Genomic DNA, 54232 nt, shown 5'->3' with positions numbered 1-54232 from the left:
GAAGGCGCCGGCGAGTCGCCGCCGCCCCCGCCGCAGGCCGTCAAGGTGAGCACGGCTGCGCCCGCGAGGAACTCGCGTCGCTTGGGGGCGCTCATGGCTCAGCCTTCGATGGCGACGACCAGGACGGACTTGGCAGGCAGCTTCAGCGTGAGCTTGCCGCCGACGGCCTGCGCCTCATAGGCCTGCGGCGTGACCAGCGGCGCCTTGCCCAGTTCGTTTTGCGCATCCATCGCGGCGGCGGTCAGCAGCTTGCCGCGCGCGGCCTTGGCTGCACCGGCGCCGACCTGCACGCTCAGCTCGGCGGGCTGGTTGGGGTTGGCGTTGACCAGGCCGACGTAGAGCTTGCCGTCCTTGGCCCGCGCGGCCGTCACGCTCAGGCCCGGCATCTCGGCCGCGCCGACCTTGTAGACCGGGTTGTTCTCGATCTTGGCGGGCAGCGAGGTCGCGTCCTGGAAGGGCGTGTACAGCGCGAAGGCGTGGTAGGTCGGCGTCAGGACCAGCTTGTCCTTGGTCGTCTGGATCATGGCCTGCAGCACGTTGACCATCTGCGCGATATTGGTCATCTGCACGCGGTCGGCATGGGCGTGGAAGACGTTGAAGTGCAGGGCCGCGAGCAGCGCGTCGCGCAGCGTGTTGCGCTGGACCAGGAAGCCGGGGTTGGTGCCGGGGTCCGCGTCATACCAGCTGCCCCACTCGTCGAAGTAGAAGCCGATCTTCTTGCTGGGGTCGTTCTTGTCGAGGACGGCCGAGTTCTTGGCGATCATCTGCTCGATCTGCTGGACGTTGCCCAGCGTCGAGATCCATTCGCTCTCGGGGAAGCCGATGGCCGCGCCCTTCTTTTCCCAGTTGCCGGTGGGCAGGGTGTAGGCGTGGTGGGAGATCGCGTTGACGCCCGGCACGCCCTTGCTGAGCACGTCGGTCCACTCGGTCTGCATGCCGTTGCCGCCGCTGGCGATGATGATGGGCCGGTTGTGGCCGGGCGCCCTCAGGAAGGAGGCGACCTGGCGGAACTGGTCGGCGTAGTACTCGGGGCGCATGTTGCCGCCGCAGCCCCAGGTCTCGTTGCCGACGGCGAAGTAATGCACGCGGAAGGGCTTGTCGCGGCCGTTCTTGCGGCGCAGCTCGGCCAGTGAGGACTTGCCCTCGGCCGTCATGTACTCCAGCCATTCGGACATTTCCTGCGCGCTGCCGGTGCCCAGGTTGCCGTTGACGTAGGCCTCGGCGCCGATCTGCTCGACCAGGTCGAAGAACTCGTGCGTGCCAACCGCGTTGTCCTCGGGCACACCGCCCCAGTTGCTGTTGACCTTGACCGGGCGTTGCTTGCGCGGGCCGATGCCTTCGCGCCAGTGGTATTCGTCGGCGAAGCAGCCGCCGGGCCAGCGCACCAGCGGCACCTTGAGCTCCTTGAGCGCCGCGACGACGTCCTTGCGCCAGCCGCGCACATTGGGGATCTTGGAGTCGGGACCGACCCACATGCCCTCGTAAATGCCGGTGCCCAGGTGCTCGGCGAACTGACCGTAGATGTTGCGGTGGATGACGGGGCCGGGCTGGTCGGGGCTGACCACCAGCTTGATGTCGGCGGCCAGGGCGCTGGCGCCCAGGGCCAGGGTCGCCCCCAGCGCGACCACCTTGGCGAGCAGTTGCTTCTTCATCGTCTTGTCTCCTGTCGTTTGTCTTGTGTTGATCTTCAGTTGCGCGTCAGCGCGCCGTCGCGGCGGCGCCAGAGGCCACGCTCGTTCGGTTCGCGCAGCACCGGCGGCAGCAGCGCGCGCGGCATGTTCTGGTAGCAGACCGGGCGCAGGAAGCGCTGGATGGCGGCCGTGCCGACCGAGCTGCTGCGGCCGTCGCTGGTCGCCGGGAAGGGGCCGCCATGGACCATGGCCGTCGACACCTCGACGCCCGTCGGGTAGCCATTGGCCAGGATGCGGCCGACCTTGCGCTCCAGCGCCGGCAGCAGGCGGCGGGCGGCGGCGAGGTCGGCCTCGTCGTCGTCCTGCAGCTGCAGCGTCGCGGTCAGCTGGCCTTCCAGGCTCTCGATGACGGCGAGCAGTTCGTCCAGGTCCGAGCAGGCCACCAGCAGCGAGGCGGGGCCGAAGATCTCGGACTGCATCGCGTGGTTGGCCAGGAAGGCCGCGCCGGTCGTCTTGAACAGGCTGGGCGCACCCTTGCAGGCACTCGATTCACCGCGCAGCAACGTGTCCACGGCAGGCTGGCCGGCAAGCTGGTCCTCGCCGCGCTGGTAGGCGCCGGCGATGCCGGGAGTCAGCATGGTGGCGGCCGGCATGGGCTTGAGGGCCTCGGCAGCGGCGCTGGCGAAGCGGTCGAAGTCCGCGCTGGCCAGGCCCAGCACCAGGCCAGGGTTGGTGCAGAACTGGCCGACGCCCATCGTCAGCGAACCCGCAAAGCCGGTCGCGATCTCGGCGCCGCGCGCGGCTAGCGCGCCAGGCAGCAGGACGACGGGGTTGATGCTGCTCATCTCGGCGTAGACCGGGATGGGCTGGGGCCGCGAAGCCGCCGCGGCCATCAGCGCGATGCCACCGCTGCGCGAGCCGGTGAAGCCGACAGCCTGGATAGCCGGGTGGCGCACCAGCGTGTCGCCGATGCCGTGGCCGCTGCCGGTCAGCAGCGCGAAGACGCCGGCGGGCAGGTTGGACAGCTTGACCGCCTCGACGACCGCGCGGCCGACCAGCTCGGACGTGCCCGGGTGGGCCGAGTGCGCCTTGACGACGACCGGGCAGCCGGCGGCCAGGGCCGCGGCGGTGTCGCCACCGGCGACCGAGAAGGCCAGCGGGAAGTTGCTGGCGCCGAATACGGCCACCGGGCCGACGCCGACGAAGCGCAGGCGCAGGTCCGGCCGCGGCGGTGTGCGGGTGGGCAGCGCCGTGTCGATGCGGGCGTCCTGCCAGCTGCCTTCGCGCAGCAGCTCGGCGAACAGCTTGAGCTGGTTCATCGTGCGGCCACGCTCGCCTTCCAGGCGGGCACGCGGCAGGCCGGTCTCGGCCATGGCGCGCACGATCAGGTCGTCGCCCAGCGCCAGGATCTGCGCGGCGATCTGCTCCAGGAAATCGGCACGCTCCTGATCCGTCGTCGCGCGGTAGGCGTCGAAGGCGGCGCCGGCGAGCGCGCAGGCTTCGGACACCTGCGCGGCATCGACGGCGTTGAAGTCAGGGCCGATGGCTTCGTTCTTGCTGGGGTCGAAAGCCTGGAAGGGCTTGCCCGCGCCGCGCACCGGCTGGCCGCCGATCAGCGCCAGGCCTTGGAGGGTGTTGCTCATGAGGAGTCCTTAATGGGAATGGCGCGGCACGGCCGAGCCGCGCTTGCCGAGCAGGAAGTCGAAGTCGCAGCCTTCGTCGGCCTGCAGCACGTGCTGCACATAGAGGCTGCGGTAGCCACTGGCGTCCTGGGGGTCGACGGTTTGTGCCGCGGCCCAAGCAGCCAGGCGCTCGGCCAGTTCGGCCTCGGGCACGTCCAGGTGCAGGCGGCCGCCAGCGCAGTCCAGCTCGATGAAATCGCCTTCCTTGACGACGGCCAGCGGCCCACCGGCGCGCGCTTCGGGCGCGACGTGCAGCACGACGGTGCCGTAGGCGGTGCCGCTCATGCGCGCGTCGGAGATGCGCACCATGTCCTTCACGCCGGCGGCCAGCAGCTTGGGCGGCAGACCCATGTTGCCAACCTCGGCCATGCCGGGGTAGCCCTTGGGGCCGCAGTTCTTCATGACGAGGATGGAACTGGCGTCGACGTCCAAGTCGGGATCGACGATGCGCGCCTTGTAGTCCTCGAAGTTCTCGAACACGACGGCACGGCCGCGGTGCTTCATCAGCTCGGGCGTGGCGGCCGAGGGCTTGAGCACGGCACCGCGCGGCGCCAGGTTGCCGCGCAGGATGCAGATGCCACCATCGGCGATCAGCGGGTTGTCGAGCTGGCGGATGACTTCGTCGTCGTAGATGGGCGCGTCGACGCAGTTGGTCCACAGGCTCTTGCCGTTGACGGTCAACGCGTCCTTGTTCGGCAGCAGGCCGCCCTCGCCCAGGCGGCGGATGACGGCGGGCAGGCCGCCAGCGTAATAGAACTCTTCCATCAGGAAGCGGCCCGAAGGCAGCAGGTCCACGACAGTGGGCGTGCCGCGGCCGACGCGGGTCCAGTCTTCCAGCTCCAGGTCCACGCCGATGCGCCCGGCGATGGCTTTCAGGTGGATGACGGCGTTGGTCGAGCCGCCGATGGCGGCGTTGACGCGGATGGCGTTCTCGAACGCCTCTTTCGTCAGCACCTTGGACAGCGTCAGCTGCTCCCACACCATCTCGACGATGCGCATGCCCGACAGATGGGCCAGTACATAGCGGCGGGCATCGACGGCGGGAATCGCGGCGTTGTGCGGCAGGGACGTGCCCAGCGCCTCGGCCATGCAGGCCATCGTCGAGGCCGTGCCCATGGTGTTGCAGGTGCCGGCCGAACGCGAGTGACCGGCCTCGGCAGCCATGAAGTCGTGCATGCTGAGTTCACCGGCCTTGACCTGCTCGTGCAACTGCCACACGGCCGTGCCCGAGCCGATGTTCTTGCCCTTGAGCTTGCCGTTGAGCATGGGGCCGCCGGTGACGACGATGGCCGGCACGTCGACGCTGGCCGCGCCCATCAGCAGGGCGGGCGTGGTCTTGTCGCAGCCCACCAGCAGCACGACGGCGTCCATCGGGTTGCCGCGGATGCTTTCTTCGACGTCCATGCTGGCGAGGTTGCGCGTCAGCATGGCGGTCGGGCGCAGATTGCTCTCGCCGTTGGAGAACACCGGGAACTCGACCGGGAAGCCGCCCGCCTCCAGGATGCCGCGCTTGACGTGCTCGGCCAGCTTGCGGAAGTGGGCGTTGCAGGGGGTCAGCTCGCTCCAGGTGTTGCAGATGCCGATGATGGGCTTGCCCTGGAATTCATGGTCGGGGATGCCCTGGTTCTTCATCCAGGAGCGGTACATGAAACCGTTCTTGTCCTGGGTGCCGAACCACTCGGCGGAGCGTAGCTTGACCTTGCTCTTCTTGTCGTCAGTCGTCATGTGTTGTCTCGATGTCATTCCCGGCACGCAGGTTTGCCGCTTCACTGGGCTGGCTGCGCCATTCAGACGCAGGCAGCCCGTCAAACGATGCTAGGGGCCGAGGGATACGCGATCCAATCAAATTCCTCGACGTATCGATATCGAAACCGGCATCAATCAAGCCGGGAAGGCTTGCCAAACAGCGGCATGCCGTCGGCCGACCACCGCAACGGCTTCACGAAGCTGTGGCGGTCGGGGTTCCACAACGGGTCGCCGACGATCTCGGTGTAGGTGCGGGCGTGATAGACCAGCAGCACCTCGTCGCGGTCGTCGCCAGCCGTGAAGCTGTTGTGACCGGGGCCGAAGACGCTGTCCTCGGCGCAACTGCGCATGACCGGCTGGACGGACTTGCGCCAGCTTGCCGGGTCCAGCAGGTTGGCGTTTTCATCCGCCCAAAGCAGGCCCATGGCGTAGTTCTCGTCGGTGGCGCTGGCTGAGTAGCTGATGAAGACGCGGCCGTTTCTCCGCAGCACCGAGGGCCCTTCGTTGACGAGGAAGCCGCGGCACTCCCAGGCGTACTCGGGCCGGCTCAGCAGCACCGGCGCGCCACCCAGTTGCCAGGGCGTTTTCATCGGTGCGAGGTAGAGGTTGGAGTTGCCGGGGATGGCCGGGTCCTTCTGCGCCCACAGGTAATAGAGCTGGCCGCGGTGCGTGAAGGTGGTCGCGTCCAGGCAGAAGCTGTCCATGCCGGAGTCGACCTGGCCGAGGAACTCCCAGGGGCCGCCCAGTGGGTCCTGGGCGATGTTCCTGATCGCATACATGCGGTGCTGAAACATGCCCAGGCCATCCAGCGCGCGGGTTGGCGCGGCCGCGAAGTAGACATACCAGGCGCCGTCGTTGAAATGCAGTTCGGGCGCCCAGACCAGCTCGGAATACGGCCCCGTGTCGGGCTTGTGCCAGACGTCGAAAACCGGCGCATCCACCAGGCCCTCGATGGTGAGGGCGCGGCGGATCTCGATGCGGTCGTACTGCGGCACCGAGGCGGTGAAGTAGTAGAAGCCGTCAGCGTGGCGGCTGATGTGGGGATCGGCGCGCTGGCGGATCAGCGGTTCAAGCAGGTCAGACATGGGTACGGCGGCATAAAAAGGGGCGTTACCGGCGAGGCGCCTGCAACGCCCTGGACGAGCCGAGGGTCGTCGGGGTCAAAGCTTCCAGCGCACCGACACCCCCACCGTGCGGTCGTAGTAGCGCACGTCGCGCACCAGCGACGGGGTCTGGTCGAAGTAGTCGTGATAGGACTGGTTGAGCAGGTTGGTCACGTCCACCGACATCGTCAGCTGCTTGTTGAAGCTGTAGCCGAACGAGGCGTCCAGCGTGCGCAGCGGCGCCACCCACAACTCACGGCCCGTCGTGCGGTAAGGCTTCTCGGCCAGGAACTTGCTGCGCCAGTTGTAGGCCAGGCGGGCGTAAATGTCACCGTACTCGTACAAGCCGACCAGGTTGTAGGCCGACTTGGACTGGCCGAGGAAGGGGCCGGTCACGCCGTTCGGGTCGGTCTGCTTGCCGGTCATGAAGGTGTAGTTGGCCTCCAGGCCGAAGCCGCCAAGCCAGCCGGGCAGGAAGTCGTAGAACTGGCGGTAGCTCAGCTCGTAGCCGTGCAGATTGGCCTTGTTGATGTTGATCGGCTGCGTGATGCGGTAAGGCACGCCACCGATCGTCGTCTCGACCGTCTGCGAGTACACGCGGTTCTTGAACTTGTGCTCGAAAGCCGTGGCCGTCACCGAGCCGGTGCGGGCGAAGTAGTACTCCAGCGCCGCGTCCACATTGGTGGACTCGGTCGGTTTGAGCTGCGGGTTGCCGCCGTTGGCCGTGCCGTAGGTGACGCCGCCGCCCGGGGGCGTGAAAGTGATGCCGGGGTTGTAGTCGACGAAGTTCGGGCGCTCGATGGCCTTGCCGGTCACCAGGCGGGCGATCAGCTTGGACGTCAGCTCGGCCTTCAGCGACAGCGTCGGCAGCGCGTCGGTGCGCGAGGTGTCGATGTTGACCGGCGTGATGACGCCGGTGCTGGCATTGCGGGAGTTGCCCATCAGCTTCTGCTCGGTGCGCACGACACGCAGGCCGAACACGCCGGTCACCGGCACACCGCCGGCGTTGAAGCCGAACTTGGTGCGGCCGTAGATCGCCTGGGTCGTCTCGCTGTCGTCGAACAGCGTCATCGGGTCATAGGCCGTCAGCGCGCCGTTGCCGTTGGTCAGCAGCTTGCGGAAGGCTTCGCCGTTGTTCAGCAGCCAGTCGCGGTCGGCATAGACGTATTGCTTGACGCCGTAGTCGCCCCAGGTGGGCGGCGACACCGAGAACATGTCCGCCAGCGCGGCATCGGCCGTCGACTTGCCCACGGCCGAGAAGCTGGTCGTCCAGGGCATGGTGGTGCCGATGGACATGGCCGTGCGCTTGGCCAGGCGCGCGCCGCCGCTGACCTCGCGGAAGAAGCCGTCGCCGATGTCATAGGTCGCGTCGCCGCGCCAGTCGGTGTTGTGGCCGTCGCGCTCGCCGCGCACATCCACGCCGCCGTTGATGCGGAAGTTGGCCTTGCTGGTCAAGTCCAGGTTGGGGTAGTTGATGTAGCCGCCGCCGTCCTGCACCTTGGCCACCGTGCTGGTGGGCGAGTAGCCGGTGTCCAGGATGCGGTTGACCCAGTCGATCTGGCTGTTGGTGCGGGCCAGCTCGGTGGACAGGCGCAGGCGGTCGGTCACGTCCCAGTGGCCGCCCAGGGCCACCTGGGCATTGCTGACCGTGTCGTGCTTGGCCTGCGTGGAAGTGAAGCCCCAACCGTTGTAGTTGGTGTTGGTGACCGTGTCCATGAAGTTGGTGCCGGGCTTGACGGTCACCACCGAGGTCGGCTCGAAGACCGGCGCGCCGGCCACCAGGAAGGACTGCTGGAAGCGGTGGTTGATGCTGGTGCCGAAGCCTTCCAGATAGACCTCCTTGTCGGCGCTCGGCTTCCACTGCAGTGCGAAGTTGCCGGCCAGGCGCTTGCGGTCGCCGAGGTCCAGCACACGGCCGACGGCGTCGGAGCCGACGATGCTGCGGCCGGCGTTCGTGAAGGTCAGCGGGTCGCCGACCCATGCGCGCTCATCGTGGTACTTGCCGCGCTGGTAGGACAGGCCGAACAGGGCGCCAACCTCGCCGAGGTCCGTCTTCCAGCGGTTGGAGGCCATGCCGCTCAGGTCGGGATTGTTGACGTCGGCCTTGTCGCGGTGCTCCATGCGGCCGTTGACGACGAACTGGGCGCCCTTGAAGTCGAAGGGGCGGTTGGTGCGCACGTCGATGACGCCGGCCGTGCCGCCTTCGGGCAGGCTGGCTTCCTGGGTCTTGTAGACGTCGATGCGCTTGAGCATCGTCGCCGGCACGTCGGCCAGATAGAGGCTGCGGCCCGAGTCCGAGAAGAACTCGCGGCCGTTCAGCAGCGTGACGATGCCGCCCAGGCCGCGCACGATGACCGTGCCGGCCTCGCCGTTGCCGCGCTGGATCTGCACGCCGGTGACGCGGCCGACCAGCTCGGCCACGTTCTTGTCGGGGAACTTGCCGATGTCCTCGGCGACGATGGAGTCGACGACCTGGTCGGAATTCTTCTTGATGGCCTGGGCCGTCTCGGCCGAGGCACGGGCGCCGGTGACGACGACGGTCTCCAGCTGCTGGTCGGCAGCGGCCGCAGCGGCCTGCTGCGCCAGCGCGCTGCCGGACAGGGCGGCCAGCGCGGCGGCGGCCGTCAGGCTCAGGGCAAAGCTCGGGAAATTCTGGAAATGGGCACGCGCATGCCGCGGCGCCAGGCCTTGTTGCTTCATCTTGTCTCCGGAAATCGTTATGGGTGCAGATCCAACCCTGGCAGCGTCGGCCTCTCGGGGGCCGGTGGCTCGGGTCTGAAATCATGCTAGGGGCCCGACCGATTCGCGACTAATCACATTTTTGGATTTATCGATGTCGGTTTTCGCATCGTTACCGCGGGTATTTACCAGCAAGGTTGCAATGGCCCTGACGGCCAGGTGAAGGCGCGCCCCTATTATCTAAAACCGCCGCTCCAAAGCCTTGATCCATGTCCGCCGCGGGTATTTCGCCAACCACTGCAAACCTCCGCCAACCGTTCGGCCTGTTTGTGCTCGCCGGTGCAGAAATGTGGGAGCGATTCAGTTTCTACGGCGTTCGCTCGCTGCTGGTGCTGTATCTGGTGGAGGCTTTGCAATATTCGCGGGCCGACGCGGTTTCGGTCGTCGGCATGTATACCGGCTCGGCGTTCTTCTGCGCCATCTTCGGCGGCTGGCTGGCGGACCGCCTCCTGGGCCAGCGTCCCGCGGTGCTGCTGGGCATGCTGCTGATGATGGCCGGCCATGTCGCACTCGGCGCGGGCCAGCCCGTCACCCTGGGCCTGGGTTTGCTGGCGGTGGGCACCGGCCTTTTCAAACCCACCACGACGGCCATGGTCGGTGCGCTATATCTGCCAGACGACGCGCGGCGCCAGGGTGGGTATACGGTGTTCTATATGGGCATCAATATCGGCGCGGCCCTGTCTGCGCTGATCGGTGGGTATCTGGCGCAGCGCCACGGCTGGGGTTATGGATTCATGTCTGCCGCGGCGGGCATGGCCGTCGGCGTCGTGGTTTTCATGGCCGGTTGGCGCTGGTTGCCGCCTGTGGCTGCGCCAGCGCCCGAGCCGGCACGCGCGGCCTGGACTGATGCGCAGGCGCGGCGCCGCATCCAGGTCATCTTGCTGATGTCGCTGGTGGCCATCTGCTTTTACATCGGCTACGAACAGGCGGCTGGCGCGATGACGCTGTTCGTGCGCGACCACGTCTCGCCGCAATTCCTCGGCATCGAGCTGACCGCCGCGCAGTTCCTGGCCGTGAACCCCCTGCTCGTCATCCTGCTGGCGCCGCTGTCAGCGCGCCTGCTTTCGCGGCTGGGCTGGCCGGAATTTCGCGTGCAGGGCCTGGGCATGATGGTGCTGGGCCTGAGCTTCGTGCTGCTGCAGGCGTTGCAGGGCCGCGCCGCGCAGGGCGAGGTCATTCCGGCCTGGATGATGGTCGGCGTCATCGGCGTGCAGACGCTGGCCGAGCTGCTGGTCGTGCCCATCGGGCTGGCCGTGGTGTCGCGGTATGCGCCAGCCGGCTGGGCGGCCACGTTGATGGGCGCCTGGATGCTGGCCAAGGCCACGGCCGGCCTGCTGGCCGGCCAGCTCTATGGCTGGCTGCTGCCGACGGGGCTGTCGCTCTACGGGGTGGTGACCGCCATCGGCATCGCCGGGGGCCTGCTGCTGATCTCGGCGTCCGGCGCACTGCGGCGATACGCCGGCATGGGCGACCTGCGCCCGGGCTGAGCGTCAGCTGGCGACCTTGAGCGCCGCCTGGTGCAGGCGCACCATGTGATAGGGATCGGGCTGCGCATCACGGCAGCCGCCGCTCTTGCAGGGCAGGGCATCGGCCGCGCGCCAGCCGCCATGCTCGGCGTCGATGAGCTGGGTCTTGATCAGCCCCTGCGTCTGCTCGTAGCGCCGCCACAGGTCGTTGCGGCCCGTGGCTTGGCCCGCGACGAGCAGGGCATGCAGGCATTCGGCCTGCTGCCACCAGCCCTTGTGCGCGTCGGCCTTGCCCCCGTCCGGGAAGGCTTTCAGGCCGCAGCCGCCGTCGATGTCGTCATAGCCGGTGGCCAGCGCATAGGCGAGCACCCGCTCGGCCACCTGGGCATAGATGGGCGACACCAGCGCGCCCTTCATCAGCAGATGGCTCCATTCGAACTGGTGGCCGATGTCGATATAGCCGCCGGCTTCCCGCGTCGGCAAGGGCTTCCAGCCCTCGTCGTACCACTCGGGGATGTGAGCGCTGCCCTCGGCCTGTCCTTGCAGCAGCTTGTAGGCGACGAAGTCGCCCAGGCGCCGGGCGCCGGCCTCGACGGTCTTGTCGCCGGTGGCATCGCGCAGAGCCAGCAGCGCCTCGAACATGTGCATGATCGGGTTCTGCGTGCGCGCGCCCGGAATGGGCTTGAAGTCACGCTCGCATTCGTTGTAGAGGCCACCGGCCGGCTCGAAGAAGTTGAGTTCGATCTCGCGCCAGGCCTGCAGGGCCGCATCGCGATAGCGCACATCGCCTCCAATGCGGTAGATCTCGGCCAGCGCCAGCAACGCAAAGGCATGGCCGTAGGCGCGCTTGATCGAGGCGCGCGGGATGCCGTCCGCTCCCACGGTGTGGAAGAAGCCGCCATGCACCGGGTCGCGGAAGCGCTGCAACAGATAGTCGGCGCCCCGCCGGGCCACCTTGAGATAACCCGCATCTGGGATGAACTCATGGCCAGCGGCGAAGGCGTAGACGAGGCGGGCCTGGCCGATCAGCTCGAGTTCCGGCTGGGGCTGGGGCTGCCAGGCGCGGTTGAAGGCCAGCTGGAAGCTGCCGTCGGGCCGCAGCGCATGACCATGCCAGTGCAGCAGCAGGGCCTCAAGATCGTCCCGGTGCCAGCCGGTATCGATGCGGTTGCGGATGCGCGCATCCGGGTCGCTGCAGGCGGCCAGGGCGGCGAGCAGCGCGAGGACAGACCGGCGGTCGAGCTTCACGTCAACGACCATGGGGCCAGGTGGCCCGCTTGGTCGGTCCCTTGCTCGACCTGCCGCGCGCGGTCCAGAGCTTGTAGGCCGCCGGCGTCAGCTCGCGCTTGAGCAGGGCCACCAGCTCGCCATGCCCGATGCCATGCATCAGCAACACCTTGGTGTAGGGCGGTGTGTCCTCGAACGCGGTGGCGATGACACGCTTGACTTCTTCTGGATTGAGCTTGGGTGCGGGCTTGGCCATGCCCGCATTCTGTCAGCCGAAGCACCGGGCTCACCCCGCCAATGCGGGGGTGGGGCCCTTCGCCCAAGCGGCCAGTGCCGTCCTACAGCGCCTGTGCCGTCGCGCTGGCACCACGCCTCGGTGCGGCACGCCAGCATCGGGGCCATTGACTGACCCATCGGCTCACGCCGCTACAGCCATGACCTCTTCCACTCCCGTCGTGACCCTGACACCCAAGCCCGTCGCCGCACCCAACCGGCGGCCCGCCCTGTCACTGCTGGCCTCCGAGCCGGCGCGCGCCACGCTGGAAGCCTGGGCCGCGTTGATGCAGTGGGGCAAGACGCCCAGCCAGGTCGGCGCCGGCCATACCGTGGTGCTGTTCCCGGGCCTGGGAACGGACGGCCTGACGCTGTGGCCGCTGCGCCGGCATCTGGAGCGCGCCGGCTTTCGGGCGCTGGACTGGGGGCAGGGCATGAACACCGGGCCCAAGGGCGACGTCGATGCCTGGCTGGAGACGTTGGCCGACAAGCTGCACGAGCGCGTGGCGCCGGCACGCGAGGTCAGCTTCGTGGGCTGGAGCCTGGGCGGCTTCTATGCGCGCGAGCTGGCCAAGCGCTGGCACGACCGCGTGCACCACGTCGTCACCATCGGCACGCCCTTCAATGGCAGCGTCGACGACACCAACGTGGGCTGGCTGTTCCGCCTGCTGAACGGGCGCGAGGCCCCCGCCGAGGCGGCGCTGCGCGAGCGCCTGGCGGAGCCGCCGCCGGTGCCGACGATCTCGCTGTACAGCCGCCGCGACGGTGTCGTCTCGTGGGAAGCCTGCACGCACGCGCGCCGCTGGCCGCTGGCGCGAGACATCGAGGTGCAGGCCAGCCATATGGGCATGGGCTGGGCGCCCGAGGTGCTGAACCACGTGACGGGCGTGCTGGGCTGCCGCCGCCAGACCACCTGAGTTTGCGGGCCGAGCGCCGGGCCTGCCATGGGCCAGAGGCCCATGGCCTTCCGTAGGCACAAGCAGTCCGCAGGGACTGCTTGTGTCCGACTCCAGTTCACCTAGCCGGCCCGCGCTGGCGATGTGCTCGCGGCTCGATGCCGCGAGCATCGCCGTGCCCTCGGGGCTGAGGCCGGACACATCGCGCCCAGTGGGCGGGATGTGCCTGCCGAAGAGCTGCGGCACCTGCCGCGGCGCGGTCTGCAAGACCGACCAGGGCGCCCGCGTTCAGCGAGGCGGACTTGGACGAGGGGCTAACGGTCAGCCGCCGCGCGTCACCGGCATCGAGACCCTGTCGGCCGGCAGCTTCATGTGGCTGGCCAGCTCCAGCTTGGCGAGCGAATTGCGGTGCACCTCGTCCGGGCCATCGGCCAGGCGCAGCGTGCGCTGGTGCGCCCACATCATGGCCAGCGGCGTGTCGTCGCTGACGCCCATGCCGCCGAACACCTGGATGGCCCAGTCGATGACCTGCAAGGCCATGTTGGGCGCGACGATCTTGATCATCGCGATCTCGGCCTTGGCGACCTTGTTGCCCACCGTGTCCATCATGTAGGCGGCTTTCAGCGTCAACAGGCGCGCCTGTTCGATCATGCAGCGCGACTCGGCGATGCGCTCCTGCGTGACGGTCTGCTGGGCAATCGTCTTGCCGAAGGCGGTGCGGGCGATGGCGCGTTCGCACAGCAACTGCAGGGCGCGCTCGGCGGCGCCGATGCTGCGCATGCAGTGGTGGATGCGGCCCGGGCCCAGGCGCCCCTGCGCGATCTCGAAGCCACGGCCCTCGCCGAGCAGGATGTTGCTGGCGGGCACGCGCACATTCTTCAGCTCGACTTCCATGTGGCCGTGGGGCGCGTCGTCATAGCCGAACACGGACAGTGGACGGACCACCGTGATGCCCGGCGCGTTCGCCGGCACGACGATCATGGACTGCTGCTCGTGGCGGCCGGCCTCGGCGTTGGTCTTGCCCATGACGATGTAGACGGCGCAGCGCGGGTCGCCAGCACCGGAGCTCCACCACTTGCGGCCGTTGATGACGTAGTCGTCACCATCGCGCTCGATGCGGCATTCGATGTTGGTGGCATCGCTCGAAGCCACGGCCGGCTCGGTCATCAGGAAGGCCGAGCGGATCTCGCCGCGCAGCAGCGGCTCCAGCCATTTGTCCTTCAGCCCCTCGGACGCATAGCGCTCCAGCGTCTCCATGTTGCCGGTGTCGGGTGCCGAGCAGTTGAAGACCTCGGGCGCCCAGAACACGCGACCCATGATCTCGCACATCGGTGCATATTCGAGGTTGGACAGGCCCTCGGGCGCGCGAGCGGACTTGGGCAGGAAGAGGTTCCACAAACCGGCCGCGCGGGCCTTGGGCTTGAGCTCCTCGATGACCTTCGTGGGCACCCAGGGATTGCCGGCGCGACGGTTGGCAGCCACCTCGTCGAGATAGCGCTTCTCGTTCGGATAGATGTGCTCGTCGAAGAAGGCAAGCAGGCGCTCACGCATCTGCGCGACCTTGGGGCTGTAGTCGAAGTTCATGGCGCGGCTTCTTTCGAGTGCGGGGTGCGCCAGTGTGGCCCAGCGACCCGCGGGCGCTTGTCACTCAGGTGGCAGAGCCTGGCAATGGCGCGGCAATGGGTCGCGTTGCCAGGCCCTAGCCCAGCAGCTTCTCTTCGGCCAGCGCCAAGGCCTCCGGCTTGCCGCTGATGACCAGGGTGTCACCACTGGCCAGCGTCGCGCCGTCAGCAAGCAGGCCTTTGCCGTTGGCGCGTCGAAGTGACACCACGGCGACACCCAGGGCGTGCAGGGCCAGGTCGTCCAGCAACTTGCCGGCATGCAGGCTGGCGGTGGGCAGCGTCACCGACGCCAGGCGGGCCTGGTCGAGCTCGTCGGCGGTGTCGTCGTCGGCGCCGTGGAAATAGCCGCGCAACAGGCCATAGCGCTTGTCGCGCGCATCGCGCGTGATGCGGATGACGCGGCGCATCGGCACCCCCACCAATGCCAGCGCATGCGAGGCCAGCATCAGCGAGCCCTCGATGGCCTCGGGCACGACCTCGGTGGCGCCGGCGGTCTTGAGCCGCTCGAGGTCGGTGTCATCGATGGTGCGCACGACGACCGGCACCCTGGGCGCATGGGCTCGCACGAGGTCGAGGATCTTCAGTGCCGACGGCGTGTCGTGGTAGCTGACGACGACGGCGCTGGCCCGCGCCAGGCCCGCGGCCATCAGGCTCTGCACCTTGGCCGCGTCACCGAAGACAACGCTCTGGCCCGCCGCTGCGGCCTGGCGCACGCGGTCCGGGTCGAGGTCCAGGGCCATATAGGGAATGTGTTCTCCCTCCAGCAGCCGCGCCAGGTTCTGGCCCGAGCGGCCGTAGCCGCAAATGATGACGTGCGCCTCGGACTGGATGGACTTCTTGGCGATCATCGTCAGCTGCACCGACTGCATCAGCCAGTCGCTGCTGGACAGCTTCATGACGATGCGGTTGCTGTACATGACGAGGATGGGCGTACCCAGCATGGACAGCACCATGCTGGCCAGCACCGGGCTGACCCATTGCTGCGCCACCAGGCCGTGCTGCGTTCCAAGCGTCAGCAGCACGAAGCCGAATTCGCCGGCCTGGGCGAGGTACAGGCCCGTGCGCAGCGCAACGCCCGGCGGTGACTTGAACAGGCGGGCCAGGCCGGCGATCAGCGCGAACTTGGCCGCCACCGGCGCCAGGGTGAGCAGGATGACCAGCCACCAGGTGTCCACCAGCGGCCGCCAGTCCAGCTTCATGCCGATGGTGATGAAGAACAGGCCCAGCAGCACGTCGTGGAAGGGCCGGATGTCGGTCTCCACCTGGTGGCGGTACTCGGTCTCCGAGATCAGCATGCCGGCCACAAATGCGCCCAGGGCCAGGCTGAGTCCGAAATGCTCGGTCAGCCAGGCCAGGCCGAGCGTGACCAGCAGCAGGTTGAGCATGAAGAGCTCGTCGCTCTTGCGCCGCGCCACCAGCGTCAGCCACCAGCGCATCACCTTCTGGCCGCCGTAGAGCAGCAGGGTCAGCAGGGCCGCGGCCTTCAGCCCGGCCCAGGCCAGCGCGCTCATCATCTCGCTGCCGGTGCTGTTCAGCGCCGGGATCAGCACCAGCAGCGGCACGACGGCCAGATCCTGGAACAGCAGTACGCCCATGACGAGCTTGCCGTGCGGACTCTCCAGCTCCAGCCGCTCGGCCATCAGCTTGACGATGATGGCCGTCGAGCTCATGGCCATCGCCGAGCCGAGCACCAGGGCCCCCTGCCAACCCATCTGCCAGGCGCTGCCCAGCATCGCGAAGCCGGCGATCAGCAGCGCATTGCCGAGCATGGCGCCGGCAATGGTCAGCGCCACCTGCGCCATGCCGATGCCGAAGACGGCCGTCCTCAGCGCGCGCAGCTTGGGCAGGTTGAATTCCAGCCCGATGGCGAACATCAGGAAGACGACGCCGAACTCGGCCAGGTACTGGATGCTGGCGGAATCGTGGGCAAAAGCCAGGGCGTTCGGCCCGATCAATACGCCGACGGCCAGATAGCCCAGCATGGGCGGCAGTTTCAGCAGGCGGCAGACGACCACCCCCAGCACGGCGGCCACGAGATAGAGCAGGGCGAGGTCGAGGGAGGTCACCCGCGGATGGTATTCGTCACCTTCGCTCGCTGACTGGGGATAGTTCGGACCGGCAACGGCGCGGTACGTCCCTATAGTTCGCGCCGCCCAGGTCGCCGCGGGCTCACACCCCGGCAAAGACGACCCGGCGACACCGGTTCGCGCCGTCGAAGAGCGGCGCGTGTGATGCAACAGGGAGATCTCATGTTTACGTTGAAGGAATGGGCGCGGCGAGCTGCGCTCGGCACGCTGCTGGCCGCCACGGCCTTGTTGGGAGGCTGCGCCAGCGCCTATCTGGACGGCAGCACCAAGGAAATTGCAGCGGCGCAGTTCAAGAAGCCGCCGGCTCCAGCGCCGGTGCAGGTGCTGTTCGACTTCCAAACCAAGGGGGTGGCCAACGCGCAGGCCACGGCCATGCTGCGTGATCGCGTCTCTGCTCAGGTGAAGGCCAGCGGCATGTTCAGTGAAGTGGGCAGTGCCGCCGTGCCCAATGGAGCCGTCCTCAGCATCACGCTGAACAACGTGCCGCTGACCGACAACGCCTTCTCCAAGGGATTCGTGACCGGACTGACCTTCGGCCTCGCCGGCTCGCAAGTGTCGGACGGCTACATCTGCACGGCCACCTACCGGGCGTCGGGCGACGCCGCACCCGTCGTCAAGCAGGCACGTCACGCCATCCACACGACCATGGGCGCAGCTGCGACACCGGGCAATGCCACCAAGATGCCCAACCTTCAGGAAGCAGCGTTCCAGATGACCAACCAGGTTGTCAGCAACGTGCTGAACGACATTTCCCAAGACCCCAGCTTCAAGTGAAGGACGACCGAACCATGATCCATGCCTTGCTCTCCTCCCGGGCCACCGCGCAGCGCCTGGCCCTGGTCGTCTTGCTGGCCGCGCTGACGGGCTGCGCGTCCGTGAAAATGCCCGCCCCGGCGCCCAGCGCCGCTAACGCCGAAAAGCTGCGCGCCACCAAGCTCGTGCCCGCCCAGGTCGGCAGCTTCAAGCTCGCCGCCGGCAAACCGGCCGAGATGGACACCACACTGGGCGGCCTGCGTGGCTCGTCGCTCAGCCCGGCAGGCGGCAGCTTCGCGGGCCAGTTGCGCGATGAGATCGCCGCTGAGCTGACGGCCGCAGGCCTGCTGGACTCGAAGTCCAAGATCGTCATCGAAGGCCAGTTGACCGACAGCATGGTCGATGCCGGCATGAGCACCGGCAAGGGACGGCTGGCCGCCAAGATCCAGATCAAGCGCGAAGGCAAGACGGTGTTCGACAAGGAAGTGATTGCCGAGTCCACCTGGGAATCGTCCTTCGTTGGCGCGATCGCCCTGCCGGCAGCCATCAACCAATACGGCGCGCTCTACAAGACCCTGGTCGGCAAACTGTTCGACGACGCCGACTTCAAGCGCGCACTGGCCTCGCAGTAGGCGCCTGAGATTGCTGCCCCCAAACCGGCTGCGGCCGGTTTTCCTCTTCCTGAAGCGGGCCGAGAGTGGCAGTGGACAGCATCGCGTCGACGAGACATGCTGCAGCGCTCTGGCTCAGGAGATGCCGATGATTCACATGACCCGATCCGCGGCGGTCAGCCGCCTTGTCGCCGTGGCTGTCGCAGGCGTGACGGCGGCCGCCCCGGCCATGGCCCTTGTCGGCGGCATCGCGACGACCGAGTTCGGCCAGGTGGCCAGCGGCGTGCAGGTGCTGCCCAACTGGGTCATCACGGCCCGGCATCTGGGCTATGAGGTCGGCGACACCTTCAGCAACGGCTTCGGCAGCGCCACCGTCGCGGCGCGCTATGACGCGGCGTCAGGCGGCTTTCCGATGGACGATATCGCATTGCTGCGGCTGGAGACACCGATCGCGGCACCGTCGCTGAGCCTGGTTACCGACACCCTGTCCGCCAACGCCAGCTACGCCATCGACGCGACGCTGACGACCGGGCACAACCAGCTGCCACGCGGCTATGGCTTCAGCCAGGTTCGAGAGTATTGGCCGACGGTAGACCCGGACGGCGCCGGGCCGCTCGCAGCGGTGCCGGTCCATTGGCTGATCGCCTACACCGACGGCTACACCCAGCCCTATGTGCAAGGCGGAGACAGTGGCGGCGGGCTTTTCCTGGGCCAGGTCAGCAGCCTGGCGAGCGGTGCCTCGCTGTGGGGTATTGCTTCGGGCTATGTCGCCGACCAGGACGCCAATGGCCACGACATCCACCCTCGTTCGGCCTATGTCCAGCTGTCCAGCTACCGCTCCTGGCTGGATGCGACGCTGGCCGGCGACCCGGCCGACATGCAGATGCTGGGCTGGATGACCACCGCCGTGCCCGAGCCTCCGACCGCCCTGCTTCTGATCTTGGGATTATGTGGAATGCCACGTCGCCGACGCTAGGTTCGGCCCGGTATGCATTGCGTGCATGGGCGCATACGGACTTGGCTAGACAAGCGCTGCCGAGGGAGCGGACCTTCGCGCTACCGTTCGCCCCACTCAAAGTTACGGAGCGTTTCATGCCCAATTTGTCCTTTGTTTCGCCGACGCGAAACAGCCCGTGGGGAACCTATCTGTCGCAGATTGATGCGGTCGAGCCCTATCTCGGCGGCCTGGCCCGCTGGGTCGAGACGCTGCGCCGCCCCAAGCGCGCGCTGATCGTCGACATCCCCATCGAGATGGACAACGGCAGCATCGCCCACTTCGAGGGCTACCGTGTGCAGCACAGCCTCACGCGCGGCCCGGGCAAGGGCGGCGTGCGCTACCACCCCGACGTGACGCTTGAAGAAGTGATGGCCCTGTCGGCGTGGATGACGATCAAGAACGCCGCGGTGAACCTGCCCTATGGCGGCGCCAAGGGCGGCATCCGCGTCGACCCCAAGCTGCTGAGCCTCAAGGAGCTGGAGAAGATGACGCGCCGCTACACCAGCGAGATCGGCATCATCATCGGCCCGCAGCAGGACATCCCGGCGCCAGACGTCAACACCAACGGCCAGATCATGGCCTGGATGATGGACACCTACTCGATGAACACCGGCGCCACGGCGACCGGCGTCGTCACCGGCAAGCCCATCGAGCTGGGCGGCTCTCTGGGCCGCGTGGCCGCCACCGGCCGCGGTGTGTTCGTCGTTGGCCGCGAAGCGATGCGTCGCCTGGGCCAGCCGCTGGAAGGCGCCCGCATCGCCGTGCAGGGCTTCGGCAACGTCGGTTCCATTGCCGCCAAGCTGTTTGCCTCCAACGGCGCCAAGGTCGTCTGCGTGCAGGACCACACCGGCACCATCCTGAACGAGAACGGCTTCGACATGCAAAGCCTGCTCGATCACGTGGCCGCCTACAAGGGTGTGGCGGGCTTTGCCGGTGCCGACAAGATCGCCGACGAGAACTTCTGGGACGTGCAGAGCGACGTGCTGATCCCGGCCGCGCTGGAAGGCCAGATCACCGCAGAGCGCGCCCAGCGCATCCGCACCCGCCTGGTGCTGGAAGGCGCCAACGGCCCGACCACGCCGGACGGCGAGGCCGTGTTGGCCGACCGTGGCATCGTCGTCGTGCCCGACGTGATCGCCAACGCCGGTGGCGTGACGGTGTCCTACTTCGAATGGGTGCAGGACTTCTCGTCCTTCTTCTGGACCGAGGACGAGATCAATGTCCGCCTGGACAAGATCATGATCGGCGCGTTCAAGCACATCTGGGAAACCAGTGAGCTGCACAAGGTCACGCTGCGCACGGCCGCCTTCACGGTGGCCTGCACGCGGGTGCTGCAGGCGCGCGAGGAGCGCGGCCTGTACCCGTAATCCGCGCTGGGCCCCGCCCATGCACCGCCGTCAGCCGCCGCAAAGCCTGGCGGCGGCTCAGTTTCAAGGTAGGTAAGTAGGCACAATTCGGTCAACCCGCATGGACAGCCTGTCAGGAGTTGGCACAGTCATGCGCCCTGGTCATGACTCACGAACTGCCTGAATCCCCACCCGCCGGCCTTGATCGCCGGCAATTGCTGCGCGGCGCGCTGGCGTCGGCGCTGCCGGTCCTGAGCCTGCCCGCGGCGGCCGCTTCCGGCCCGCTGATCGTCGGCGGCCTGCCGGTCACCTGCAACTTGACGCTGCCGGTGGCCTGCTCGGCACGCCTGGCGTCCAACAAGGCCTCCGGCAGCTCGGCCTTCCAGTTCGAGTACAGCAAGTACAACGGCTGGCCCGAGATCAAGGAGTCGCTGATGACCGGCGGCATCCAGGCCGCCTACATGCTTGCGCCGCTGGTCATGGACCTGGCGGACAAGAAGATCCCGGTCAAGATCGTCTCGCTGGGCCATCGCTCGGGCGCCGTCATCATGGTGCGCACCGACTCGCCCTACAAGAAGTTCAAGGACCTGACGGGCAAGCGCATCGCCATCCCCAGCCGCTTCGCGGTGGACTTTCTGTTCCTGCGCAAGATGCTGGCCCAGGAGGGCATGACGCCCAAGGACATCCAGATCGTCGAGATGCCGCCGCCCGACATGCCGGCCGCCCTCTTTGCCAAGGCCGTGGACGCCTATTGCACCGGCGAGCCCTTCGGCGCCTCGGCCCAGCGCGCCGGCTATGCGCGACCGTTGCGCATGACGCGCGACGAGTGGCGCAACTACATCTGCTGCGTGCTGACGGTGCGCGAGGAACTCATCAAGGAGAACCGGCCGCTGGTGCAGGACCTGGTGAACCACGTGCAGGGTGCCGGCAACTGGCTGGACCTGCAGGCCGCCAACCGCGAGAAGGCCATCCAGATCGCCGCCGGCCGCAAGTTCTTCAACCAGGACCCCAACATCCTGCGCTTCGTGATGGAGAACCCGACGGACCGCGTCACCTATGGCGACCTGCGCATGATCCGCGCCGAGTTCGACGACCTGATGCAGCTGTCCATCGAGGCCGGCACGCTCAAGGCCCCGGTGGCCTACGAGAAATACGTGGACGACAGTTTCGTCAAGGCGGCCAAGGCCGCGCCCATCCCGATATGAAACGCCGCGCCCTGTTGTGGGCCGCGCTGCCTTTGACGGCGCAGGCTGCGCCGACGCTGAAGGCCGGCGTCTTCGAGCCCGCCCAGGCAGCGCCCGAATTCGCTCTCCAGGGCAGCGACGGTGCCGCCCTCAATCTCGCCCGCTTCAAGGGCAGGCTGGTGCTGTTGGTGTTCGGCTTCACCCACTGCCCCGAGGTCTGCCCGACGACGCTGGCCACGCTCGCCCAGGCGCGCAAGCAGCTGGGCACCGACGCGGCGGACGTGCAGGTCGTCTACGTAACGGTGGACCCCGAGCGCGATGACATCCCGCGCATCCGCCAATACCTGACCGCGTTTGACCCGACCTTCATCGGCGGCACCGAGGCACCGGACAAGCTGGCCGCGATGCGCAAGCGCTATGGCGTCGTCGCCGAGAAGATCGCGCCCAAGCAAGGCAACGCCTACGGCATGAACCACTCCACGTCGGTCTGGCTGATCGACCGCGCCGGCACGCTGCGGGCCATGATGCCCTACGGCCACGAGGCCAAGGACTTCGTGCACGACCTCAAGCTGCTCTTGGCTTCGAAGTGAGAAAGCGTTGGGTCTGGCTCCTGCCGGTCACGTTGCCGCTGGCCCTGGTGGCCTGGGCGGCGCTGGCGCCCATCGAACTGCCCACGCGCGACGAGCTGTTCGAGATCCCGCAAGGCACCTATGCCCGCCGCATGGCCGGTGACAAGGTCGAGATCCTCCCGGACCGCATCGATCTGACGCTGGGCCTGAACGACGTGCTGCTGCTGCGCAACCGCGACGAGGTGCCGCAGCAGTTCGGCCCCGTGCTCATCATGCCGGGGCAGAGTTTTCGCCTGCCCTTCGAGGTCGCATCGACCTATAGCTTCGCGTGCAGCGCACATGCCAGCGGCCAGATGGCCGTCGTCGTCGCGCCAACGCCAGCGCGCGGCTGGCCAGCATTGCAATGGCGCTGGCAACGCCTCATGAAGAACCACTGGAAGGAGGGGCGGTGAACCTGCGCCTGAATCGAATCCTGCCGCCGCTGGCGGTCATTGCCCTGGTCATCGCGGCCTGGTGGGGCATCGTCGTCTACACCGAGAGCCCCATCTTCCCGACACCCTGGGCCGTCGTCACCGGCACGCTGGAGCTGGCCCAGGACGGCACGCTGTGGGAGCACATCACCGCGTCGCTGATGCGCGTGGGCATCGGCTTCGGCCTGGCCATGCTGATCGGCATCCCGCTGGGCCTGTGGATGGGCTGGGTGGCCGGCGCCTACCGCACCTTCAACCCGATCTTCCAGATGCTGCGGCCGATCTCGCCGATCGCCTGGATCCCGCTGGCCATCCTGTGGTTCGGCGTCGGCGACACCTCGCCCATCTTCCTGATCTTCATCTCCTCCGTGTTCCCGCTGATCGTTCAGACGACCTCGGGCGTGCACACCATCGACCGGCGCTACCTGCGCGCGGCCACCAACTTCGGCGTGTCGCGCGCGGTGATGTTCCGCCGCGTCGTCATCCCGGCCGTGCTGCCGGAAATCATCATCGGCATGCGCATCGGCATCGGCGTGGCGTGGCTGGTCGTCGTGGCGGCCGAGATGATCGCGCTGCGCTCGGGCCTGGGCTATCTCATCATGGATTCGCGCAATGCCGGCAACCGCTATGACCTCGTCATCGCCAGCATGATCCTCATCGGCGTCATCGGCCTGCTGCTGGACGGCGTGACCCGCCTGCTCGAAAAACTCAAGACCGTGCGGTGGCGCTATGTCAGATAACAAGATGCCCAAGATCGCCGTCAGCGGCTTGACCAAGAGCTTCAAGTCCGCCAAGGGCGGCCAGCTGCCCGTCATCCAGGGCGTGGACTTCGACGTCGCCGAAGGCGAGTTCGTCGCCATCGTCGGCCCCTCCGGCTGCGGCAAGTCGACGTTGATGAACATCCTCGCGGGCTTCGAAAAGACCGACGGCGGCTCGCTGCTGATCGACGGCCAGCCCCATCCCGGCCCCAGCCCCCAGGGCATCGTCATCTCGCAATATGGCTCGGTCTTCCCCTGGCTGACCGTGCAGCAGAACCTGATGTTCGGCCTGACCGGCCAGGAGCATGGCGTCGATGCCGAGCGCGTCAAGCTGGCCGACCACTACGCCGCCATGGTCGGGCTCAAGGGCTTCGAAGGCGCCTACCCGCACGAGCTGTCGGGCGGCATGCTCAAGCGCGTCGAGCTGGCGCGGGCCTTCATCGTCAAGCCCGAGATCCTGTATCTGGACGAGCCCTTCTCGGCGCTGGACGCGCTGATGAACCTGCGCATGCGCAACGAGCTGCTGCGCATCCTGGCCGAAGAAAAGCACACGGTGCTGCTCATCACCCACGACGTCGACGAGGCCCTCTACATGGCCGACCGCATCCTCGTGCTGTCGCCCCGGCCCACGCGCATCCAGGCCCGCTTCGAGCTGGACATGCCGCACCCGCGGCGATTGATCAGCCCGGAGATGGATGCGCTGCGCGAGGCGATCCTGAAGGAACTCGGCCTGGAAATGCCCGCTTAGAAAAATGAAGCCCCTCGGCCAAGGAGTACCTTGGCCGGTCCCCCGAGGGGACGGCGATGCTCGCGGTATCGAACCGCAAGCACATCGCCAGCGCGGACCGGCTAGGGAGCGGCCCGGCGCTCGACCCGCAAAGAATTCACACGGCCGCGGCGGGCTTCAGAACCGCACCAGTGCTGTCCAGCACGCGCAGCGTCACGGGAATGGCCGGCGCCACGCTCTGCGTGACGGTGCAGAAGTCCTCGAAGGTGTCCAGCACACGCTGAATGTGGCCGAGCTGGTCGGCTGGCTTGCCCAGGTGCAGGTCCACCGCCAGGCCCTGCACGCGGTTGCGTCCGCGCTCGTTCCTGCCGACGGTCGCCTTGACCTCGGTGCGCAGCGGCGAGGGGTCGTCCTTGTACTTCTGGCAGGCAAACCACAGCGACGCGGAGAGGCAATTGCCGATGGCCGAGGCCAGCAGTTCGACCGGATCGGGCCCCAGCCCGGTGCCGAAGGGCACGGGCTCGTCCGATAGCAGCACCGGCAGCTCCGGCACGTAATGGTGTTCGAACTGGTAGCCCTGACGCTGGATCAGGGTGACGCTGGGGTTGTCCATAAAGCCTCCTGGGTTGGAAGCGATTCTCAACGCAGGTCGTCGGTCTCGAAGTAGATCTCGGTCAGCCCCTTGGCCTTGAAGGCACGTTGGACAGTGGCGCCAGGCCTGGCGACGCCCTGCAGCGGCACATCGACCTCGCCGCGGACCTGGGGTGCCTTCAGGCGCACGATGTGGTCGAAGTCCGGGCGGCGGTCGATGGTCTTGACCGCGAACCACTCGCTGCCCTTGCCGATCAGCCGATAGCGCCCGGTCGATGCCTCGCGTTGAACGGGGCTCAGCCGCCGAAACAGCATCACCTCATCGACGACGACGCGCTGCTCGGCCGACTGTGGCTTGCCGCCACGCTCGAAGTGGCCCGCGAAGAAGCGCGCCTTGAATTCGCGCAGCGGCTTGGCGTGGCCTGGTGTGAAGCGCAGCAGGTCAAAGGCCTCGGGGTCGAAGGTCCACAAGCTGGGCTGGCGGGCCAAGGTCTCGCGCAGTGCCTTGTCGGCCGCCGCATCGGCGAGGTGAAAGCGCAGCAGCACCTGGCTGTCATGCGGCGTGTGGAACATCGGCAAGTGCGAGGCATACAGGCCCTCACGGCCGCCGAACACGGCCATGCCATGGCCGCCGAACGCGGACTCAGCAGTCTCTTCGGCCCAGGCCAGAGCCGGCAGCAGTGCGGCGAATGCGAAGGTACGGCGCTTCATGCGGCGCATCTTCGCCCTCAATGGCCGCATGTGAAGCAAAACCCGATCAACGGTCGATGCCGGTCCGGATGGGCATCGCAGAGCTCAGCGTTGTGAGCCCGCGCTTACATTGCCGCCTGCCTGCGCCGACCGTGGCAGCCTTGCCGCTTCGCGTTCCGTCTGCCCGGCTGATGGGCACGCTGAATGCCGCACCTTCCCCTGAATGTCCCTGTCATCGGATCCAGGCCCGGCGGCGTTGCGCGCGGGGCCCAGGCACCCGCCCGGAAACAAAGCGCCCTTTCGCGGACGGAATAATCGCCCCATGCATCGCCTCTGCTCCCTGACCCTGTCCGCCTTCCTGCTCCTCACGCTGCTGGCGGGCTGCGGCGGCCTGCCCTCGAGGTCGGACAAGTCCCAGAAGTCGGTCTACCAGGGTGAGAGCTTTGCTGCCGAGGAGACTTTCTCGCGGCTGTTCGACGCCAATGTCGACGACACCTGCGAGGCCGCCCGGCGCGCCCTGCTCAGCCAGGGCTATGTGATCAGCAAGGCGGAAAGCGGCGTCGTGCGCGGTGCCAAGCACTTCCAGCCCGCGGGCGAGGTGCATGTGGAGATCGCATTCAATGTTGTCTGCGTCGGCGATGGCCCCAAGCAGCAGATCGCGACGGCCTATGTCAGCGCCCAGCAGGACCGCTACGCGCTGAAGAAAAGCAACCAGGCCGCCAGCCTCGGCGTCAGCGCGCTGGGCTCGATCTCGGTGCCGCTGTCATCGAGCGATGACTCCCTCGTCAAGGTGGCCTCCGAGACCATTCCCGCGGGCGAGTTCTACGACCGCTTCTTCACGCTGATGCAGCGCATGGTGCGCGAGAACACGGCACAGCGCTGACCCTGGGCCCGTGAAGCTTGCGCCGCGCTGATTGCGGACGAATCGGCATTGCGTCACACCCACGCCGGCCAGGGCCCGCCTAGGATGGGCTCGCCATGGCCGAGCCACTGCCCCCTTTTGCACTGCCTGCCCGGTGGCCGCTGGCGGGGTTCAAGCGGCTGATCCACGCCGCCTGGGAGGTGCCGGGCGATCCGGCAGAGGCGGTCAAGCTGCGGGACGACCAGTGGCGCGCCGTCGTCGGCCAGTTGCCTGCCTCGGTCGTGGCCACGGCCATCGCCATCGCGCTGCTGCTGGTGGCACTGAAAGGGCGCATCGACCTGCTGCCCGTCGCGCCCACGCTGATGGCACTGGTGGCGCTCAACGGCTTCAACTTCGCGCTGTGGCGGCATGAACGCCACCGCCGCCCACCCGACGCGCCGCCGCGCGGCATCCGTGCCGGCCTGCTGCTGGCGCTGGACCTTTTTGCCGGCGGCGTGCTGGACGCGGTGCTGCTGCTGCAGGTTGCCCAGCAGGCCGAGCCCGGCCTGCACGCGCCGCTGGTGGCCACCGCGGCCGGCGCCATTGCCGCCGCAGCCTGGATGTTCGCGCTGCTGCCCGCCGTGGCCATCGGCTGGGTGCTGGGCGCCTGCGGCACGCTGGCCGTGGGCATCGCGCTGCTGCCGCTTCCCTGGATGGACGGGCTGCTGCCGTTGCTGCCGTTGTACGCCATCGCGCTGTGCATGGCGGCACTGCTGAATGCCCGCCTCTTCCTGCTGGGCCGCCACGCCCAGCACGAGGCCGCACGTGACCGGCTCACGGTGTCGCTGCTGCTGCGCGACTTCGAACATCACGCCAGCGACTGGCTGTGGGAATTGGGCCGCGACGGCCGGCTGCGCCATGTCTCGCAGCGCATGGCCGAAAGCCTGGGCCAGCGGGCGCAGGACCTGATCGGCGAGCCGCTGCTGGCCGTACTGGCCCACCAGCTGCCCGCCAACAACGCCGACGCCCAGCAGCGCCTGGACCGACTGGGCGACGCGCTGCTGGCGACCGAACCGCTGAGCGATCACGCCCTGCATCTGCGGGTTGGCGGCGAGGATGTCTGGTGGACGCTCAGCGGGCGGCGCCTGGAAGGCGACGGCGGCTGGCGCGGCGTGGGCAGCGATATCAGCGAGGTGCGCGAGCGCGAACGCGAGCTGCTGCGCCTGACCGACCAGGACACCGTCACCGGCCTGGCCAACCGCCACCAGTTCCACCGCCGCCTGGCCCTTTATCTCGGCGGCGGCGGGCCCATCTCGCCGTGCACCGTGCTGCTGCTGGACCTGGACTGCTTCAAGCAGGTCAACGACAGCCTGGGCCATGCCGCCGGCGACCACCTGCTGGCCGCCGTGGGCGAGCGGCTGCACGACAGCCTGGCAGCGCGGCGCGGCAACGGCGACCTGGTCGCGCGGCTGGGCGCCGACGAATTCGCCGTGCTGCTCCGCGGCGAGCTCAGCCCCGAAGCCATGCAGCGCCTGGGCAAGCAATTGCGCTCGGCCCTGCGCGTGCCGGTTTCCATCGACGGCAACGAGATCGACGTGCGCGTCAGCATCGGCGCGGCCTGCGCGCCACGCCATGCCCAGGCGGCCGACCCGCTGCTGCGCGCTGCCGACCTGGCCCTGTTCGCCGCCAAGGCCGCCGGGCGCGACCGCCTCGTGCTCTACGAGCCGGCCCTGCAGCAGGCCGCCCAGGACCGCCTCGCCCTGCTGGCCGACCTGCGGCTGGCGCTGGACGCGGATCAACTGGAGATGCACTACCAGCCACAGATCGAGCTGGCCACGGGCAAGCTGCGGGGCTTCGAGGCGCTGATGCGCTGGCGCCATCCCGTGCGCGGCCTGGTGCCACCGGCCGTCTTTATCCCGTTGGCCGAAGACAGCGGCCTCATCATCACCATCGGCGCCTGGGCCCTGCTCATCGCCTGCCGCGACGCAGCGCGCTGGCCGGGCGAGCTGCGCGTCGCCGTCAACGTGTCGGCCCTGCAGTTCGAGCGCAGCCCCATCGAGCTGCATGTGCTGGAGGCGCTGGAGCGCACCGGCCTGCCTGCCGACCGCCTGGAGATCGAACTGACCGAATCGGCCCTGCTGAAGGACAGCCAACACGCCATCGACCTGCTGACGCGGCTGCGCGCCCTGGGTGTGCGCACTGCGCTGGACGACTTCGGCACCGGCTTCTCGTCGCTGGCCTATCTGCGCCGCCTGCCGCTGGACCAGCTCAAGATCGACCGCGCCTTCATCGCCGATCTCGACCACCCGCAGGCCGGCGCGACGGCACGCGCCATCGTCGCGGCCATCCATGACCTCGCCCAGGCCCTGGGCCTGCACACGGTGGCCGAGGGCATCGAGACTGCCGAGCAGCACCAGGTGCTGACCGAGCTGGGCTGCAGCCTGGGCCAGGGCTTTCTGTTCGCCCAGGCCCTGCCGCGCGATGCCACCCAGGCCTTCGTCGAGCTGGCCCACCGCCAGGGCCTGGGCGCCGCGCGCGAGGCCCACCTCGACTCCGTCAATCCGCCGCTGACGGTCTGGCCGTCGACACGGCTGCAGCTGCGCAGCCTGCTGCAGCTGCCAGACACGCGCTTCAGCGGCGGCGAATTCTGAGCGGCCAAGTCGGCGGCCTGACGGCTTTCAGGGGTCCGTACCGTCGCGCGGCCGTCCTCAGGCGAAGGCGAACCTCCCCCGGATCTGCGGGGTCTGCCACTCGTTTGCAGGACAAGCCCGGTTGAAAGCGGGTGAAGCGCCGCCCAAGCTCTTCACACCGGAGGGATTCCGGGCAAGGAGACAAGCATGAGAACCCTGTCCACCCTGATGAGCCGCGCGGCCGTGGCCGGCATGGCTTTGCTGCCCGCCCTGGCTCAGGCCCAGGCCAATTGCGGCCAACCAGGCACGCCGCCGTGCCCGACGCCGGAGCCCGGCAGCTGGCCCCTGGTGGCGCTGGCCCTGGGCGTACTGGTCGCCGTCAAGTTCATTCGGCGCAAGTAACCCCGCCCGCCGGGCTCGCCAGAGACCGGCCCATGCCTAGGCTGCGCGCGTGTTGACGGCCAGCTGGGCGGCAAAGGCCCGCTGGTAGGCAGGGCGGGCTTCGCCGCGGGCGACGTAAGCAGCCAGGCTGGGGAACTCGTTCAGCAGGCCGGACGGCCTGACGCGCAGCAGCACCGACACCATCAGCAGGTCACCCGCGCTGAAATCGCCGTCCAGCCATTGGGCATCACCCAGGCGGGCGGCCAGTTGGGTCAGCCGCGCCCGCACCCGGTTCTCGACCAGAGGCTGGCGCTCGTCCTTCCAGGGTTTGTCGCCTTCCGCGAACTTGACGATGACGAGTTCGAGGATGGGCGGCTCGACCGAGTTGAGCGCGGCGAACATCCACGTGATGGCCCGTGCCCTGGCGTTGGCATCGGCGGGGAACAGGCCCGGCCGGCGCTCGGCGATGTGCAGCACGATGGACCCGGTCTCGAACAGCGTGAGGTCGCCTTCCTCGTAGGTGGGGATCTGGCCGAAGGGATGCAGCGCCAGGTGAGCGGCCTCCTTCATCGCCGGCATGGGCACCAGGCGAACCTCGTAGGGCAGGCCGGTTTCCTCGAGGGCCCAGCGCACGCGCGTGTCGCGCGCCAGCCCCTTGCCGCCGTCGGGCGAACGGTCAAAGGCGGTGATGGTGATGGTCATGGTGGCAATCCTTCCGGTTCAGTTGGCCAGTCGCCTGGCCCGTTCCGTCAGCAGCTCGCGCTGCACCTCGTTGTCCGTCAGCTCCGCGGCCCGCAGATAGGCCTCGCGCGCCTCGCCGACGCGGCCCAGGCGCTCCAGCACGTCGGCCTGGGCGCCGGCGAGGAAGGGGTAGCGCTTGAGCTGCGGCTCGGCGGCCAGTTGCTCGAGCAGCGGCCAGGCGGCGGCCGGCCCGTCGGCGAAGCTGACGGCCACGGCGCGATTCAGCGCGATCACGGGCGAGGGGTTGAGCGCGAGCAGGCGGTCGTAGCCGCCGACGATGGCGTGCCAGTCGGTGTCCTCGGCACGCGCCGCGCGCGCATGGCAAGCCGCAATTGCTGCCTGCAAGGTGTAAGGCCCTGGCTCGCCCAGGCTCAGCGCGCGCTCCAGCGCCGCCAGCCCACGGCGGATCAGCAGCGGGTCCCAGCGGCGGCGGTCCTGGTCGGGCAGCAGCACGGGGCGGCCTTGCGCGTCCAGCCGCGCGGGCAGGCGCGAGGCCTGGATCTCCAGCAGGGCGGCCAGGCCATGCACTTCGGCGTCTTGAGGCAGCAGGTGCTGCAGCTGGCGCACCAGGCGCAGGGCTTCGTCGCACAGCGCCGGCCGCAGCAGGCTGGCGCCGCTGCCGGCGCTGTGGCCCTCGTTGAAGATCAGGTAGACGACCGCCAGCACGGCGCCCAGGCGCTGCTCGCGCTCGTCGGCGCTCGGCAGCTCGTAGGCCTGGCCGTTGAGCGCCTTCTTGGCGCGCACGATGCGCTGGGCCACGGTGGCCTCGGGCTGCAGGAAGGCACGTGCGATCTCGGGCGTCTCCAGGCCGCCGAGCAGGCGCAGCGTCAGCGCGACCTGGGCCTCGCGCGGCAGCACCGGGTGGCAGGCGATGAAGATCAGGCGCAGCTGCTCGTCGCCGATTTCGGCCTGGTCACGGGCGGCGTCGAGGTGGTCGACGAAGTCGGGCACGACATGGGTGCCAGCGGCCTCGTCGTCGGCCGCGAGGTGCTCATGCTCGCGCTCCAGCATCGCGCGGCGGCGCAGCCGGTCCAGGGCCTTGTTGCGGGTTGCAGTCATCAGCCAGGCAGCGGGGTTGTTGGGCTGGCCGTCGCGCGGCCAGTTCTCCATGGCGGCGATGAGGGCGTCCTGGGCACAGTCCTCGGCCTCGTCGAGGTCGCGCAGCATCTTGGCCGCCGCACCCACGAGGCGGCTGCGCTCGATGCGCCAGACGCCGGCGGCAAGTTCAGCATGGCTCACGGCTCAAATGCCGTCGTAAGCGCGCTTCAGCGCAGCGAGGTCGATCTTCTGCATCTTCCAGACCGCCTGGAAGACGCGCTGCACGCGGGCCGGGTCGGGGTCGCGGACCATGTCGAACCAGGCCGCGGGGATGATCTGCCAGGACAGGCCCCAGGCGTCCTTGACCCAGCCGCATTGCGAGGGCGCGCCGCCGTTGGCGGGCAACTGCTCCCAGAGCTTGTCGATCTCGGCCTGATCCTCGCAGACGACGGTCAGCGAGAAGGACTCGTTGAGCTTGAAATAGGAGCCGCCGTTGAAGACCGTCATCCGCACACCGAACAACTCGAAGTTGACGATCATGACCGTGCCCGCCGCCCCGGGCGAGTTCTCGCCCCAGCGCTGGGTGTCGATGACGCGGACCTGGTCGGCGCCGAAAACCTTCTGGTAGTGGGCCACCGCGTCTTCGGCGCCCTTCTCGAACCAGATGAAGGGTTGGATCTTCTGTTGAATCTGCATCTCAATCTCCTGTTCAAAAAAGTGGTCCGGCACGCCCGCGCTCGGACCCCATCCAGCGGCTCCCGCCGATCTGGCTTTGCCAGGCGGCTGGGAGCGCCCCCTCGAGGGGGCCGGCGAAGCCGGTAGGGGGTGGGTCAGGCTTGCGGCGGCATGCCGCTCATGTGGACGAGTTCCCAGTGGTGCCCGTCCAGGTCCTCGAAGCCATGGCCGTACATGAAGCCATGGTCCTGCGGCTCGCTCGGGATGTTGCCGCCGGCAGCCGTCGCCTTCGCGACCAAGGCATCGACCTCCTCGCGGCTCTCGCAGCTCAGGCACACCCAGCCCGTGGTGGCGGTCTTGGCGTCCGGAAACGCCTTGGGGGTGAAGGTCCTGGCGAAGTCCTCGGCCAGCAGCATGGCGTAGAGGTTCTCGCCCAGCTCCATGGCGGCGCCCTTGTCGTTGGTGAATTGCGGATTGAACTTGTAGCCCACGGCCTCGAAGAAGGCCTTGCTCTTGGCCAGGTCCTTGACAGGCATGTTGACGTAGATCTGCTTGTGCATGATGGGTCTCACTCGGGTTTGACGAGGGGTTGGACGAGATGGATGAGGTTGCCGCAGCCGTCCTCGAACATGACCGCCTTGATCGGCCCCATGTTCTCGGGCTCGCCGCGCACGACGACGCCGCGCTCGCGCAGCTTTCGGGCCTCGGCCTCGACGTCCTCGGTGACAAAGGCGGTGGCCGGGATGTTGGCGTCGTACAAGGCCTTCTGGTAGACCTTGGCCGGCGCGAAGCCCATGGGCTCCAAGGCCAGCTCGACGCCGGCGATGCCGTCGGGCGACACCACCGTCAGCCAGCGGTAGGTCGGGCCCATCGGGATGTCGGCCATCTTGGTGAAGCCCAGCTTGGCCGTGTAGAAGGCCAGGGCCTTGTCCTGGTCATCGACCATGACGCTCGCAATCTTGATCTGCATGGTGGTTCCTTTCAGTGCGTGGATTCGGACAGGTCCTTGAGGCGCACCAGCGCCTTGGGCCAGGTGTCGTTCAGGAAATCGGTGAAGCCGTCGTCCCAGCTCTGCAGGTGCACGACGAGGCGGGTGCCGCCTTCGGGCGTGGCGCTGAAGACATAGCGCTCGTGGGCCGGTTCGGCATGCAGGCGGCTGTCGGCCACGGGCCGGCCGTCCTTGATCTCGCCCACCAGCCGCAGTGACAGTCGTTCGTACGGCAGGTTCTCGTCGACGACAGCCTCCATGCCAAAGCCGCGCGGGTCCAGGAAGCGCAGCCGGCGGCCGGCCGCCCAACTGCCTTCGAAATAGGAGCCCTCGGCGAAGGCGCGGGTCCAGTCGCGGTAGGCGGTGGGGTCGAACATGCAGTCCCAGACCCGCGCGACCGGGGCGGCAATGTCGATGCTGAAGTCGAGGTCGGTCATTGGGCACCCTTCGCGCTGCGCGCTGTCCCGCCAAGCGGGAGTTGAGCGCCTTCGGACGGCCGGGCGGCGCTCATGACGTCTGGGCCTCCGAGAGCTGCCGCAGGTTCTGCAGGCCGGCCTCGAAGTCGCGGCCCACCATCTTGTCCATGTCGATGAAGACGCCCATCAGTTTGCTGATGAAGTTGGCAGGGCCGTGCATGGCCCAGCGCACCTCGGTGGCGCCGTCGGGCGTGGGCTGCAGAACGAACTCGGCCTGGTTGTGGGCCTCGAAGGGCTTCACGAAATCCAGCTTCATCTGCACGGCGCGGCCGGGCTGCTGGCTGACGATCTCCAGGCTGCCGCTGCCAACCTCCTTGCTGTCCCAGTCGTAGCGGGAGCCGATGCCGCTGGAGGCGCCGCTATAGGCGCTCTTGATCAGCGGGTCCTTGCGCTCATAGGGGTTCCAGCGGTTGAAGGCGCGCAACTCGCTGACCAGGGGCCAGACCTTGTCGGCCGGTGCGGCGATGCGCACGTGGCGCTCGACCCGGAAAACGTCGGGCCGGGTGGCGGCATAGGCCAGCAGCAGCACCAGGGCAACACCCAGGCAGATGAAGATGATGGAGAGGTTGCTCATGGTGCGCTCCTCATTCGGCACGGATGGCCATGTCGCCGCCGGGGGCGAAATCGGCGTCTTCGTAGAGCCGCCGCACCTCGATCTCGCAGTCCTCGCTCAGGAAGGGCTGCGGGAAGCGGCTGGCCCAGGCCCGCGCCTCTTCCTCGGAACGCACCTGGATCAGCGTGTAGCCGGCGATCAGCTCCTTGGTCTCGGCGAAGGGGCCATCGATGATGGTGCGGCTGCCGTCCTTGCCGTAGTGCTGGCGCCAGCCGTCGCGGCTGGGTCGCAGGCCGGCACCGTCCAGCAGCACGCCTGCGCGCGCCATCTCCTCGTGAAAGGCGCCCATCTCCTCGAACAGCTTGGCGTACTCGGGGCCGGGCGGGTCGCCGCGCTCGCTGGTGGCTCGGGCGCGGACTTGGATCATGAATCGCATGGCGGGTCTCCTGGTGACGAGGCGGCGGCTTTCGCGGCCTTCACTTGCACGACGATGCAGATGGGCCCGAATCGACACGCCTAGGGAAATTACCTAGTTCGCCAGCACCTTGGAGACGGAGCGGAGACGGTGACCCGGCACATTGGTGGCATCTCCACGATCCAGGCCCCTGCGATGAACCCCTTCTCCCTGTGCTGCACCCGTCTTCCTCGCGCCGTGGCCCTCGCCGCACTGGCAGTGGCGCCGCTGCTGGCCTCGGCCCAGGTGTTCGATGCCGCGGCCGACTTCTCCAGCGCCGCCAACCCCGCGGGGCCGTGGGCCTATGGCTCGACGGCGACGTTGGGCGGCAGTTTCGAGTCCTATGGCACGCCCGGCACGGTGTTCTACGGCGCCAGCAGCTGGAATGCCGGCGGGCTCACCTTTCCCGGCATGTACCCGGTGGTGTTCCACAACGGCACCGCGGCCGCAATCGACTATGGCAGCGGCGCTGTCCTGCCCGGAGAGCTGGGCCTGCACCCGGGCAACGACGGCCGGCTCAGCATCGTGCGATGGACGGCACCGCAGGCGGGCAGCTTCCGCGTCGAGGCCACCTTCACGCGCGACGACGTCGGCATGACCGACGTCCACGTGTTGAGGAACCAGCTGGCGCTGCATGCCGTCGCGCTCGACGCGTCCCACCCCGGGTCGTCGTTCTCGCAGACCCTCGTGCTCGCCGCCGGCGACCACCTGGACTTCGCCGTCGGCTTCGGCGCCGACGGGGTCTTCAACGGCGACACGGTGGACTTGAGCCTGCGCATCGCCGCCGTGCCCGAGCCGGCGGCCTGGGCGGCCATGCTCGCCGGGCTCGGCATGCTGCTCGCCTTGCCCCGACGCCGCGCAACCGCCCGGGTGTAGCCGGGCCGATGCCGCGGCACTTCGACACTCACTTTGCCTTTTCCAATCGGAGCATCCCATGAGCCCATATCTTCCCCGTCGCAGTCTCGCCTGGGGCACGTTGATCGCCAGCCTGCTCGGCGCGGGCCTGACGCAGACCGCGAGCGCGGCCTCCGCCACCGATGCCTGGGACGTCAGCCAGGGCAGCACTGTCACGCAGTTCATCGCCAACCCGGCGCTGCCGGGCAACGGGCCGGGCATGTTCGGCGGCGACGCGGGCGAGAACAGCCCGTTTCCGGGCGAGCGTTTCAACACCATCTTTCCCGACCTGCTGCCCACCGGCACCGTGCACGTCATCGAATGGGCGACGCCCGCGCCCATCACGCTGCTCGGCTGGCAGCTGCAGGCCGCGGCCGACGGGGGCAACGGCGCGCGGTCCTTCGCGCATTTCACGTTGTCGGTCGAGATCGGCGGCGCCTGGGTGGCCGTGTCCAGCGTCGACACGCTGGCGCTGTACGTGGACCAGCATCTGCTGCTTGGCGACAGCTTCGCGCCGGTCACGGCCAGCCACTTCCGCGCCGAGTTCACACAGGCCACCAGCTTCTTCGGCGCTTCCGGCCCACGCGTGGTGGAGCTCGATGCCATCACCGCGGCCGTGCCCGAGCCGGGAACCTGGGCCTTGATGCTCGGTGGCCTGGCGGGGCTGGCACGGCGGCGGCGCTGACCGGGCCTACATGTAGCAAGGCCCGACGCCGCGGATCTCCACGGTGGCCCATTCCGCTGCCGGGCAGCGCTCGGCCCAGGCCATGGCGACGGCGGGGTCTTCGGTGTCGAGCAGGAAATAGCCGCCCACCATTTCCTTGGCCTCGGCAAACGGGCCGTCCCAGACCTGGGCGTCGCCGCCGCGCTTGGCATAGCGCTTGGCCGCCGTGCCCAGGGAGTTGGTGCCCAGCAGCAGCCCGGTCTCCTTGAGTTCGGCGGTGAAGTCCAGCATGCGCTGGTAGACAGCCTCGCCGGCAACGCGGCCGCGTTCGGCGCGCTGGCCCGTGGGTTCGACGATGAGCAGCATCTGGGGCATGGTCGGGTTCCGCAGTCCGTGGCAACAGGCCGGCATTCTGGCGCCTGTCGGATCTCATTCCTGGCAGTTGGGTTGAACGGCGTCATGAGCCACAGCCGAAGAGCCAGCGAGGTATCGCTCAACGCCGCATCGGCGAGCTGCCCCGCCAGGCCGGGTCGGCCCAGCGCTGGAAGGCGCCCATCAATGCCGGCTCGCTGGACTGGCGTTCGGTCGCCAGGTTGCTGAGCGACACGACCTCGAAGCTGCGGCGGTACTTGCCCTCGGCGCGGAACTCGCGGGCCAGCAGCATCTGCGCACCACCCGGCACCCAGCCGGCGAACTCGGCCACGCCCAGGCCGGGCTGGGCCGGCGCCGGCGGCATGACCTCGATGCGCCAGCCGCCGTGCCTGCCCGGCTCCTTCAGGAACACCCACAGCTCGCGCCAGCCATCCAGCGGTTGGGCCGCCACGGCCAAGGCGCGGCCCTCGCGGTTCAGCGAGGCCGAGGCCAGCGCGATCTGGCCATAGCTGCAGCGGCGCGCAGCCAGCTTGCCGCCCTCCTTCAACTCCACGCACCGCTCGCCGTCCGCACCTGGCTGCAGCGCGAGTTGCACGGCGCCGAAGTCACGTGCTGATGTAGCCGTGCCCAGCCAGCGCGCCGCGTTGACGCGTATGGCGGCGTCGGCATAGGCGGCCTGGTCGTCCTCGGTCAGCTCGGTCGGCGTGATGCCGGCAAACTCGGCCAGGGCCGGCACGGCCTCACCGCCTGCGCCTCGGCGGGCCTGGGCAAAGGCAAGGCTGGCGGCGACGCTAGCACGGCGCATCTGCAGGCGGTTCTTCCAGTGCACGGGCAGCGCGGCCGCATCCACCTGGGCCAGCACCTGCTGGCGCCATTGGTCACGCGCCTCGGCCTCGCGCGGCGTGGCACGTGGGTGCAGGCAGTCGGGCCGCGTGAGGGCGAGCACGGCATGCACGCGCTGCTCGGGCGTGGCGGCCGTGACGAGCAGGCGGCGGAAGGCCTCGCCGTCGTAGCAGACCTGCACGCGACCTTCTTCCACGTCGAAGGACTCAAACTTCAGGCCATAGCGCGCTGCCACTTCCATCTGCGCGGCCAATTGGCCCTCGTTCGGCTTGGCGGCCGGCTGCGATGCGCGGTCGGCGATGCGCTCGGCAAAGGTACCCATCGCCTCCAACGCCTCGGCGCCGCCGGGGCCGGCGAACTCGGCCGGCGTGGCCAGCTGCACATAGGCCGCGGCCAGGCCCAGCCCCAGGCCCTCGGTGCCCCATTGCTGGCGCGAAAGTCGAAGCTGGGCGAGGAGTTCGGCGCTGGCGCCCCCGTTCGAATCTGCGCGCGGCACCACCAGCACCTGGCCCTTGCGCAGCCAGCCCCCTCGCTCGCGGCGGTAGTCCCAGACCTGCCAGTGGTCGCCGCGCTCGGCGCGGATCTCCAGCGCCTCGCCGCGCGCCATCTGGGCCTGCAGCGAGGCGGTGTCACGCGGCGCACCGCGCAGTGGCGCGTCCTGCACCACCAGGCCGGCGCGCGGGAACGCGGGCAGCTCGGCGGAGGGCGCGGCTTCAGCTTTGGTCATGACGACGGCGGCGACGGCGGAGGCGACGACGATCAGCGCAATGCGACGCATGATGGCTTACTCCTTCTCCGTGGTGGCTTCAGCAGCCCGCGGCTGAGCCGAGGTGCCGCCCAGCAGCGCGCTGCCGATGAAGCCGCCCGAACCAGGCGGGGCAATGATGACCTGCACCTTGTCCGAGAGCTTGTCGACCATGGCCTTCTGCACCAGCAGCGGGTGCTTGGTCAGCAGTGCGCCCTCCGCCGCCATCTGGCTGGCATTGGCCTTGCCCACCTGGCCCAGGCGGTAGGCCTCGGCATCGGCCAGCTTCTGGCGCGCAGAGGCCTCGGCGTCGACCTCGATGCGACGCGCCTTGGCCTGGCCTTCGGCCTGCTGGATGCGCGCGGCGCTGTCGGCTTGCGCCTCGAGGGCGCGCTGCTCGATCTGCTTTTGCTTGAAGGGCAGCACATGCTTCATGGCCTCTTCCTGGGCCTTGGCAGCAATGATCTGCTCGCGCCCGGCAGCCTCGGCGGCGGTCTCGCGGCGCACCTTGTCGGCGGCGGCGGTCAGCTCGGTCTCCTTGACCTTCTTGTCGGCGATCTCCAGCGTGTAGCGCATGCGCTCGCTGGCCAGGCTGTCGGCCAACAGGCTGTCCATGCCGCGGCGATAGTCGGGCGGCAGGTCGACCGAGCCGATCTGCACGCCCTTGAGCACGATGCCGTCGGCGGCCAGCTTGGCGCGCAGCTCGGCTTCAAGCGCCGCGGCGATCTCGGCGCGCTGGCTGGAAAAGATCTCGCGCACGGTGCGCTTGGCGATCTGCTTGTAGACGACGGCCTGCACGGCCGGCGCGATGACGTCGGCCTCGATGTTGTCGGGCAGTTTGCGCGACAGCTCGGCCAGGCGTTTCTCATCCACGGCCCAGCGCACATTCATGTCCAGGCCCAGGGACAGGCCCTCCACCGACTGCAGCGGCGCCGAGCCCTGGGCCTTGGCGATGGCTTCAGGGTGGTAGCTCTGATCGCGCAGCGGGAACAGGCGCACCTCGTGCAGGCCGGGGATGCGGATGAAGCTGCCTTCGCGGAACTCACTGGTGCCGCCGCTGAACTGGTTGGTGCGCAGCGCGGCCTGGCCGTGGGGCACGGCCTGCAGGGGCGGGTGGGTGACGACGGCATAGCCGACGCCGGTCACGGCCGTCAGGATCAGCAGCGGAGGCAGGGCGCGGCGCAGCGAACGGGCGGCCGTGGGGGCAGCTTCAAGGCCGCGGCTGGCTCCGCGGCTGAAGGCGTGGCGGATGGAAGCGGCGAGGGTCTTGAGGCGTTGCAGCATGATGATGGGCTCCTTGGGCGATGTGCATCGGTGTTCGATGCATGGCGGCCATGGTTCCCAGTCATGCGGGAAGGGACGAGAGCGACGCGCGGTGAGTGTCTTCCGACGTCATGGAAGGAATCTTCCGGACATGTCAGCATCCACCTTCGTGGGCCATCCCCTCAACGCAGACGACATGTACCGTCAAGCCGGTACATGTCACATTCGAACGCCGTGAGCCAGTGCCTACGCTTGGCAACCTACCAAGGAGACCTCATGAAAAGCCTGTTCATCGCCGGCGCCTGCCTGCTTGCCAGCTCGCTGGCCGTGGCCGCCGAAGCCACCGTGACCCTCAACCTGGCCGAAAAGCAGGGCGATGGCGCCGCGCTCGGCACCGTCCGCATTGTCGAGACACCTTATGGCCTGGCCTTCTATCCTCAGCTGAAGGGCCTGCCGCCCGGCCTGCATGGCTTCCATGTCCACGAGAAGCCCTCCTGCGCGCCCGCCGAGAGCAACGGCGCCGTCGTGCCGGCCGGTGCCGCCGGCGGCCACCTCGACCCGCAGGGCACGAAGAAGCATGGCGAGCCCTGGGGCGATGGCCACCTGGGCGACCTGCCGCCGCTCTACGCGGCCGCCGACGGCACGGCCACTTCGCCCGTTCTGGGCCCGCGTCTCAAGCTGGCCGACGTGAAGAACCACGCACTGATGGTGCACGCCGGCGGCGACAACCATTCGGACCACCCCATGCCGCTGGGTGGCGGCGGCGCACGTGTGGCCTGCGGGGTGATTGGCGGCTAAGCCAGATCCTCGTGGATGCAGAGGTAGTTGCCCTCCGTGTCCTTGAACCACGCCGCCTTCTCGGACCCCAGCACGCAGACGTGGTCGACCGTCTTGAAGTCCGGGAAGTCGTAGTCCTCGAAGACGACACCCGCCCGCTTCAGCGCGGCGATGCTGGCGGCAATGTCGTCCACCTTGAAGCTGATGGCCGTGTGGTCGGCTTTGGTGCCGCCCGGCTTGGGGAAGAGAGCCAGCGTGCTGCCGGCCACGCTGTAGACGAATTTGCCATCCGGCTTCAGGCCGCCGGGCACCAGCCCCAGGCAGCCTTCATAGAAAGCCCGCGCCCGGGCCATGTCGGCCACGGGCAGCATCGTCGTGACGGGAGCGCTGTTCAGCATATGCAGTCCTTTCGCTCGTGCCGGTCACGCGGGAGGCTGGCCGGGCGTCGAGCATAGGACGGGCGCCAAGCCGGCGCCACCTCCGATCAGTGGATGGGATTCCTAGGCATCGCCCGCCAGGACGGGCCTGAAGAAGCTGCGCTCGTAGCTCAGGAAGCACTGCGTTTCCTTCGCATATGCAAAGGCAGCCTGGCATTCCGGGTCTTGAAGCGAGCGGTTGCGGTAGTCCTCGTAGGCCGCCAGAGACGGAAAAGAGAACAAGGCCAGCGCGATGTTGTTGGCGCCCTCCGACGGCAGGAAGTAGCCATGGTGCGTGCCGCCGAACTTCGCGACCAGGGGCAACCAGAGCTTGCCGTAGTGCTCGAACTCTTGCAGCTTGTTGGGGTCGATGACGTAGCGCAGATAGCAGGTGATCATGTAGGCGAGCCGCAGTTCAGTGAACTGCAGATTCTGCGGCGCATTCGCCGGTCGAAGCGACATGCAGTGGGCGCCGGCCTTGTCGCCAGAATCCCGCCATGCCCAAGCTGACCGCCGCCGTGGACCAGTTCATGGCGACCCTCGACCACCCCTTCAAGGCCGAGATCGAGGCACTGCGCCAGGCCTTGCTCGCCCTGGATCCGTCCATCGCTGAGGGCATCAAATGGAATGCGCCGAGCTGGCGCACGAGCGAGTACTTCGCCACCACCCATCTGCGCAGCAAGACCGGCCTGGGCCTGATCCTGCACCTGGGCGCCAAGGCCCGCGAGTTGCCCGAAGGCGGCCTGCAGATCACGGATCCCGCCGGCCTGCTGAAGTGGCTGGGCAAGGACCGCGCACAAGTCGAATTCACCTCTGCAGTCGACTTCACGGCCAAGCTGCCTGCGCTGCAGGCAGTGCTGAAGGGCTGGATCCGCCACGTCTAAGCCATGGCGGCCAAGCGGAAGAATCCTTCCGCGACCGGCTATGCAGGCCTCCACATAATCACCGCATGCCCCGCATCGCCGTCATCGAAGACGACCCCACCACCAGCGAACAGCTGGCCGGCTGGATTCGCACCGCCCGCCCCGAGCTGACCGTCGACCAATGGTTCGACCGCGACGCCGCTGAGGCCGCCCTGCTGCGCGAGCGTTATGACCTCGTCGTGCTCGACATCGAGCTGGGCCGCGAACGCAATGCCGGCGTGGCGCTGATCAACGAGATCAACAAGCAGGGCCTGGGCACGCCGGTGCTGGTCGTGTCGGCCATGCCGGCGGCCATCTACCGCAGCATCATGAAGGCGCTGGACGCCTGGGACTATCTGCAGAAGACGACCTTCGACGAGGCCGAGTTCATCGAGACCTTCCTCGACATCCTGCGCACCGCGCGGCTGAAGGAACCCGTCAAGGCCGCTGCCAAGGCAGAGGACAGCAGCCTGCAGCTCGATCCGCTGAAGCAGCGCACGCCGATGTGGCGCGGCCAGCGCATCAACCTGCCGCTGACGGCCCAGCGCATCCTCGCGACCCTGCATGCGCGCGCCGGCGAGGTGGTCAGCTACGAGGAGCTGTTCGACGTCGTCAAGAGCGGCCGCAACCGCGACAACGTGCGCAAGCATGTGGCCACCATCCGCGATGCGTTCAGGGACGTGGACCCGACGTTTGACGGCATCGAGAACATCCCGATGCGCGGCTTTCGCTGGACCCCTGGCGGATGAAGCTCGGCCGGGTTGATTTCCCGCTGCCCGACATGCCGCGCCTGGGCGTCGCGGCCTTCCGCAACCGCATCGTCTTCCACCTCGTCTTCATCGCCCTGGCCCTGGCCACGCTGGCCCTGGCGCTGGCGCTGTTGAACGAGGAGCGGCAGCGCAATGCGCAGCGCTACGAGCAGACCTTCGCCAAGTCGCTGGCCGAAGTCGTCGCCCAGCTCCGCCACCCCTCCGGCCAGCTGGCGCTGATGAACCCCGAGCCGGCACAGGTGGAGGCCGGCTGGGTGGCGCCGCTGCTGCTCCCTTTCGCGGCCATCGACTTCGACGACGCCACCAAGGCCCAGCGCGCCGTCGAGATGGCGGGCTGCGCGCTGCAATACCCGGGCGGCGCCAGCCTGTGCACGGCGGTGGGCAGCAATGCCTATGCGGGCGGCTTCGTCTACCTCGTGGCCGGGCTGGACGCACCGCCGCTGGTGTCGCGCGAGCGCGGCACGCTGGACCTGGCCGACGTGCACCGCGTGCGCATCAGCCTGAAGCGCGACGGCGCCGAGCAGTACTGGCTGGCTCCCGTCGAGATGCTGGACGCCCAGCGCGGCCAGCTGCCCGGCTTCACGGTCAACGAGGCCGGCAACACCGCGACGCTGCCGCACAAGGCCCGGCCGCAACGCGACTTCCGTGGCTGGGTCTGGCGTGAAGGCCCCTGCCTGAGCACGGCCGAGCCCTGCCCGCGCCGCACGACGGTCTCGATCCGCCTGCCGGTCGAGGCCTTTCGCGAGGCGCTGTTCCGCCCCGGCGGGCCGCAATGGCCGCCCGCGGACCTGTCCCGCACCGGCCTGCGCCTGGCCCTGCTCGGCCCTGGCGGCACCGTGCTGTTCGACAGCAGCAGTGCCGCGGCTCAAGCGCCGCTGTCGCTGGCGCGGCTGTCCGGCACGCTGGCGCCCGGCGAGACGCTGAGGATCACCCGCGGCAGCAACGTCGTCGCGCTGCTGCAGGGCGCCGACGAAACCGGCACACCGCCGTCGCCCTGGCTGACGGCCCTGATCCAGCACCTGCCCGCGCCGGCCACGCCGCGCACGCTGCAGGCCCGGGACAGCGTGACGACGCCGGCGGGCCGCTTCGACATCACGCTGAGCGGTGACCTGCAAGGACTGGACCGGTCTTTGAGCGCCAGCGCTGCCCGCCTGGCCTGGCCCGTGGGCGCGATGCTGGGATCAATAGCGCTGGCCTGGCTCATCATCGAGATGGGCCTGATCCGCCGCGTCGCGATGCTGACGAAACGGGCCGCCGCGCTGTCGCACCAGCTGCAGTCGCCCGAGCGCTTCGAGCTCGGCACGCTGGACGTGGCCGACCTGCGCGGCCGCGACGAGCTGGGCATCCTGGCCGGCAGCCTGTCGGACCTGCTGCAGCACGCCCGTGACAGCTTGCGCCGCGAGCAGCTGCGTGCCGAGCGCGAGCACGACCAGTGGCATGCCGTCGGTCACGAGATCATGTCGCCGCTGCAGTCGCTGATGCTGCTGCACGGATCGGAAGCCGACCCGAGCCGGCGCTATGTGCAGCGCATGCAGCAGGCGGTCAAGGTGCTTTACGGCCAGGCCTCACCGAGCGAGGCCCTCGCCGCCGCGACGCTGGCCGTGGGCCGGCTGGACCTGGACGCCTTCCTGCGCCAGGTGGCCGGGAACGCGGCCTATGCCGGCATCGCCGACGTGGCCTACACGCCGAGCGAACCCGCCTGGGTGCAGGCCGACGAGTACCCGCTGGAAGACGCCATCACCCATGTGCTGACCAATGCCGACCGCCACCGCGTGGCCGGCACACCCATCACGCTGTCGCTGCGCGTCGAAGGCGAGCTGTCCATCATCGACCTCCACAACCAGGGCCCGCAGATCGCCGACGACCAGCTCACGCGCATCTTCGACTACGGCGTCAGCGATGCCGAGCCGGAGAACGGCCAGCGTCGCGGCCAGGGGCTGTTCGTTGCCAAGACCTATCTGGCCAAGATGGGGGGCAGCATCGCGGCGCGCAATGTCGCCGACGGCGTCGTGTTCGAGATCGCGCTGCGGCGCAGCTGATCAGTCCTTGCGGATGCGGCCCAGCAACTCGCGCGCCGCCAGCTCGGAACTCAGCGACATCTCCAGCGGCGCCCGCACCAGGCCGGCATGGCCGTACTGCAGGTTCTCGTAGACCTCGGCCGCAGCGGGGAAGTGGTCCAGCAGGCCCGACAACATCTCGTGGCCCTGCTGCTCGCGCAGTTCGGCGCCGAGCTTCTGAACCAGCAGCTGGTATTGGTGAGGATCGGCCGCATGACCCTGGCCTTCGAGCGCCTGCAGCAACTGGGCCAGGCGCACGAGGGACAGCAGTTCGGCGGGGACAGCGAGCTTGATGACGGAAGGCATGCATCCCACATGCCGCCACCCCCACACATTTCAAGCCGCCCGGTTGCGGCATGTTGCACACCGGCCCCGCACAATCGGCGCCAGGAGGCCGCCCGATGAAGTTCCTGCCCGATGAAACCTATGCCCTGCTCGACGCCAACGGCGGCATCCGCCAGGAGGTGGGCGGCCGCGAGTTCTGGAACCAGCCGCAAGAGGCCCTGGACGCACTGGGCAAGGACTGGCTGGTGTCGGAGTTCCTCTGCGACGCCGACTGGGGCAGCTGGGAGATGCATCCCCACGGCGAGGAGTTCGTCTACCTGCTGGACGGCGACATCGAATTCCTGATGGAGACGGCCGAAGGCGTTGCCACCGCCCAGCGCATCACCGACCGCGGCGCCGTCGTCGTGCCGCGCGGCGTCTGGCATACGGCCAAGGTGCTCCGGCCCAGCCGCATGTTTTTCATCACGATGGGCGCCGGCACCCAGCACCAACCCGCGTGAAGAGGACCTCCCATGCCCCGCGACATCGTCTACACCCCCAAGGCCGCCAAGCCGCCCCCGATGTACAGCCAGGCCGTCAAGGCGGCGGGGCTGGTCTTCGTGTCCGGCACGGCGCCGACAGATCCCGAGACCGGCCAGTTCGTCGGCACGACGGTGCAGGAACAGACCCGCCAGTGCCTGACCAACATCGCCGCCATCCTCGACGCTGCAGGCAGCGCCATGGACAGAATAGTCAGCGTCACCATCGTGCTGGCCGACGAGGACGACTTCGCCGGCATGAACGAGGAATATCTGCGCTGGTTCCCGGTCGACCCGCCGGCCCGCCAGGGCGCCAAGCTGCCGGCCCGCGTGCCGGGACTGAAAGTTTCGATCGCGGTGATTGCCGAGGCCTGAAATGACGCCCCTCGTCCAAGGCAGACCTTGGTCGGTCCCCCGAGGGGACGGCGATGCTTGCGGCGTTGAGCCGCAAGCACATCGCCAGAGCGGGCCGGCTAGGGAGCGGCCCGTCGCTCGGCCCGCAGAACACGGGACGGGCAACTACGATGGATGACGAACTCGACTGCCAGCGCTGCGGCGCCTGCTGCGCCGTGTTCCGCGTGTCCTTCTACTGGGCCGAGGCCGACGACGCGCCGAGCGGCACCGTGCCGGTGGCGCTGACACGGCCGGTTGGTTCCCTGCACCGCTGCATGGCTGGCACCGAGACTCGGCCGGTGCGCTGCATCGCATTGCGCGGCGAGGTGGGCCAGGAAGTGGGCTGCAGCATCTACGCCCAGCGCTCCAGCACCTGCCGCGGCGTGCAGCCCGGCGACAGCCAATGCCTGAAGGCGCGTGCGGCCCACGGCCTTGAAAGCCCGCGCCACGCCGCCATCTCGGCAGGTCTGCCCCAACACCTGCTGCCATGAAATCCCTCGGCAAACGCGCCACCGGCCTCCGTCTTGAACGCATGCGGGCGTCGCCGCGCTACCTGGCCACGGAGGCAGGCGAGGGCTTTCGCAACGTCCATCCCATCCAGCCGGGGCTGCGTGACCGCAGCGAGCGGCCATCGCTGGGCGATTTCATCTGCTCCGAAGGCCGCCGCACGCCCGCCGGCACCCTGCCCTCGGTCAATCCGCTGGACGCCTGGCTCAAGCCCACCGACACCGGCCTGCGCGCCACCTGGCTCGGCCACTCCACGGTGATGATCGAAATCGACGGCCTGCGTGTGCTGACCGACCCCGTCTGGGGCAAGCGCGCCTCACCTTCGCAACTGGCCGGGCCGAAGCGCTTCCAGCCCGTGCCGCTGGCCTTGAAGGCCCTGCCCAAGCTGGACGCCGTCGTCATCTCCCACGACCACTACGACCACCTGGACATGGGCACGGTCAAGGAGCTGGTGAAGCTGCAGGAGGTGCCCTTCATCACCTCGCTGGGCGTCGGCGCCCACCTGGAGGCCTGGGGCATCCCGGCGGAGCGCATCGTCGAGCTGGACTGGTGGGAGCACTGGCAGGCGCCGAACTCCGAACTGCGCATCCATGCGGCGCCGTCGCAGCATTTCTCGGGCCGCTCGCTGACCGACCGCAACGCCACGCTGTGGTCGTCCATCGTCATCGAGACGCCGAAACACCGCGTCTTCTTCAGCGGCGACACGGGCCTCACCAGCGAGTACGCGGCCATCCGCGAACGCTTCGGGCCCTTCGATCTGGTCATGCTCGAAGTGGGCGCCTTCCACCCGTCCTGGGGCGACATCCACCTCGGGCCTGAGAACGCGCTCAAGGCCTACCAGCTGCTCGGCGGCGGCGCCTTCCTGCCGGTGCACTGGGGCACCTTTTCATTAGCCCTGCATGACTGGGATGCACCGGCCGAGACATTGCTGGAACTTGGCCCGAAGCAGGGCGCCCAGCTGCTGATGCCTCGTCTGGGTGAGGCCGTGGAGCCGGCCAAGGGCGAGCCCGCGACGCCGTGGTGGCGCGAGGCCGATGCGCCGGCGCGCAAGAGCACCAGGCCGGCGGAGCCCCAAGACCCCGCCAAGATGCCCAAGGCCATGCCCTGGCCCTTGGATTAATTCGAGGAGCTGGCGGCTGAGCCGCTGCCTTCGACCTTGTTCGCCGTCTTGCGCACGGCATTGCTGGTGGCGTCGGCACCGCGCTTGACGCCGCTGGCCGCCGCATCCACACCGTGTGCGACACCGCGGGCGGCCGCACTGGCGCCCTTTTCCACGCCGCGCACCGTCGCCTTGGCGCCGCGCTCGATGCCGCTCGCCGCCGCGTGCACGCCACGGGCAACCCCGCTGGCCGCAGCCTGGGCGCCGCGCGTCACGGCGCCTTCGATCTTTTCGAGCGTTGACGGAGGTTCATCGGCCGCCATCGCGGGCGCACCGATCAACAGGCCGGCAAGTACCAGGGCAGGGGACATGCGCTTCACGAGTCTTCCAATCCGTGGGGAGGAGTGGCTGATTCTGCATGCAGCTCGCCGCCCCAGCTCGCCGGGTCCACATCGGCCACGCTCTGCGTGAAAACCCAGTGGTGGCCGGCGAAGTCGCGCACGCCGTATTGCCGCTCGCCGAAGGGGTAGGTTGTCGGCGCGCCGGCCGCCGCGGCGCCAGCCGCTGCCGCACGGGCGTGGTGGGCATCGACATCGGCCACTCGCACCATGACCGAGTGCGACGAACAGCTGTCAGGCGCCACCTCTCCCTGCTTGACCACCAAGGCGCCACCGCCCGGCACGCTCATCTGCACACGATGGTCGGCAATGCGCAGCCGCACCGCGAAGCCGAAGGCGCGACAGAGCCAATCGGCCGCGGCGTTGACGTCCGGATAGGCCAGTTCGGGCAGGACGGTCGCAGCGGGAATGGAGCGATTGGCTTGCATGCCCGCAGTTTGCGTCAGCGCGACACGATGGGAAAGGTGCCCGTCGCCTTGTCCATCAGGCTCAGGAAGCGGCCCAGGTCAATCTTGCTGCCACTCACCTTGACGTCGTCCGACAGCAGCAGGTCCTTGGCGCCCGCCGTGCCGGCCATCATGCGGACGAAAAAGGCCTGGGTCAGCGTCAACGTGGCGTTGGCATCCGCGGCCGGCTCGGCGCGGCGGTGGTGCAGCACGGCGTTCTCGATCCACAGCACATAGCTCTCCTTGGTGTCGGTCAGCACGAGGTTGATCTTGAAGTCCTTGCCCTCGGCGGCCGGGCCGTTGAGGCCGGCGGCCATGGCCTCGAGGAAGCGCTCGATGGGCGTCTGGGCCAGCATGTCAAGGAAGGCTGCGCGGTTGACGCCCTGCTTGGGCGCGCCACCGCGCAACTCGGCCGCGGCCGTCAGGTAGCTGTTGCGCCAGGTGGAGGCCTCGGCCACATAGCCGAGCTGGTCGTAGGCACGCGCCAGCAGCTCGCGCGCCGCCTTGTTGCCGGCATCGGCGAACACGACATGGTTCAGCAGCTCGGCAGCCCAGCGGTAGTCGCCCTGGTCGAAGGCCGTCTGCGCGGCGGCCACGGCCTTGTCGGCGCCGCCGGCCAGGGCCACATAGCGCTTGGCGACGTCCACCGGCGGCAGTGGGTCCAGGTGGGCGGGGTTGCCGTCGTAGGCGCCGAGGTAGAACTGGTAGACGGCCTTGACGTTGTGGCGCAGGTCGCCGTAGTAGCCGCGTGCGCCGAAGTGGCCCTGCAGCGACTTGGGCAAGCGGATCTGGTCGGCGATCTCGGCCGGCGTCAGGCCCGCGTTGACGAGGCGCACGGTCTGGTCGTGGGTGTATTTGTAGACATCGCGGTGCTTGGTGATGAAGTCGGCGATGCGGTCGTGCCCCCAGACGGGCCAGTTGTGCTGGCCGACATAGACCTCGGCATCGCCGAGCTGGTCCAGCGCGCCCTGCATGTAGGCGGCCCAGCGCAGCGCGTCGCGCACCTTGGCGCCGCGCACGGGCAGCAGGTTGTGCATGGTCTGCGCGAGGTTCTCGGCACCGCCGTAGACCTTGAGCGACGGCACCGAGAAGGTCATCTCCGCCGGCGCCTCGGCGCCGGGCACGTTGTGGAAGACGACGCGCACACCGTCCAGCACGCGCTCTTCGGTGGGTTGCGTGATGAGGTCGGTCGGCGCCAACACGCCGAAGCTGCCGTAGCCCACGGCCTTGCCCAGGCCGGTGTCGACCAGGCCCTTGGGCGAGCGTTCCAGGTTCTTGCCGAACTGGTAGGCGGAGCGTCGGCCCATGGCGGTGCCGACCATGACGTTCTCGCTGGTGGCCTCTTCCATGAAGCCAGCCGAAGCGATGACCGGCACGGTGCGCGCCTGCTCGGCCGTCAGCACGCCCAGAGCGCCGCCGAAATGGTCGATGTGGCTGTGCGAGAACAGCAGCGCGGTGACCGGTTTGTCACCCAGGTGTTTGCGGGCGAAGGCCATGGCCGCGCTCGCGGTCTCGCGGCAGGTCAGCGCGTCGACGACGATCCAGCCGGTCTTGCCCTCGATCAGCGTGATGTTGCCCATGTCGAAGCCGCGCAGCTGGTAGACGCCATCGACGACCTTGAAGAGGCCGATCTGCGCGTTGAGCTTGGCGTGGCGCCAGAGACTCGGATTGACGGTGGGCGGCGCCGCGCCATCGACGAACTTGAAGGCGTCGAAGTCGATCAGCACGCTGCCGTCGACCGCGAGGATCTTGCCCTCCGGGCGGGCGATGAGGCCGCGCTTGGCATCCTCGAAGCCCTGGGCCTCGTCCAGCGGCAGGGCCTGCGCGAACTGCGCGTTCGCCTGCGCCGTCGTCGCACTCGCGTCGCCGGAGGGCGCTGCGGTCTCACGGCTGCAGCCGGCGAGGGCCAGGACTGCGGCGATTACGGTCATCGTCTTCATTTCGTCTCCATTGAGCTATGGGCACGGTTTTCGGGCCGAGTGCAGGGCCGCTCCCAAGCCGGCCCGCCGTGGCGATGTGCTTGCCGGTCGATCCGGCAAGCATCGCCGTCCCCTCGGGGGACCGACTGGGCGCGCCCGCGTTCAGGGCGGCGCGGCTGGGCGAGGGGCTCAGACATCTTTGCGGATCATGTCGGCGGCCTTCTCGCCGATCATGATGGTGGGGGCGTTGGTGTTGCCGCCGACGATGGTGGGCATCACCGAGGCGTCGACGACGCGCAGGCCGCCGATGCCGTGCACGCGCAGCCTGTCGTCGACAACGGCCAATGGGTCGCGGCCCAAGGGGCCCATCCGGCAAGTGCCCACCGGGTGGTATTGCGTGTCGGCACGGGCGCGGATGTCGGCGGCCAGCGCCTCGGTGTCGTCGGCGCGCACCGGGTAGAGCATGTCGCCGCGCAGGCCGTCGAAAGGCTTGGACTCGATGAGGCGCTGCTGCAACCGGGCGCCCCTCAGCAGCAGCCGCATGTCGCGCTCGTCGCTGAGGAAGCGTGGGTCGATGCGCGGTGCCAGCTGCGGGTCGGGCCCGGCCAGCTCCACCGTGCCGCGGCTGTGCGGCCGCAGCACGTCGACATGGCAGGAAATGCCGTGGCCCCAGTGCAGCTTGCGGGCGTGGTCGTCGACGATGCCAAGCACGAAGACGAGTTGCAGGTCGGGCACGCTGACATCCGCCGAAGAGCGCAGGAAGGCGCCGGACTCGGCAATGCTGCTCGTCAGCAGGCCGGTGCGATGGCGCCGCCATTCGCCCACCGCCCGCGCCAGCCGCGCGCCGCCGCGCAGCGAGACGCCGAAGGTGGGCGTGTCCGAGCTGCAGCGCCAGGTCTGCACATAGTCGATGTGGTCCTGCAGGTTCTGGCCGACGCCGGGCAGGTCGTGCTGCACCTCGACACCCGTCTGCCGCAGGTGTGCGCCAGGCCCGATGCCCGAGAGCATCAGCAGCTGCGGCGAACCGAAGGCGCCGGCGCTGAGCAGGACTTCGCGGCGCGCACGCACGAAGCGGGATTGGCCGTGGACGCGGTAGTCCACGCCCACCGCGCGGCCATTGGCCAGGCGCAGCTTCGTCGCCTGCGCGTGGGTGATGACCTTGAGGTTCGGGCGGCCCAAATTGGGCGTCAGATAGGCCTTGGCGGCGCTGCAGCGCTCGCCGTTGACTTGCGTGACCTGGTAGACGAAAGAGCCGAACTGCTCGGCGCCGTTGTAGTCGCCGATATGGGGCACGCCTTGCAAGGCCGCAGCGGCCAGGAAGGTCTGGTTGATGGGGCTCGCGCTGCGCGGCAGCGTCACGTTCAACGGCCCGCCACGGCCGTGCAGCGGGCAGTCGCCGAACTGCTCGTTGTGCTCGGCGCGGCGGAAATAGGGAAGCACCTCGTCATACGACCAGCCGGCGTTGCCGAAGCTCGCCCATTGGTCGTAGTCGTGGCGGTGGCCGCGCACATAGAGCATGGCGTTGATGGAGCTGCTGCCGCCCAGGGTCTTGCCGCGCGGCTGGTAGCCGCGGCGGCCCATCAGGCCGGGCTGGGGCACGGTCTGGTAGGCGTAGTTGTTGATGCGCGTGGGCACCATGGCGACGACGCCGGCCGGCGCGTGGATGAGCACACTGCTGTCCGGCCCGCCGGTCTCCAGCAGGGCCACCGTCACGCCGGGGTCTTCGCTCAGGCGCGCGGCCAGCACGCAGCCCGCCGAACCGGCACCCACGATCACGTAATCGAACTCCACGGCGCTTGTCTCCTCCAACCTCTGAGCGGGCCGGGGAGCGAAGGATGAAAGCCGGCAGCCATTACGTCCAACGCATAATTAGTCGGCATTCATTGCGTGGAGCGCATAGTGAATTTGCGCCAGCTCTCCCACTTGATCGCTCTGGCCGACGAGGGCCGCTTCGTCGCCGCGGCGGAGCGCGTGCACCTGAGCCAGGCCGCCTTCAGCCGCAGCATCCAGGCCCTCGAAGCCCATTGGGGGCTGCGCCTGTTCGAGCGCGGGCCGCTGGGCGCGGTGCTGACGCCGGCCGGCCGCACGCTGGTGGAGCGCGCCCGCCGCCTCGTCTTCGACGCCGACTGCCTGGAGCGCGACGCCGACCTGCTGCGCGGCGGCCTGCTGGGCGACCTGGCCTTTGGCGCTGGCCCGGTGCCGGCCGCCGTGCTGGTGCCGCCGCTGCTGGCCGAGCTGCGCCGCCAGGCGCCCGGCGTCGTCGCCCGCGTGCGCTACGGCAATGTCGACAGCCTGCTGACCTTGCTCACCGACGAGGCCATCGAGTTCTTCGTCGCCGACCCGCGCATGCTGACCGACGCCAGCCGGCTGGAGATGGCGCCGGTAACGCGCATCCGCGGCGCCGTCTATGCCCGCGCGGGCCATCCGTTGTTGGACGCCACGACCGTGACAGCGGCCGACCTGGTGCACTACGGCCTGGCCATGGTGTCGGTGTCGCCGCAGCTGCAGGCCTATGTGGCCCAGGGCCTGGGCTTTGCAACGCCGGCCGAGCTGCCCGTCGTCGTCGAATGCGACGACCTCGTCACGCTGGCCCGGCTGGCGGCCGACGGCGACCTGCTGGCCGCGTTGCCGCGCGCCCTCCCCATCATCCAGACCCTGGGCCTGCAGCCCGTGCGCGGGCTCAAGACCATGAGCGATCTCTATGTGGACGCCCAAGCCGTCTGGCTGCGCGGCCGCACGCTGGCGCCGGCGGCGGAGACGGCGATCCGGCTGTTCAGGGCGGTGGCGGGGTCGGGTGGGTGACGAGGAGGCCCGCAGCGCCGAACCGCGTCCAGATGCTCACGACAGCGCCTCGATGCAGATAGGCAACCACGTCGGCCCCTAGGTCCACCGAGTGCAGCGATTCATAAGCGCTCACCGGTCAACGTCGCTCAGCCCGCCGCCGCCATCCGCTCCGCCAACCAATCCACAAACACCCTCACCCGCGACGACAGCTGGCGGGCATGGGGATACAGCACATAGACCGGCATCGGCGCCGGCTGCCAGTCGGCAAACACCTCGACCAGTTCGCCGCTCGCCAGTTCTTTCTCAAAGTTGTAGCGCGGCGCCTGCATGAAGCCCAGGCCGGCCAGGCAGCAGGCGCCATAGGCCGAAGCGCTGCTGACGGTGACGGGGCCGGGCAGGGTCAGGCTGTGCGCTTCACCGTCGACGATGAAGTCGAAGGGCAAAACTCGGCCGCTGCTGCCGATGTAGTTGACAGCCTGGTGGGTGCTGAATTCCTCCAGCGTGCGCGGCGTGCCGCGGCGGGCGAGATAGTCGCGGCTCGCACACGTCACCTGGCGCAGCTGGGCCACACGCCGGCCCACCATGGACGAGTCCTTGGGTTCGCCCGAGCGCAGCACGCAGTCCACGCCCTCGCGCACGAGGTCAACAAAGCGGTCGCCAAGGCCGATCTCCAGCTCGACGTCGGGGTAGCGGGCATGGAAGTCGCCGAGGTAGGGCAGCACGAAGCGCTGGGCCTGGTTGCCCTGCATGTCCACGCGCAGCTTGCCGCGCGGCTTGAGCTGGGCGCTGCGGAACAGGTCCTCGGCCTCGCCCACGTCCTGCAGGATCTGCTGGCAGCGCAGGTAGTAAGCCTGGCCGTCCAGCGTCGGGCTGACATGGCGCGTCGTGCGGTTGAGCAGGCGCACACCCAGGCGCACCTCCAGCTGCTGCAGGGCCAGGCTGACCGAGGCGCGCGGCAGCTGCAGCTCGTCGGCCGCCTTGGTGAAGCTGGCCAGGTCGACGATGCGCACGAAGAGGCGCATCGCATCGAGTCGGTCCATGGCCGTTTGGCTCCGATTGTTTATTTGGGTTGGATTGTGATGTCTTGTTCGTCTGATTTATCCGAAAGCGATCGAACAATACATTGAACTCACAGGGCCGCTCCTCGGTCCTGCCTTCCAACCCAACGACCTGGAGCACCCCGTGAGCAACACCACTTCTTCTTCCTCTTCCCCCGTCGCCATCGTCACCGGCGCCTCGCGCGGCATCGGCGCGGCCATTGCGCAGCGACTGGCGGCCGACGGCCATGCCGTCGTCGTCAACTACGCCGGCAATGCCGTCGAAGCGCAAAAGGTTGTCGATGCGATCGTGGACCGTGGCGGCCGTGCCATCGCCGTGCAGGCCGACGTGGCCGACGCGGGCGCCGCCAGGCTGCTGTTCGACGCTGCCACCGAAGCCTTCGGCGGCGTGGACGTGCTCGTCAACAACGCCGGCGCCATGGCCAACGAGCTGCCCCACCTCGCCGACACCAGTGACGAGACCTTCGACCGCCTCTTCGACATCAATGTGAAGGGCAGCTTCCTGGCCATGCGCGAGGCGGCCAGGCGCCTGCGCCAGGGCGGGCGCATCATCAATTTCTCGACCAGCGTTATCGGCCTGGGCCTGCCGGGCTACGCCGTCTACGCCGCCACCAAGAGCGCCATCGAGACCATGACCAACATCCTCGCCAAGGAGCTGCGCGGCAAGGCCATCACCGTCAACGCCGTGGCCCCCGGCCCGACGGCAACGAACTTGTTCCTGAACGGCAAGACGCCCGAGCAGGTCGAGCGCCTCGCCAAGATGGCGCCGCTCGAGCGCCTGGGCCAGCCCGAAGACATCGCGGCGATGGTCGGCGTGCTGGCCGGGCCGCAGGGCGGCTGGGTCAACGGCCAGACGGTGCGCGTCAACGGCGGCATTGTCTGAAGGAGGACAGCATCATGAGCAACCAACAACAAGTCATCCTCGTCACCGGCGCCTCCAGCGGCATCGGCAAGCTGAGCGCCCTGGCCCTGGCCACCGCCGGCCACACCGTCTACGCCAGCATGCGCGGCGTTGCTGGCAAGAACTCGGCCAAGGCCCGCGAGCTGCGCGACTGGAGCTTTGCCCGCGGGCTGGACCTGCGCGTCGTGGAGCTGGACGTGCTGTCGCAGCACAGTGCCGACGCGGCCGTCGCCACCATCGTGGCCGAGCAGGGCCGCCTGGACGTCGTCATGCACA

At 68.6% G+C, this 54232-nt stretch carries 58 protein-coding genes (2 of these 58 running past the window's edge); 27 read left to right on the top strand and 31 right to left on the bottom strand.

Annotation, left to right across the window (positions count from 1 at the left end):
• From ASC91_RS01035 to ASC91_RS01010, 6 genes are all read right to left on the bottom strand, one after another.
• Nucleotides 1-95: the start of a glycoside hydrolase family 43 protein gene (locus tag ASC91_RS01035; protein WP_082532317.1), read on the bottom strand. 1462 nt of this gene lie to the left of the window's left edge; only the first 95 of its 1557 coding nucleotides appear in the window; the start codon lies at nt 93-95; its stop codon lies off the left edge, out of view.
• A gap of 3 nt (nt 96-98) precedes the next feature.
• Nucleotides 99-1652 carry an alpha-N-arabinofuranosidase gene (locus tag ASC91_RS01030; RefSeq protein ID WP_056191226.1) on the bottom strand — a complete coding sequence of 518 codons (1554 nt, stop codon included), beginning with the start codon at nt 1650-1652 and terminating at the stop codon, nt 99-101.
• A gap of 35 nt (nt 1653-1687) precedes the next feature.
• Nucleotides 1688-3274 carry an aldehyde dehydrogenase (NADP(+)) gene (locus tag ASC91_RS01025; RefSeq protein ID WP_056191224.1) on the bottom strand — a complete coding sequence of 529 codons (1587 nt, stop codon included), beginning with the start codon at nt 3272-3274 and terminating at the stop codon, nt 1688-1690.
• A 9-nt stretch (nt 3275-3283) separates the two neighbouring features.
• Nucleotides 3284-5038, bottom strand: coding sequence for an IlvD/Edd family dehydratase (locus ASC91_RS01020; RefSeq protein WP_056191223.1), 1755 nt, complete (start codon nt 5036-5038; stop codon nt 3284-3286).
• 152 nt (nt 5039-5190) lie between these two features.
• Complete coding sequence (locus ASC91_RS01015; protein WP_056191221.1) at nt 5191-6144, bottom strand: family 43 glycosylhydrolase; 954 nt, start codon at nt 6142-6144, stop codon at nt 5191-5193.
• A gap of 75 nt (nt 6145-6219) precedes the next feature.
• Nucleotides 6220-8862, bottom strand: a complete 2643-nt coding sequence (locus tag ASC91_RS01010) for a TonB-dependent receptor (protein ID WP_056191219.1) — start codon at nt 8860-8862, stop codon at nt 6220-6222.
• Nucleotides 8863-9110: 248 nt separating this feature from the next.
• Here ASC91_RS01010 and ASC91_RS01005 point away from each other — a divergent pair, with 248 nt between their 5' ends.
• Nucleotides 9111-10388: a peptide MFS transporter gene (locus ASC91_RS01005; RefSeq protein ID WP_056191217.1), complete on the top strand. Its 1278-nt coding sequence runs from the start codon at nt 9111-9113 to the stop codon at nt 10386-10388.
• 3 nt (nt 10389-10391) lie between these two features.
• On the opposite strand, the gene ASC91_RS01000 is transcribed toward ASC91_RS01005, so the two are convergent.
• Nucleotides 10392-11615 (bottom strand): AGE family epimerase/isomerase, encoded by a 1224-nt coding sequence (locus tag ASC91_RS01000; protein ID WP_235531767.1) that lies wholly within the window; start codon nt 11613-11615, stop codon nt 10392-10394.
• Nucleotide 11616: 1 nt separating this feature from the next.
• Complete coding sequence (locus ASC91_RS00995; RefSeq protein ID WP_056191214.1) at nt 11617-11850, bottom strand: DUF2805 domain-containing protein; 234 nt, start codon at nt 11848-11850, stop codon at nt 11617-11619.
• Nucleotides 11851-12028: 178 nt separating this feature from the next.
• On the opposite strand from ASC91_RS00995, the gene ASC91_RS00990 reads away from it, so the two are divergent.
• Entirely contained in the window at nt 12029-12784 is a 756-nt protein-coding gene (locus ASC91_RS00990; RefSeq protein WP_056191212.1) for a triacylglycerol lipase, read from the top strand.
• 300 nt (nt 12785-13084) lie between these two features.
• Here ASC91_RS00990 and ASC91_RS00985 read toward each other — a convergent pair whose 3' ends face one another.
• Together ASC91_RS00985 and ASC91_RS00980 are read right to left on the bottom strand one after the other, a co-directional pair.
• The gene (locus ASC91_RS00985) at nt 13085-14347 is read right to left on the bottom strand and encodes an acyl-CoA dehydrogenase family protein (protein WP_056191210.1); all 1263 of its coding nucleotides are present in this window, start codon (nt 14345-14347) and stop codon (nt 13085-13087) included.
• 115 nt (nt 14348-14462) lie between these two features.
• Nucleotides 14463-16451 carry a cation:proton antiporter gene (locus ASC91_RS00980; RefSeq protein WP_056191208.1) on the bottom strand — a complete coding sequence of 663 codons (1989 nt, stop codon included), beginning with the start codon at nt 16449-16451 and terminating at the stop codon, nt 14463-14465.
• Nucleotides 16452-16634: 183 nt separating this feature from the next.
• Between ASC91_RS00980 and ASC91_RS00975 the strand changes: the two genes are divergently transcribed.
• From ASC91_RS00975 to ASC91_RS00935, 9 genes are all read left to right on the top strand, one after another.
• Nucleotides 16635-17246 (top strand): hypothetical protein, encoded by a 612-nt coding sequence (locus ASC91_RS00975; RefSeq protein ID WP_157280991.1) that lies wholly within the window; start codon nt 16635-16637, stop codon nt 17244-17246.
• Nucleotides 17247-17260: 14 nt separating this feature from the next.
• A complete protein-coding gene (locus tag ASC91_RS00970) occupies nt 17261-17857 on the top strand; it encodes a hypothetical protein (protein ID WP_056191205.1) in 597 nt (198 codons plus the stop codon).
• Between the two features lie 127 nt (nt 17858-17984).
• Complete coding sequence (locus ASC91_RS00965; protein WP_162247717.1) at nt 17985-18812, top strand: trypsin-like serine protease; 828 nt, start codon at nt 17985-17987, stop codon at nt 18810-18812.
• A gap of 116 nt (nt 18813-18928) precedes the next feature.
• Nucleotides 18929-20200 (top strand): Glu/Leu/Phe/Val dehydrogenase, encoded by a 1272-nt coding sequence (locus tag ASC91_RS00960; protein WP_056191201.1) that lies wholly within the window; start codon nt 18929-18931, stop codon nt 20198-20200.
• A gap of 143 nt (nt 20201-20343) precedes the next feature.
• Nucleotides 20344-21384, top strand: a complete 1041-nt coding sequence (locus tag ASC91_RS00955; protein ID WP_056191199.1) for an ABC transporter substrate-binding protein — start codon at nt 20344-20346, stop codon at nt 21382-21384.
• Nucleotides 21381-21953 carry an SCO family protein gene (locus tag ASC91_RS00950; RefSeq protein ID WP_056191197.1) on the top strand — a complete coding sequence of 191 codons (573 nt, stop codon included), beginning with the start codon at nt 21381-21383 and terminating at the stop codon, nt 21951-21953. The genes ASC91_RS00955 and ASC91_RS00950 overlap by 4 nt, the downstream gene beginning before the upstream one ends.
• On the top strand, nt 21950-22384 hold the full coding sequence (locus ASC91_RS00945) for a hypothetical protein (RefSeq protein ID WP_056191195.1): 435 nt from the start codon (nt 21950-21952) through the stop codon (nt 22382-22384). The genes ASC91_RS00950 and ASC91_RS00945 overlap by 4 nt, the downstream gene beginning before the upstream one ends.
• Entirely contained in the window at nt 22381-23142 is a 762-nt protein-coding gene (locus ASC91_RS00940) for an ABC transporter permease (RefSeq protein ID WP_235531765.1), read from the top strand. The genes ASC91_RS00945 and ASC91_RS00940 overlap by 4 nt, the downstream gene beginning before the upstream one ends.
• Nucleotides 23143-23146: 4 nt before the next feature.
• Nucleotides 23147-23908 carry an ABC transporter ATP-binding protein gene (locus ASC91_RS00935; RefSeq protein WP_200955199.1) on the top strand — a complete coding sequence of 254 codons (762 nt, stop codon included), beginning with the start codon at nt 23147-23149 and terminating at the stop codon, nt 23906-23908.
• A 136-nt stretch (nt 23909-24044) separates the two neighbouring features.
• On the opposite strand, the gene ASC91_RS00930 is transcribed toward ASC91_RS00935, so the two are convergent.
• Both ASC91_RS00930 and ASC91_RS00925 read right to left on the bottom strand, forming a co-directional pair.
• Nucleotides 24045-24500, bottom strand: a complete 456-nt coding sequence (locus tag ASC91_RS00930; RefSeq protein ID WP_056191186.1) for an OsmC family protein — start codon at nt 24498-24500, stop codon at nt 24045-24047.
• Between the two features lie 26 nt (nt 24501-24526).
• Nucleotides 24527-25189, bottom strand: coding sequence for a hypothetical protein (locus ASC91_RS00925; protein WP_157280987.1), 663 nt, complete (start codon nt 25187-25189; stop codon nt 24527-24529).
• A gap of 301 nt (nt 25190-25490) precedes the next feature.
• Here ASC91_RS00925 and ASC91_RS00920 point away from each other — a divergent pair, with 301 nt between their 5' ends.
• The 3 genes from ASC91_RS00920 (at nt 25491) to ASC91_RS00910 (ending at nt 29041) form a co-directional block, all read left to right on the top strand.
• The gene (locus tag ASC91_RS00920; RefSeq protein ID WP_056191182.1) at nt 25491-26051 is read left to right on the top strand and encodes a DUF2242 domain-containing protein; all 561 of its coding nucleotides are present in this window, start codon (nt 25491-25493) and stop codon (nt 26049-26051) included.
• A gap of 95 nt (nt 26052-26146) precedes the next feature.
• A complete protein-coding gene (locus ASC91_RS00915; RefSeq protein ID WP_056191180.1) occupies nt 26147-28660 on the top strand; it encodes a bifunctional diguanylate cyclase/phosphodiesterase in 2514 nt (837 codons plus the stop codon).
• A 186-nt stretch (nt 28661-28846) separates the two neighbouring features.
• Complete coding sequence (locus ASC91_RS00910; RefSeq protein WP_056191178.1) at nt 28847-29041, top strand: PEP-CTERM sorting domain-containing protein; 195 nt, start codon at nt 28847-28849, stop codon at nt 29039-29041.
• Nucleotides 29042-29077: 36 nt separating this feature from the next.
• Here ASC91_RS00910 and ASC91_RS00905 read toward each other — a convergent pair whose 3' ends face one another.
• From ASC91_RS00905 to ASC91_RS00870, 8 genes are all read right to left on the bottom strand, one after another.
• Nucleotides 29078-29722, bottom strand: a complete 645-nt coding sequence (locus tag ASC91_RS00905; RefSeq protein ID WP_056191176.1) for a glutathione S-transferase family protein — start codon at nt 29720-29722, stop codon at nt 29078-29080.
• 18 nt (nt 29723-29740) lie between these two features.
• Entirely contained in the window at nt 29741-31000 is a 1260-nt protein-coding gene (locus tag ASC91_RS00900) for an RNA polymerase sigma factor (protein WP_056191174.1), read from the bottom strand.
• Nucleotides 31001-31003: 3 nt separating this feature from the next.
• Nucleotides 31004-31495, bottom strand: coding sequence for a VOC family protein (locus ASC91_RS00895; RefSeq protein ID WP_056191173.1), 492 nt, complete (start codon nt 31493-31495; stop codon nt 31004-31006).
• Nucleotides 31496-31629: 134 nt separating this feature from the next.
• A complete protein-coding gene (locus ASC91_RS00890) occupies nt 31630-32034 on the bottom strand; it encodes a VOC family protein (RefSeq protein ID WP_056192502.1) in 405 nt (134 codons plus the stop codon).
• 8 nt (nt 32035-32042) lie between these two features.
• Nucleotides 32043-32444 (bottom strand): VOC family protein, encoded by a 402-nt coding sequence (locus tag ASC91_RS00885; protein WP_056191170.1) that lies wholly within the window; start codon nt 32442-32444, stop codon nt 32043-32045.
• A gap of 11 nt (nt 32445-32455) precedes the next feature.
• Entirely contained in the window at nt 32456-32899 is a 444-nt protein-coding gene (locus ASC91_RS00880) for an SRPBCC domain-containing protein (RefSeq protein ID WP_056191168.1), read from the bottom strand.
• A 70-nt stretch (nt 32900-32969) separates the two neighbouring features.
• Nucleotides 32970-33512, bottom strand: a complete 543-nt coding sequence (locus tag ASC91_RS00875; protein WP_056191166.1) for an SRPBCC family protein — start codon at nt 33510-33512, stop codon at nt 32970-32972.
• A 10-nt stretch (nt 33513-33522) separates the two neighbouring features.
• Nucleotides 33523-33927, bottom strand: coding sequence for a YciI family protein (locus tag ASC91_RS00870; protein ID WP_056191164.1), 405 nt, complete (start codon nt 33925-33927; stop codon nt 33523-33525).
• 174 nt (nt 33928-34101) lie between these two features.
• Here ASC91_RS00870 and ASC91_RS00865 point away from each other — a divergent pair, with 174 nt between their 5' ends.
• Nucleotides 34102-34821 (top strand): PEP-CTERM sorting domain-containing protein, encoded by a 720-nt coding sequence (locus tag ASC91_RS00865; RefSeq protein WP_157280985.1) that lies wholly within the window; start codon nt 34102-34104, stop codon nt 34819-34821.
• 58 nt (nt 34822-34879) lie between these two features.
• Nucleotides 34880-35524: a PEP-CTERM sorting domain-containing protein gene (locus ASC91_RS00860; RefSeq protein ID WP_082532316.1), complete on the top strand. Its 645-nt coding sequence runs from the start codon at nt 34880-34882 to the stop codon at nt 35522-35524.
• Nucleotides 35525-35530: 6 nt separating this feature from the next.
• On the opposite strand, the gene ASC91_RS00855 is transcribed toward ASC91_RS00860, so the two are convergent.
• From ASC91_RS00855 to ASC91_RS00845, 3 genes are all read right to left on the bottom strand, one after another.
• Nucleotides 35531-35878, bottom strand: coding sequence for a YciI family protein (locus tag ASC91_RS00855; protein WP_056191158.1), 348 nt, complete (start codon nt 35876-35878; stop codon nt 35531-35533).
• Between the two features lie 118 nt (nt 35879-35996).
• Nucleotides 35997-37496 carry a hypothetical protein gene (locus ASC91_RS00850; protein WP_056191156.1) on the bottom strand — a complete coding sequence of 500 codons (1500 nt, stop codon included), beginning with the start codon at nt 37494-37496 and terminating at the stop codon, nt 35997-35999.
• A gap of 6 nt (nt 37497-37502) precedes the next feature.
• Entirely contained in the window at nt 37503-38747 is a 1245-nt protein-coding gene (locus ASC91_RS00845; protein ID WP_056191154.1) for an SPFH domain-containing protein, read from the bottom strand.
• 255 nt (nt 38748-39002) lie between these two features.
• Here ASC91_RS00845 and sodC point away from each other — a divergent pair, with 255 nt between their 5' ends.
• Nucleotides 39003-39524: a superoxide dismutase family protein gene (sodC, locus tag ASC91_RS00840; protein WP_056191152.1), complete on the top strand. Its 522-nt coding sequence runs from the start codon at nt 39003-39005 to the stop codon at nt 39522-39524.
• On the opposite strand, the gene ASC91_RS00835 is transcribed toward sodC, so the two are convergent.
• Nucleotides 39521-39901 carry a VOC family protein gene (locus tag ASC91_RS00835; RefSeq protein WP_056191150.1) on the bottom strand — a complete coding sequence of 127 codons (381 nt, stop codon included), beginning with the start codon at nt 39899-39901 and terminating at the stop codon, nt 39521-39523. The genes sodC and ASC91_RS00835 overlap by 4 nt on opposite strands.
• A gap of 102 nt (nt 39902-40003) precedes the next feature.
• A complete protein-coding gene (locus ASC91_RS00830; RefSeq protein WP_056192499.1) occupies nt 40004-40318 on the bottom strand; it encodes an NIPSNAP family protein in 315 nt (104 codons plus the stop codon).
• A 98-nt stretch (nt 40319-40416) separates the two neighbouring features.
• On the opposite strand from ASC91_RS00830, the gene ASC91_RS00825 reads away from it, so the two are divergent.
• From ASC91_RS00825 to ASC91_RS00815, 3 genes are all read left to right on the top strand, one after another.
• Nucleotides 40417-40803, top strand: coding sequence for a DUF1801 domain-containing protein (locus ASC91_RS00825; protein WP_056191147.1), 387 nt, complete (start codon nt 40417-40419; stop codon nt 40801-40803).
• A gap of 65 nt (nt 40804-40868) precedes the next feature.
• Nucleotides 40869-41570, top strand: a complete 702-nt coding sequence (locus ASC91_RS00820) for a response regulator transcription factor (RefSeq protein ID WP_056191145.1) — start codon at nt 40869-40871, stop codon at nt 41568-41570.
• Entirely contained in the window at nt 41567-43630 is a 2064-nt protein-coding gene (locus ASC91_RS00815; protein WP_056191143.1) for a HAMP domain-containing sensor histidine kinase, read from the top strand. Before ASC91_RS00820 ends, ASC91_RS00815 begins: the two co-directional genes overlap by 4 nt.
• Here the strand turns inward: ASC91_RS00815 and ASC91_RS00810 are convergent, their stop codons facing one another.
• Nucleotides 43631-43954, bottom strand: coding sequence for a hypothetical protein (locus ASC91_RS00810; protein ID WP_056191141.1), 324 nt, complete (start codon nt 43952-43954; stop codon nt 43631-43633).
• A 95-nt stretch (nt 43955-44049) separates the two neighbouring features.
• On the opposite strand from ASC91_RS00810, the gene ASC91_RS00805 reads away from it, so the two are divergent.
• The 4 genes from ASC91_RS00805 to ASC91_RS00790 all read left to right on the top strand — a co-directional run bounded on the left by ASC91_RS00805 (nt 44050) and on the right by ASC91_RS00790 (nt 46471).
• Nucleotides 44050-44433: a cupin gene (locus ASC91_RS00805; protein WP_056191139.1), complete on the top strand. Its 384-nt coding sequence runs from the start codon at nt 44050-44052 to the stop codon at nt 44431-44433.
• 12 nt (nt 44434-44445) lie between these two features.
• On the top strand, nt 44446-44826 hold the full coding sequence (locus ASC91_RS00800) for a RidA family protein (protein WP_056191137.1): 381 nt from the start codon (nt 44446-44448) through the stop codon (nt 44824-44826).
• A gap of 149 nt (nt 44827-44975) precedes the next feature.
• Nucleotides 44976-45335: a YkgJ family cysteine cluster protein gene (locus tag ASC91_RS00795; RefSeq protein ID WP_056191135.1), complete on the top strand. Its 360-nt coding sequence runs from the start codon at nt 44976-44978 to the stop codon at nt 45333-45335.
• A complete protein-coding gene (locus tag ASC91_RS00790) occupies nt 45332-46471 on the top strand; it encodes an MBL fold metallo-hydrolase (RefSeq protein ID WP_056191133.1) in 1140 nt (379 codons plus the stop codon). The genes ASC91_RS00795 and ASC91_RS00790 overlap by 4 nt, the downstream gene beginning before the upstream one ends.
• Here ASC91_RS00790 and ASC91_RS00785 read toward each other — a convergent pair.
• The 4 genes from ASC91_RS00785 to ASC91_RS00770 form a co-directional block, all read right to left on the bottom strand.
• A complete protein-coding gene (locus ASC91_RS00785) occupies nt 46468-46821 on the bottom strand; it encodes a hypothetical protein (protein WP_157280983.1) in 354 nt (117 codons plus the stop codon). The genes ASC91_RS00790 and ASC91_RS00785 overlap by 4 nt on opposite strands.
• A gap of 5 nt (nt 46822-46826) precedes the next feature.
• Nucleotides 46827-47276: a VOC family protein gene (locus tag ASC91_RS00780; RefSeq protein ID WP_056191129.1), complete on the bottom strand. Its 450-nt coding sequence runs from the start codon at nt 47274-47276 to the stop codon at nt 46827-46829.
• A gap of 14 nt (nt 47277-47290) precedes the next feature.
• Entirely contained in the window at nt 47291-49234 is a 1944-nt protein-coding gene (locus tag ASC91_RS00775) for an alkyl/aryl-sulfatase (protein WP_056191128.1), read from the bottom strand.
• A 168-nt stretch (nt 49235-49402) separates the two neighbouring features.
• On the bottom strand, nt 49403-51004 hold the full coding sequence (locus ASC91_RS00770; protein ID WP_056192496.1) for a GMC family oxidoreductase: 1602 nt from the start codon (nt 51002-51004) through the stop codon (nt 49403-49405).
• A gap of 96 nt (nt 51005-51100) precedes the next feature.
• Between ASC91_RS00770 and ASC91_RS00765 the strand changes: the two genes are divergently transcribed.
• Nucleotides 51101-52015, top strand: coding sequence for a LysR family transcriptional regulator (locus ASC91_RS00765; protein WP_082532315.1), 915 nt, complete (start codon nt 51101-51103; stop codon nt 52013-52015).
• Nucleotides 52016-52143: 128 nt separating this feature from the next.
• On the opposite strand, the gene ASC91_RS00760 is transcribed toward ASC91_RS00765, so the two are convergent.
• Nucleotides 52144-53037 carry a LysR family transcriptional regulator gene (locus ASC91_RS00760; protein WP_056191124.1) on the bottom strand — a complete coding sequence of 298 codons (894 nt, stop codon included), beginning with the start codon at nt 53035-53037 and terminating at the stop codon, nt 52144-52146.
• Between the two features lie 142 nt (nt 53038-53179).
• On the opposite strand from ASC91_RS00760, the gene ASC91_RS00755 reads away from it, so the two are divergent.
• Complete coding sequence (locus tag ASC91_RS00755) at nt 53180-53938, top strand: SDR family oxidoreductase (protein WP_235531761.1); 759 nt, start codon at nt 53180-53182, stop codon at nt 53936-53938.
• A 14-nt stretch (nt 53939-53952) separates the two neighbouring features.
• Nucleotides 53953-54232: the 5' end (the start) of an SDR family oxidoreductase gene (locus tag ASC91_RS00750; protein WP_056191120.1), read on the top strand. It continues 620 nt past the right edge of the window; 280 of the gene's 900 nt are visible here — the first part of the coding sequence; its start codon is at nt 53953-53955; its stop codon lies off the right edge, out of view.

This window comes from Pelomonas sp. Root1237, from assembly GCF_001425055.1.
Classification (GTDB): Bacteria; Pseudomonadota; Gammaproteobacteria; order Burkholderiales; family Burkholderiaceae_C; genus Pelomonas.
The sequence above is the reverse complement of the archived record's forward strand: the minus strand, read 5'-3'. Positions and strand labels throughout refer to the sequence as shown.

What these genes read in the sequence shown, in the direction of transcription:
- ASC91_RS01030 (WP_056191226.1), bottom strand. Translation starts at nt 1,652, where the DNA reads ATGAAGAAGCAACTGCTCGCCAAGGTGGTCGCGCTGGGGGCGACCCTG.
- ASC91_RS01025 (WP_056191224.1), bottom strand. Translation starts at nt 3,274, where the DNA reads ATGAGCAACACCCTCCAAGGCCTGGCGCTGATCGGCGGCCAGCCGGTG.
- ASC91_RS01020 (WP_056191223.1), bottom strand. Translation starts at nt 5,038, where the DNA reads ATGACGACTGACGACAAGAAGAGCAAGGTCAAGCTACGCTCCGCCGAG.
- ASC91_RS01015 (WP_056191221.1), bottom strand. Translation starts at nt 6,144, where the DNA reads ATGTCTGACCTGCTTGAACCGCTGATCCGCCAGCGCGCCGATCCCCAC.
- ASC91_RS01010 (WP_056191219.1), bottom strand. Translation starts at nt 8,862, where the DNA reads ATGAAGCAACAAGGCCTGGCGCCGCGGCATGCGCGTGCCCATTTCCAG.
- ASC91_RS01005 (WP_056191217.1), top strand. Translation starts at nt 9,111, where the DNA reads ATGTCCGCCGCGGGTATTTCGCCAACCACTGCAAACCTCCGCCAACCG.
- ASC91_RS00995 (WP_056191214.1), bottom strand. Translation starts at nt 11,850, where the DNA reads ATGGCCAAGCCCGCACCCAAGCTCAATCCAGAAGAAGTCAAGCGTGTC.
- ASC91_RS00990 (WP_056191212.1), top strand. Translation starts at nt 12,029, where the DNA reads ATGACCTCTTCCACTCCCGTCGTGACCCTGACACCCAAGCCCGTCGCC.
- ASC91_RS00985 (WP_056191210.1), bottom strand. Translation starts at nt 14,347, where the DNA reads ATGAACTTCGACTACAGCCCCAAGGTCGCGCAGATGCGTGAGCGCCTG.
- ASC91_RS00975 (WP_157280991.1), top strand. Translation starts at nt 16,635, where the DNA reads ATGTTTACGTTGAAGGAATGGGCGCGGCGAGCTGCGCTCGGCACGCTG.
- ASC91_RS00970 (WP_056191205.1), top strand. Translation starts at nt 17,261, where the DNA reads ATGATCCATGCCTTGCTCTCCTCCCGGGCCACCGCGCAGCGCCTGGCC.
- ASC91_RS00965 (WP_162247717.1), top strand. Translation starts at nt 17,985, where the DNA reads ATGATTCACATGACCCGATCCGCGGCGGTCAGCCGCCTTGTCGCCGTG.
- ASC91_RS00960 (WP_056191201.1), top strand. Translation starts at nt 18,929, where the DNA reads ATGCCCAATTTGTCCTTTGTTTCGCCGACGCGAAACAGCCCGTGGGGA.
- ASC91_RS00955 (WP_056191199.1), top strand. Translation starts at nt 20,344, where the DNA reads ATGACTCACGAACTGCCTGAATCCCCACCCGCCGGCCTTGATCGCCGG.
- ASC91_RS00950 (WP_056191197.1), top strand. Translation starts at nt 21,381, where the DNA reads ATGAAACGCCGCGCCCTGTTGTGGGCCGCGCTGCCTTTGACGGCGCAG.
- ASC91_RS00935 (WP_200955199.1), top strand. Translation starts at nt 23,147, where the DNA reads ATGCCCAAGATCGCCGTCAGCGGCTTGACCAAGAGCTTCAAGTCCGCC.
- ASC91_RS00930 (WP_056191186.1), bottom strand. Translation starts at nt 24,500, where the DNA reads ATGGACAACCCCAGCGTCACCCTGATCCAGCGTCAGGGCTACCAGTTC.
- ASC91_RS00925 (WP_157280987.1), bottom strand. Translation starts at nt 25,189, where the DNA reads ATGAAGCGCCGTACCTTCGCATTCGCCGCACTGCTGCCGGCTCTGGCC.
- ASC91_RS00920 (WP_056191182.1), top strand. Translation starts at nt 25,491, where the DNA reads ATGCATCGCCTCTGCTCCCTGACCCTGTCCGCCTTCCTGCTCCTCACG.
- ASC91_RS00915 (WP_056191180.1), top strand. Translation starts at nt 26,147, where the DNA reads ATGGCCGAGCCACTGCCCCCTTTTGCACTGCCTGCCCGGTGGCCGCTG.
- ASC91_RS00910 (WP_056191178.1), top strand. Translation starts at nt 28,847, where the DNA reads ATGAGAACCCTGTCCACCCTGATGAGCCGCGCGGCCGTGGCCGGCATG.
- ASC91_RS00905 (WP_056191176.1), bottom strand. Translation starts at nt 29,722, where the DNA reads ATGACCATCACCATCACCGCCTTTGACCGTTCGCCCGACGGCGGCAAG.
- ASC91_RS00895 (WP_056191173.1), bottom strand. Translation starts at nt 31,495, where the DNA reads ATGCAGATTCAACAGAAGATCCAACCCTTCATCTGGTTCGAGAAGGGC.
- ASC91_RS00890 (WP_056192502.1), bottom strand. Translation starts at nt 32,034, where the DNA reads ATGCACAAGCAGATCTACGTCAACATGCCTGTCAAGGACCTGGCCAAG.
- ASC91_RS00885 (WP_056191170.1), bottom strand. Translation starts at nt 32,444, where the DNA reads ATGCAGATCAAGATTGCGAGCGTCATGGTCGATGACCAGGACAAGGCC.
- ASC91_RS00880 (WP_056191168.1), bottom strand. Translation starts at nt 32,899, where the DNA reads ATGACCGACCTCGACTTCAGCATCGACATTGCCGCCCCGGTCGCGCGG.
- ASC91_RS00875 (WP_056191166.1), bottom strand. Translation starts at nt 33,512, where the DNA reads ATGAGCAACCTCTCCATCATCTTCATCTGCCTGGGTGTTGCCCTGGTG.
- ASC91_RS00870 (WP_056191164.1), bottom strand. Translation starts at nt 33,927, where the DNA reads ATGCGATTCATGATCCAAGTCCGCGCCCGAGCCACCAGCGAGCGCGGC.
- ASC91_RS00865 (WP_157280985.1), top strand. Translation starts at nt 34,102, where the DNA reads ATGAACCCCTTCTCCCTGTGCTGCACCCGTCTTCCTCGCGCCGTGGCC.
- ASC91_RS00860 (WP_082532316.1), top strand. Translation starts at nt 34,880, where the DNA reads ATGAGCCCATATCTTCCCCGTCGCAGTCTCGCCTGGGGCACGTTGATC.
- ASC91_RS00855 (WP_056191158.1), bottom strand. Translation starts at nt 35,878, where the DNA reads ATGCCCCAGATGCTGCTCATCGTCGAACCCACGGGCCAGCGCGCCGAA.
- ASC91_RS00850 (WP_056191156.1), bottom strand. Translation starts at nt 37,496, where the DNA reads ATGCGTCGCATTGCGCTGATCGTCGTCGCCTCCGCCGTCGCCGCCGTC.
- ASC91_RS00845 (WP_056191154.1), bottom strand. Translation starts at nt 38,747, where the DNA reads ATGCTGCAACGCCTCAAGACCCTCGCCGCTTCCATCCGCCACGCCTTC.
- sodC (WP_056191152.1), top strand. Translation starts at nt 39,003, where the DNA reads ATGAAAAGCCTGTTCATCGCCGGCGCCTGCCTGCTTGCCAGCTCGCTG.
- ASC91_RS00835 (WP_056191150.1), bottom strand. Translation starts at nt 39,901, where the DNA reads ATGCTGAACAGCGCTCCCGTCACGACGATGCTGCCCGTGGCCGACATG.
- ASC91_RS00830 (WP_056192499.1), bottom strand. Translation starts at nt 40,318, where the DNA reads ATGATCACCTGCTATCTGCGCTACGTCATCGACCCCAACAAGCTGCAA.
- ASC91_RS00825 (WP_056191147.1), top strand. Translation starts at nt 40,417, where the DNA reads ATGCCCAAGCTGACCGCCGCCGTGGACCAGTTCATGGCGACCCTCGAC.
- ASC91_RS00820 (WP_056191145.1), top strand. Translation starts at nt 40,869, where the DNA reads ATGCCCCGCATCGCCGTCATCGAAGACGACCCCACCACCAGCGAACAG.
- ASC91_RS00815 (WP_056191143.1), top strand. Translation starts at nt 41,567, where the DNA reads ATGAAGCTCGGCCGGGTTGATTTCCCGCTGCCCGACATGCCGCGCCTG.
- ASC91_RS00810 (WP_056191141.1), bottom strand. Translation starts at nt 43,954, where the DNA reads ATGCCTTCCGTCATCAAGCTCGCTGTCCCCGCCGAACTGCTGTCCCTC.
- ASC91_RS00805 (WP_056191139.1), top strand. Translation starts at nt 44,050, where the DNA reads ATGAAGTTCCTGCCCGATGAAACCTATGCCCTGCTCGACGCCAACGGC.
- ASC91_RS00800 (WP_056191137.1), top strand. Translation starts at nt 44,446, where the DNA reads ATGCCCCGCGACATCGTCTACACCCCCAAGGCCGCCAAGCCGCCCCCG.
- ASC91_RS00795 (WP_056191135.1), top strand. Translation starts at nt 44,976, where the DNA reads ATGGATGACGAACTCGACTGCCAGCGCTGCGGCGCCTGCTGCGCCGTG.
- ASC91_RS00790 (WP_056191133.1), top strand. Translation starts at nt 45,332, where the DNA reads ATGAAATCCCTCGGCAAACGCGCCACCGGCCTCCGTCTTGAACGCATG.
- ASC91_RS00785 (WP_157280983.1), bottom strand. Translation starts at nt 46,821, where the DNA reads ATGTCCCCTGCCCTGGTACTTGCCGGCCTGTTGATCGGTGCGCCCGCG.
- ASC91_RS00780 (WP_056191129.1), bottom strand. Translation starts at nt 47,276, where the DNA reads ATGCAAGCCAATCGCTCCATTCCCGCTGCGACCGTCCTGCCCGAACTG.
- ASC91_RS00775 (WP_056191128.1), bottom strand. Translation starts at nt 49,234, where the DNA reads ATGAAGACGATGACCGTAATCGCCGCAGTCCTGGCCCTCGCCGGCTGC.
- ASC91_RS00760 (WP_056191124.1), bottom strand. Translation starts at nt 53,037, where the DNA reads ATGGACCGACTCGATGCGATGCGCCTCTTCGTGCGCATCGTCGACCTG.